Source organism: Pseudomonas sp. OVF7 (assembly GCF_030644265.1).
GTDB lineage: Bacteria > Pseudomonadota > Gammaproteobacteria > Pseudomonadales > Pseudomonadaceae > Aquipseudomonas > Aquipseudomonas gorinensis.
This window is the reverse complement of sequence record NZ_CP128996.1, coordinates 1,265,048-1,322,718: the sequence shown is the minus strand read 5'-3', so window position 1 is coordinate 1,322,718 and position 57,671 is coordinate 1,265,048. Positions and strand designations below refer to the sequence as shown.

At 59.3% G+C, this 57,671-nt stretch carries 46 protein-coding genes and 1 tRNA gene (2 of these 47 running past the window's edge); 21 read left to right on the top strand and 26 right to left on the bottom strand.

The window, feature by feature from the left end; translation table 11 throughout:
- The 4 genes from QU606_RS05845 to QU606_RS05830 all read right to left on the bottom strand — a co-directional run.
- On the bottom strand, positions 1-41 hold the start of the coding sequence (locus QU606_RS05845; RefSeq protein WP_304998205.1) for a hypothetical protein. The gene continues 1,207 nt to the left of window position 1, outside the view; the window shows 41 of its 1,248 coding nt (coding positions 1-41); its start codon is at positions 39-41; the stop codon falls past the left edge of the window.
- 1,112 nt (positions 42-1,153) lie between these two features.
- Positions 1,154-1,582: a hypothetical protein gene (locus QU606_RS05840; protein ID WP_304998204.1), complete on the bottom strand. Its 429-nt coding sequence runs from the start codon at positions 1,580-1,582 to the stop codon at positions 1,154-1,156.
- A gap of 2 nt (positions 1,583-1,584) precedes the next feature.
- The gene (locus QU606_RS05835) at positions 1,585-2,046 is read right to left on the bottom strand and encodes a Panacea domain-containing protein (protein ID WP_304998203.1); all 462 of its coding nucleotides are present in this window, start codon (positions 2,044-2,046) and stop codon (positions 1,585-1,587) included.
- A gap of 1,686 nt (positions 2,047-3,732) precedes the next feature.
- Positions 3,733-3,954: a hypothetical protein gene (locus tag QU606_RS05830; RefSeq protein WP_003187522.1), complete on the bottom strand. Its 222-nt coding sequence runs from the start codon at positions 3,952-3,954 to the stop codon at positions 3,733-3,735.
- A gap of 1,179 nt (positions 3,955-5,133) precedes the next feature.
- Between QU606_RS05830 and QU606_RS05825 the strand changes: the two genes are divergently transcribed.
- The gene (locus QU606_RS05825) at positions 5,134-8,220 is read left to right on the top strand and encodes an ATP-binding protein (protein WP_304998202.1); all 3,087 of its coding nucleotides are present in this window, start codon (positions 5,134-5,136) and stop codon (positions 8,218-8,220) included.
- Between the two features lie 329 nt (positions 8,221-8,549).
- Positions 8,550-13,685, top strand: a complete 5,136-nt coding sequence (locus QU606_RS05820; protein WP_304998201.1) for a hypothetical protein — start codon at positions 8,550-8,552, stop codon at positions 13,683-13,685.
- A 94-nt stretch (positions 13,686-13,779) separates the two neighbouring features.
- Here the strand turns inward: QU606_RS05820 and QU606_RS05815 are convergent, their stop codons facing one another.
- From QU606_RS05815 to QU606_RS05775, 9 genes are all read right to left on the bottom strand, one after another.
- Positions 13,780-14,637, bottom strand: coding sequence for a hypothetical protein (locus QU606_RS05815; RefSeq protein ID WP_304998200.1), 858 nt, complete (start codon positions 14,635-14,637; stop codon positions 13,780-13,782).
- A 91-nt stretch (positions 14,638-14,728) separates the two neighbouring features.
- A complete protein-coding gene (locus QU606_RS05810; protein ID WP_304998199.1) occupies positions 14,729-17,617 on the bottom strand; it encodes a DUF927 domain-containing protein in 2,889 nt (962 codons plus the stop codon).
- Complete coding sequence (locus QU606_RS05805) at positions 17,614-17,886, bottom strand: DUF3077 domain-containing protein (protein WP_017478646.1); 273 nt, start codon at positions 17,884-17,886, stop codon at positions 17,614-17,616. The genes QU606_RS05810 and QU606_RS05805 overlap by 4 nt, the downstream gene beginning before the upstream one ends.
- A complete protein-coding gene (locus QU606_RS05800) occupies positions 17,883-18,167 on the bottom strand; it encodes a hypothetical protein (RefSeq protein WP_304998198.1) in 285 nt (94 codons plus the stop codon). The genes QU606_RS05805 and QU606_RS05800 overlap by 4 nt, the downstream gene beginning before the upstream one ends.
- Positions 18,164-18,649, bottom strand: a complete 486-nt coding sequence (locus QU606_RS05795) for a hypothetical protein (RefSeq protein WP_304998660.1) — start codon at positions 18,647-18,649, stop codon at positions 18,164-18,166. Before QU606_RS05795 ends, QU606_RS05800 begins: the two co-directional genes overlap by 4 nt.
- Before the next feature lie 47 nt (positions 18,650-18,696).
- Positions 18,697-19,002, bottom strand: a complete 306-nt coding sequence (locus QU606_RS05790; protein ID WP_304998197.1) for a hypothetical protein — start codon at positions 19,000-19,002, stop codon at positions 18,697-18,699.
- On the bottom strand, positions 18,999-19,316 hold the full coding sequence (locus QU606_RS05785; RefSeq protein WP_081609191.1) for an AlpA family transcriptional regulator: 318 nt from the start codon (positions 19,314-19,316) through the stop codon (positions 18,999-19,001). Before QU606_RS05785 ends, QU606_RS05790 begins: the two co-directional genes overlap by 4 nt.
- Before the next feature lie 556 nt (positions 19,317-19,872).
- Positions 19,873-21,108, bottom strand: a complete 1,236-nt coding sequence (locus QU606_RS05780) for a tyrosine-type recombinase/integrase (protein WP_304998196.1) — start codon at positions 21,106-21,108, stop codon at positions 19,873-19,875.
- Between the two features lie 167 nt (positions 21,109-21,275).
- Positions 21,276-21,352: transfer RNA gene (locus QU606_RS05775), tRNA-Arg, on the bottom strand.
- Between the two features lie 371 nt (positions 21,353-21,723).
- Here QU606_RS05775 and gabD point away from each other — a divergent pair.
- From gabD to QU606_RS05760, 3 genes are all read left to right on the top strand, one after another.
- On the top strand, positions 21,724-23,166 hold the full coding sequence (gene gabD / locus QU606_RS05770) for an NADP-dependent succinate-semialdehyde dehydrogenase (protein WP_069075000.1): 1,443 nt from the start codon (positions 21,724-21,726) through the stop codon (positions 23,164-23,166).
- A gap of 198 nt (positions 23,167-23,364) precedes the next feature.
- Entirely contained in the window at positions 23,365-24,642 is a 1,278-nt protein-coding gene (gabT, locus tag QU606_RS05765; protein ID WP_024072736.1) for a 4-aminobutyrate--2-oxoglutarate transaminase, read from the top strand.
- Positions 24,643-24,779: 137 nt separating this feature from the next.
- Positions 24,780-25,988 carry an HDOD domain-containing protein gene (locus QU606_RS05760; RefSeq protein ID WP_304998195.1) on the top strand — a complete coding sequence of 403 codons (1,209 nt, stop codon included), beginning with the start codon at positions 24,780-24,782 and terminating at the stop codon, positions 25,986-25,988.
- 261 nt (positions 25,989-26,249) lie between these two features.
- Here the strand turns inward: QU606_RS05760 and QU606_RS05755 are convergent, their stop codons facing one another.
- Together QU606_RS05755 and desA are read right to left on the bottom strand one after the other, a co-directional pair.
- Positions 26,250-27,251 carry a sensor domain-containing diguanylate cyclase gene (locus QU606_RS05755; RefSeq protein ID WP_102624808.1) on the bottom strand — a complete coding sequence of 334 codons (1,002 nt, stop codon included), beginning with the start codon at positions 27,249-27,251 and terminating at the stop codon, positions 26,250-26,252.
- A 201-nt stretch (positions 27,252-27,452) separates the two neighbouring features.
- A complete protein-coding gene (desA, locus tag QU606_RS05750; protein WP_024072739.1) occupies positions 27,453-28,637 on the bottom strand; it encodes a delta-9 fatty acid desaturase DesA in 1,185 nt (394 codons plus the stop codon).
- Positions 28,638-28,803: 166 nt separating this feature from the next.
- Between desA and dibA the strand changes: the two genes are divergently transcribed.
- The 6 genes from dibA (at position 28,804) to QU606_RS05720 (ending at position 35,106) form a co-directional block, all read left to right on the top strand.
- The gene (gene dibA / locus QU606_RS05745; RefSeq protein WP_069075003.1) at positions 28,804-30,717 is read left to right on the top strand and encodes a phosphodiesterase DibA; all 1,914 of its coding nucleotides are present in this window, start codon (positions 28,804-28,806) and stop codon (positions 30,715-30,717) included.
- A gap of 300 nt (positions 30,718-31,017) precedes the next feature.
- Entirely contained in the window at positions 31,018-31,200 is a 183-nt protein-coding gene (gene oscA / locus QU606_RS05740) for a sulfur starvation response protein OscA (RefSeq protein WP_003170956.1), read from the top strand.
- Between the two features lie 66 nt (positions 31,201-31,266).
- Positions 31,267-32,277 carry a sulfate ABC transporter substrate-binding protein gene (locus QU606_RS05735; RefSeq protein ID WP_304998194.1) on the top strand — a complete coding sequence of 337 codons (1,011 nt, stop codon included), beginning with the start codon at positions 31,267-31,269 and terminating at the stop codon, positions 32,275-32,277.
- 140 nt (positions 32,278-32,417) lie between these two features.
- Positions 32,418-33,236, top strand: a complete 819-nt coding sequence (cysT, locus tag QU606_RS05730; RefSeq protein ID WP_024072742.1) for a sulfate ABC transporter permease subunit CysT — start codon at positions 32,418-32,420, stop codon at positions 33,234-33,236.
- 13 nt (positions 33,237-33,249) lie between these two features.
- Positions 33,250-34,122 carry a sulfate ABC transporter permease subunit CysW gene (gene cysW, locus QU606_RS05725; protein ID WP_024072743.1) on the top strand — a complete coding sequence of 291 codons (873 nt, stop codon included), beginning with the start codon at positions 33,250-33,252 and terminating at the stop codon, positions 34,120-34,122.
- A 3-nt stretch (positions 34,123-34,125) separates the two neighbouring features.
- Positions 34,126-35,106, top strand: coding sequence for a sulfate/molybdate ABC transporter ATP-binding protein (locus QU606_RS05720; RefSeq protein WP_024072744.1), 981 nt, complete (start codon positions 34,126-34,128; stop codon positions 35,104-35,106).
- Positions 35,107-35,232: 126 nt separating this feature from the next.
- On the opposite strand, the gene QU606_RS05715 is transcribed toward QU606_RS05720, so the two are convergent.
- Complete coding sequence (locus QU606_RS05715; protein ID WP_024072745.1) at positions 35,233-35,760, bottom strand: DUF962 domain-containing protein; 528 nt, start codon at positions 35,758-35,760, stop codon at positions 35,233-35,235.
- A gap of 83 nt (positions 35,761-35,843) precedes the next feature.
- Between QU606_RS05715 and QU606_RS05710 the strand changes: the two genes are divergently transcribed.
- Both QU606_RS05710 and QU606_RS05705 read left to right on the top strand, forming a co-directional pair.
- Positions 35,844-36,530 carry a Crp/Fnr family transcriptional regulator gene (locus QU606_RS05710; protein WP_150056533.1) on the top strand — a complete coding sequence of 229 codons (687 nt, stop codon included), beginning with the start codon at positions 35,844-35,846 and terminating at the stop codon, positions 36,528-36,530.
- 38 nt (positions 36,531-36,568) lie between these two features.
- A complete protein-coding gene (locus QU606_RS05705) occupies positions 36,569-36,934 on the top strand; it encodes a response regulator (protein ID WP_024072747.1) in 366 nt (121 codons plus the stop codon).
- 127 nt (positions 36,935-37,061) lie between these two features.
- Here the strand turns inward: QU606_RS05705 and QU606_RS05700 are convergent, their stop codons facing one another.
- Positions 37,062-38,066, bottom strand: coding sequence for an AraC family transcriptional regulator (locus tag QU606_RS05700; RefSeq protein WP_024072748.1), 1,005 nt, complete (start codon positions 38,064-38,066; stop codon positions 37,062-37,064).
- Between the two features lie 101 nt (positions 38,067-38,167).
- Here QU606_RS05700 and QU606_RS05695 point away from each other — a divergent pair, with 101 nt between their 5' ends.
- Complete coding sequence (locus QU606_RS05695; RefSeq protein ID WP_024072749.1) at positions 38,168-39,247, top strand: fatty acid desaturase; 1,080 nt, start codon at positions 38,168-38,170, stop codon at positions 39,245-39,247.
- Here the strand turns inward: QU606_RS05695 and QU606_RS05690 are convergent.
- The 3 genes from QU606_RS05690 to QU606_RS05680 are packed head-to-tail and all read right to left on the bottom strand — an operon-like array spanning position 39,219 to position 43,263.
- The gene (locus QU606_RS05690; protein ID WP_304998192.1) at positions 39,219-40,829 is read right to left on the bottom strand and encodes an arylsulfatase; all 1,611 of its coding nucleotides are present in this window, start codon (positions 40,827-40,829) and stop codon (positions 39,219-39,221) included. The genes QU606_RS05695 and QU606_RS05690 overlap by 29 nt on opposite strands.
- A gap of 29 nt (positions 40,830-40,858) precedes the next feature.
- Positions 40,859-41,674, bottom strand: a complete 816-nt coding sequence (locus tag QU606_RS05685) for an ABC transporter ATP-binding protein (protein ID WP_024072751.1) — start codon at positions 41,672-41,674, stop codon at positions 40,859-40,861.
- Positions 41,671-43,263 (bottom strand): ABC transporter permease, encoded by a 1,593-nt coding sequence (locus QU606_RS05680; RefSeq protein ID WP_193690053.1) that lies wholly within the window; start codon positions 43,261-43,263, stop codon positions 41,671-41,673. The genes QU606_RS05685 and QU606_RS05680 overlap by 4 nt, the downstream gene beginning before the upstream one ends.
- 288 nt (positions 43,264-43,551) lie before the next feature.
- On the opposite strand from QU606_RS05680, the gene QU606_RS05675 reads away from it, so the two are divergent.
- Positions 43,552-44,553, top strand: a complete 1,002-nt coding sequence (locus QU606_RS05675) for an ABC transporter substrate-binding protein (protein ID WP_024072752.1) — start codon at positions 43,552-43,554, stop codon at positions 44,551-44,553.
- 29 nt (positions 44,554-44,582) lie between these two features.
- Here QU606_RS05675 and QU606_RS05670 read toward each other — a convergent pair whose 3' ends face one another.
- Entirely contained in the window at positions 44,583-45,503 is a 921-nt protein-coding gene (locus tag QU606_RS05670; protein ID WP_024072753.1) for a LysR family transcriptional regulator, read from the bottom strand.
- A 181-nt stretch (positions 45,504-45,684) separates the two neighbouring features.
- Between QU606_RS05670 and QU606_RS05665 the strand changes: the two genes are divergently transcribed.
- Positions 45,685-46,590 carry a TauD/TfdA family dioxygenase gene (locus QU606_RS05665; RefSeq protein WP_069075011.1) on the top strand — a complete coding sequence of 302 codons (906 nt, stop codon included), beginning with the start codon at positions 45,685-45,687 and terminating at the stop codon, positions 46,588-46,590.
- Between the two features lie 337 nt (positions 46,591-46,927).
- Here QU606_RS05665 and QU606_RS05660 read toward each other — a convergent pair whose 3' ends face one another.
- The gene (locus QU606_RS05660) at positions 46,928-48,535 is read right to left on the bottom strand and encodes an alkaline phosphatase family protein (protein WP_102624814.1); all 1,608 of its coding nucleotides are present in this window, start codon (positions 48,533-48,535) and stop codon (positions 46,928-46,930) included.
- Positions 48,536-48,635: 100 nt separating this feature from the next.
- The gene (locus QU606_RS05655) at positions 48,636-49,580 is read right to left on the bottom strand and encodes a LysR family transcriptional regulator (protein ID WP_102624815.1); all 945 of its coding nucleotides are present in this window, start codon (positions 49,578-49,580) and stop codon (positions 48,636-48,638) included.
- A gap of 155 nt (positions 49,581-49,735) precedes the next feature.
- Between QU606_RS05655 and QU606_RS05650 the strand changes: the two genes are divergently transcribed.
- Complete coding sequence (locus QU606_RS05650; protein WP_304998191.1) at positions 49,736-52,084, top strand: TonB-dependent receptor; 2,349 nt, start codon at positions 49,736-49,738, stop codon at positions 52,082-52,084.
- Here the strand turns inward: QU606_RS05650 and QU606_RS05645 are convergent.
- The gene (locus QU606_RS05645; protein ID WP_304998190.1) at positions 52,081-53,265 is read right to left on the bottom strand and encodes a CynX/NimT family MFS transporter; all 1,185 of its coding nucleotides are present in this window, start codon (positions 53,263-53,265) and stop codon (positions 52,081-52,083) included. The two genes, QU606_RS05650 and QU606_RS05645, sit on opposite strands and share 4 nt — an antisense overlap.
- Before the next feature lie 110 nt (positions 53,266-53,375).
- On the opposite strand from QU606_RS05645, the gene QU606_RS05640 reads away from it, so the two are divergent.
- The 4 genes from QU606_RS05640 (at position 53,376) to QU606_RS05625 (ending at position 56,461) form a co-directional block, all read left to right on the top strand.
- Complete coding sequence (locus QU606_RS05640; RefSeq protein WP_150292004.1) at positions 53,376-54,227, top strand: LysR family transcriptional regulator; 852 nt, start codon at positions 53,376-53,378, stop codon at positions 54,225-54,227.
- 240 nt (positions 54,228-54,467) lie between these two features.
- A complete protein-coding gene (locus QU606_RS05635) occupies positions 54,468-55,283 on the top strand; it encodes an energy transducer TonB (RefSeq protein ID WP_024072761.1) in 816 nt (271 codons plus the stop codon).
- A gap of 52 nt (positions 55,284-55,335) precedes the next feature.
- Entirely contained in the window at positions 55,336-56,058 is a 723-nt protein-coding gene (locus QU606_RS05630; RefSeq protein ID WP_093235410.1) for a MotA/TolQ/ExbB proton channel family protein, read from the top strand.
- Position 56,059: 1 nt separating this feature from the next.
- A complete protein-coding gene (locus QU606_RS05625; RefSeq protein WP_010565408.1) occupies positions 56,060-56,461 on the top strand; it encodes a biopolymer transporter ExbD in 402 nt (133 codons plus the stop codon).
- Positions 56,462-56,544: 83 nt separating this feature from the next.
- On the opposite strand, the gene QU606_RS05620 is transcribed toward QU606_RS05625, so the two are convergent.
- Together QU606_RS05620 and QU606_RS05615 are read right to left on the bottom strand one after the other, a co-directional pair.
- On the bottom strand, positions 56,545-57,492 hold the full coding sequence (locus QU606_RS05620) for a LysR substrate-binding domain-containing protein (protein ID WP_193690058.1): 948 nt from the start codon (positions 57,490-57,492) through the stop codon (positions 56,545-56,547).
- Positions 57,492-57,671, bottom strand: partial view of an EamA family transporter gene (locus QU606_RS05615; protein ID WP_168232169.1) — the 3' end only. 669 nt of this gene lie beyond the right edge of the window; 180 of the gene's 849 nt are visible here — the last part of the coding sequence; its start codon lies off the right edge, out of view — the gene reads right to left on this strand; it ends in the stop codon at positions 57,492-57,494. The genes QU606_RS05620 and QU606_RS05615 overlap by 1 nt, the downstream gene beginning before the upstream one ends.

Genomic DNA, 57,671 nt, shown 5'->3' with positions numbered 1-57,671 from the left:
GGCTTCAAATTGCTATTTTTAGTCTTCCATCCGATCTTCATGTTTAGTCCTTTAGTTTTCTATCTGTCGATTGTTAAGTTTTACAAAGTAAATATCTTGAGAGTTGAAAATAAGACCGTTGAGCGTCACTCCTACACAAAAGGGCAACTTTTGGCCGAGAGCACTATAAACGCGTCTCCCAGATGACTCTCCTTGGCTCAGTTCCAAGAGAAGGGGCGCGTCGTGCGTCCTTGGTGAGCTGGTCTAGCACTTGCTCCTCGAATGCAGCCGTCATTGCGCTGGCCTTCCTGACAATCAGCAGCGCCAGCTCCGGAGGAAACACCACTTTGTTGGCGAGTAGATAATCACAGTCAATAAAGGACACGGCTCTATCCCCGATGCGCGGTTGATGCTGGCGCCGGAATGAGGCGGGGCCAGCAGATGACCTGCTGATGTTACCAGCGGAACGTGAGCGGCTAGCTGGAATCCGGGGGCTGGCCAAGCTGGCAGGCCGATCGGTTTCCGCTCCAGGGTGAACGACTCGTTCACCACCTGCTCCGACCTGCTGTCAGGTCGCTGGAGGCCCCGGAAAATACTTGACGAGTATCAAGCATCAGCACGCCACCTTTAACACTGGTGCCGTATTACTTGGGTTGTGGGCAGTTTGAGCGCGAGTCGTTGGGGAAAATTCGTCTAGTGCCTGTCTAGTATTGCCTAGCGCGCTAAGGATTTGTCTGGCCGGGGATTTCACCACCCCATCCCGCTAGGGCGGGCCTTGATATTGATCGAGCAGCTACCTTGACGGTTACTTCTAGAATTCTTGACGAGGCTGGTGCTGGCCAAGCTGCGCGAATACCCGCAAAGCGTTGCGCTGTGTGGCTTTCAGCGTTCTCAGCGCTGGTGGCGCCAGAGAAACCCCTCAAGACATGTCTAAAATTTCGTCAAGGCTGGTCAAGGTTTTTAGAATTCTTGACCGGGTGCGGGCGCTCGGATGCGGTGATCCTCCGCGTATCAGGCGGGATGCTACTTTCCGAGTAGGCGGGATGCTCAGCAGGGTCACAATCCGTCTAGGGTCTGTCTAGAACCCATCGTGCCAGCCAAAGGTGTTGAGATTGCCGGCGTTGCTACCAATCACTCATGGAGCGTGCCTTGCAGTTGTTAGCGACCTGACGCGTTATGCGTACAGGCTATGGGACGGGTCAAGCCAGACCACGTGGAAAACATGATCCAAAAAGAAGCCGTGAACTCTTCCGTGGGCATTGCTCGAGATACTGAATTGGTAGGGGCGGCTCTGGCGGAGCTGCTCATTCAGATGACAGAAACCTTCTGGCTCAGTGGTGTCATCCCATGCAATGGGGTGGGCTCGCAAAGCCGCGGAGCGCTCTGCGTACAGCTGCTGAACTGTGCATGAACTCAATGCGGAAAGCCGCTCAATCACTTTGCAGAAATAAGCGGCGTCGCGACCGGAGTAATCGAATTTTTGGTGTTGGCGATCCATATAGCGAAACGAAAAGCTCAGCAGCTTGGGGCTTTCCGGATTACCGGCTTTGATGCTCGGGCTAATAGATAGCTTTCCAGCCTTGATGGATGGACCTTTGGTCATACTTATTGGGCTGCCGACATCTGTGTATAAAATCGACGAGTCAGTTCCTTGTCGATCATCTCATTGCATGACGCATCTGCAGGCAGCATGCCCCGGGCTGCCTTCCAAGGTTCTTCCTGATGCGTGAGCTGCTCCAATTCATAGCCCGAGAACCCACCAAAGACTTTGTAGACCTCCTTTAAGAAGTCGGCCGTCTCTCCAGCAAGGTTGGGGGCCGGAAGCTCTTCAGTGATGGGGTTCCAGCGGTAGTGGTTGAAACGGTGATAAATGCTTCGCACCACTGGGCCGTGTACCCAGGCTTCAAACTGATCAGGAATCAGTTCTTGGCCACTCTTCACCACCATATGCCAGGCGTCAGCATAGAACATCAGCTTTTGGAGCTTCAGCGGTGTCAGGTAGTCCCCGTGTTCTCTGGCGAAGTTTATAAGGTAGTTCGCCACGTCATTGGCGTTGCAAACGGCCATGATCCAATCACTCCTTGTATAAAACTTTGCGGATAGGCTTTGCTTACCCACAAATCTGGGCCGCGATTATCCATGCGTCAAGGTACAGGTCAACGCGCCTCGGTCAACATATAGTGTTCAGTTGGCAGTAAATGGCCGCTCCTTATGCGTTGCTCCCTCCTTATGATTTTTTGTAATCGAAACGATAGTTTCGATAGTGCAGGGTTTGGTGTTTCATTGGCATTACGTTTTTTTGGCTCCAGCACTGTCTTCAGCCTGTATCTGGTTGTGAGACGACAAGGGCGGTTTATTTGACGGCCCACGCATGGATCAAGCCTCAAACGTGTGTCCGACACCGGTTTCGTCTCATGCCTGCTCACATTCGCCAGCGATTCGGTAAACGCCAGGTAAAAGTAGGCGGGCCGAAAGCGCCGTATCGGTCTGAGGTCTGTCGCTGGTATCAGCGGCCACGGTGCGCTTGTTTGGCGGGCTGTCCACGTAATAAGTCTTAGACGCCCACCCTGCGTGGGTTTGGTCTGATGCCTATCTCGCATTCCGTCAAAGTGTGGTCAAAGTAATAGCCGGCGTCAGCGTGTTGGGATCTACACGGTGTGTGAAATTCAACACTCAATGCTGGCGCAGATCGAGATGGTCGCAACGGGCCGGGAGATCCCGGCCCGTTGGTTTGTTTTGGGTCTAGTCAGGCGGTCAGTGGAAACTACTGCAAAACCCTGGAATCTACGGTGGAAACCAACGCCTGGCAACCGTGGCTTTGATAGCGGGCGGACGGCCTGATGCGCTCCTTGGCGGTTGCGAATCTTGGCGCGAACATGCTGTTGGTACGCATCAGAATGCATATCCGCCGTGGGTATTTGACTTCGATGGTTTTCACCCATGCGGAGCGATCGCCCCCGATGGGTGATGTCTAACTGAACCCTTTGTTATGTAATCAATACCCTTGGCATACGCTTCGATCCGGCATGATTTCTCCCGCATAGTGCTTCTGGGCACACGCTGCGACATCCACTCCGTATGGAAGCGACAGATGCACGACTTCCCCGATGCCCAAGGAGCAGGCAGTATTGAATTCCTTATACTTACAGGAGCCAGGAGCGCAAATCCATGGGGGGATAGCTGAGTTTGGTTACGCCTTCCGAAGACTCTAGGACATACAGGCGCGGCCCTACACGACCGCACGACCGCAATCGGGACAGATCTATTTACGCCACCGAACTCCTCATTTTCACCATTTGGGCGGACAAGCAGATCACGTGGGGCACGTAACGAGAATGTCGTTAGGCTCAACCTAGAGCTGATGGCAGCTAGATGATCTGTGAGGTTGGCCCAGCTAGGGCAGCTATCCGGAAACTTCGGACAGTTCAAACCCAATGCTCACGACGAGCTGTCCACACCGTTAATCTCACCGCTTCAATGTGATTCCCCCGATCAAAAAACCTATCAACCAATCACCCACAAAAAAGCCCCAGATCTTTCGACCTAGGGCTTCTTCATCTCTATATATGGTGCCCCGGCGTCGTTTGAACTGGACAGTAAAAGGCCCGTGTTCATTGGGTGTGTTTGGTGGTGCTTCGGTTAGGCATACACGTGGGCATACACGGCGCTTCCTTCTGCCCTCTTATTCGAGGTATCCCCGTAGGGTAAAGCAACACCAAATGGTGGCTGATGTGTTGCCATCCAGCAGAGTAGTTACTTCTTCGTTCGACCTTCTGCCGCCAGTGAGGCGAGCGCAAGGGTGATGAATCCTGCATTTTCATCCAAGGTATCCAGTGCCCCTCGAATGTTCTGTGCCACTTCTGTAGATCCTCTTTGCTCAACCCAGTTTGACAGCTCCTCGATAGCTGCCCCCAGGGCCAGTTGGTTTTCATTCATGCGCTTGAGTAATGAAGCAAGCAAAGGGGTGTCTTCCATGATGTTATCCCGCCGTGTTGTCAGGTAGTCAATCTACCTCGAGCCAGTGGCATTGCATATCAGCTGTCCTCACCATCTGGTGATCAGAAATCACGCCGACCATCTTGATTCACTAGAGGCCAACAATGTGTTGTAGGGCCAATTTGGAAAGGCAGCATGAGAGCACAAACCCAGCCCCCCTCAAAAACTGGTGTAACCGGTGTTACGAGTGTAGCGCCCTTCACCAAATGCCCGGTTTCATTGGCTTTCACGGCTGTTACACAGCAGCGCTGCATCGCGTACATCGGATGTAACGCTGCCCGTGGGTGTAACGCTAAAGTCAGCATCCAGGTGTTGTGGCCAGGCGCTTTGCGCTCCAGCCTACCAAGCGAATTTCGCTGGCCCCGCCTCTCGATGAGAGGAAATCACGCCGGGGACCCTGAGAGGTTTCGCTTCACACGGGGCATGAAACCCGCGGGATCGAGTTAGTGGGAGGCGTGGGAAATTACTGAAATTTCAATCGTTGAAATTGAAAGGATTTTGAAGAAAAGAGGCCATCATTACCGGGCTGGTAACGATGCCCTCAGATCGCCTAAACGGTAGGGCAAATGCACAGGTGAACTGGAGTTCACCAGGTTCACCTGTTCACTAAGCTGGGAGGCTTCCCGCTAACACGATTCCGCGGGTTTCCTACCCCGTATCTAGTCAAATCTCCCAGGGGCCCTAGGGATTTTCAACTGGGGAGCGGTATAACCATGGCTCTATCGCTGAAGGTTTATCGCTTATGGGGTTGGGGGGGCTATAAATCGGTGTTACAGCGGCAACGATTAGTATCTGATTGATTTGTAAGTTTTTTTGGTTGCACATCTTTACGCGACAACAACAGGGTCGTATTAAAACCGGCACAGGTTTTACGTGGCCCGGCGATGCCTTCATCCTGCTGCCCACGTTGACAGGCGTCTGACTAAGCGCCGTTTGCGGCCAAAAGGAGTCAGTCTATGCAGCGCTTTATGCCATTAGCACGGGAGTCCTCTCAAGCAGTGGCTATTCACTAGTCGATTTTTACTATTTTAATTTCTTTGAAGGCGGGTTTTGGTGACCGTCATTTATGATAGTAGTCAACAGCCGTTGTGTATTTCTAGCGACAAAACAAAAGCTGCATAGTAAGGTGCGGAAAACCAAAATTTCGCGAGTTTATTTATGGCTGATCTGCTTGTAAGGCACCTGAAGGTGAAAGCTGAAGAGCACTCCGCTCTTCGCTCGTTGTATAGCCAATGGGATTTTGATGAAAAATTAATTCCCAAAGCATTGCAAACAATCGGAAGCTTGTTTCCTCATTACAGTCGCCATGATGAGTCTCATAGCAAACAGATACTTGTAAATATCGAAAGATTATTAGGTGATAACGTAAACTTGTTAACGGCCACTGATACTTGGTTGTTGCTTGAGTCAGCCTATTGGCATGATATAGGAATGGTTGTTCCGTACGACGACTTTCAAGATGCAATAGACGATCCGGAGTTTCAGGAGTTCGTTCAATCTATATGCGCTCAGCCAAATCACGAACTGCATTCGCTTGCTTGTGCCTTCACAGTCAAGGCTCACCCAACCTTGATTTTCGAGTGCAGCACTCCGTTAGAAATGGTATCCAAGTTTCGTGAGTTCATGGCAGAGTGGTTCCGAAGGAAACACCCTACGCGAGCTGAACAGATAGTGCGTGCACCAATGGCCACTGTTGGAATTAGTTCACCTCGAACGGAGCTTATTCCGGCCCGCCTTTTCAAGCTATTGGGTCGGATTTGCCAAATGCATGGAGCGCCTTTTGCAGATCTGATCTCCGAGAGAGGATTACCTTTCCGTGAGGCAGGCTTGGCACAAGATGATTGCCATCCACGTTTTGTCGCTTGCATGCTACGCATGGGGGACCTTCTAGATTTGGATGACAACAGATTTTGTCCAGTTATGCAGAGGATAGCCGGTGATGAAAGGTCGAAAGTCAGTAAAGCCCATGAAGATAAACATGCAGGGATGCGTCATCTGCGGATAGATCAGGAGCGTATAGAAGTAACCGCTGAATGTGAAACTATTGATGGATACTTGGAGGCATTTCGTTGGTTCGACTGGTTAAAGAAAGAAGTTCAGGATCAAAGGGCTAACTGGCGCGATATTGTGCCAAATAGGGAACTTGGTCTTTTGCCAATGCTAGGGCCTGTTTCCGTGCGCTTAGGTGGGAATCTGCAAATTTTAAAGGATGGAGAGCGGCCAGCATTCTCTATTGATGCTAATAAAGCAATCGAATTGCTTCAGGGTAACAATCTATACGAGAGCCGATTTGCGTGTGTACGAGAGCTCTTGCAAAACGCGGTGGATGCTACATTATTGAGAACTTGGCTTGCTAACAGAAAAAAATATGATGCGGAGTTCTGGGGGACTCCAGACAAGGAAGAATTGAGGGCTCTGTTTGGCAGTGCTGTGATATTTGTTGATCTAGTAGAGTCAGCTCATACTGAAACTGAAAAAAATAAAAAATCATTGTGGACTCTAACAGTTCGAGATGAGGGCACAGGTATTAGTCGTGAAGATCTCGAGTATATGCTCAGAATTGGTGGCTCACAAAACAACAAAGCACGCCAGCGTGAGATAAACCAAATGCCGGAGTGGATGAAGCCGTCCGGTACGTTTGGTATAGGGCTACAAAGTGTTTTTATGTTATGCAATGAAGTATCTATTTTAACGAAAAGTCTCTTCACGAACGAAATTTTCGATGTGACAATGTATAGCCCTACTGGTCCCGAGGAGGGTATGGTCGTACTTCGAAGATTGAGCGATGATATATCGTTCCCTCACGGTACAAGCTTCAAACTTACATTTGAGCTTGACGTATTTGCTAAGATTTGGTCAGAAAGCAGAAGTGTTGAGTCCATTACTTCCCAAGTGGTAAGCACAATGGATCCGGTTCTTGATGAAAGATTTCCTTACGAAGCCGCCAGTCTTGCAGACCAAATAATAGTATTTGGTAAGCATTCTCTTGTTCCTGTTCGGGGGAGCATGACTGCACTTCATGGTCAATTTGAGATCCAAAACACGGAAAGGGAGCTGGAGGGGGAACTCGAACTTAATCCATGGAAATTCATAAAAACGGAACAAGCGGAAGCGAAAATTTGGTACGAGCCGAATGTTGGTATTCATCCTTCTCGCTCTATGACGACGTTCTATCGCGGGCAAGAATTTGAGACCAAGCACGTCTATTTTCCTAGTGTTAGGATCGCAATTGACTTGATGTCGGGTAAGGCCGGAAGTTGGCTGAATTTCAATCGTGATAAGGCATCCTCAAGTGCGCGAGAAATGATTGAGAGTACGGTGCTGGCCTGCCTTCAGACTGCGGTGGAGGATGACCTGCGTGATTCAGGTCAGTGCGATCTTCTATCCAGCGTGCAGAAGCGCGCGGAGTACTCACATTTCCTTAAAAGCATGGCGCTTGCATTTCAGGGTGAATGGATCGCTATATCGAATCAGCTCGGCGACGCATGGCTTGATTGCACAATAGAGGGAAAGGATAAAAAATACCGAGACCTATTCAATCTATCAGATTGGACAGTCGGAATAAAACAGTCTGATCTTGAGCCAGATGAGAGAGGACGTGATTTATTTATCAGCGATGGAGGATACGGTTGCACGTTGAGCATCATATTGACTGAGTGGGTCAAAACTCCCGGAAATACGGTGAAAATTGCTGGGTCGGATTCTATATATAAGCAGATACCATCATTTGTAGGTCCTGAAAAAATTGGTGGTAGACAGCAGCGTGAACGAATTGAGCGTGCGCAGTTTAGAAATCACTATAGATTGAGAGGTGCGCCCCAAGAGCTTTGGGACAAGAGTGCCCTCGCTACTGAACTGGCGAGCACTATGGCATTGCTACATGGCAATCGAAGGTACTTGCTTTGCGTCCAGGATTTATTTAAGTCGCTTGCACTTAGTTCGGGTACAAAGATAAGAGCTAGAAAAATCTTTCCTAACTTGGTGGGCGAGGGCGACCAAATACTGCTTCCATTTTTATTTCTCGGTCACGCTAAGCAGAATGGCGTGACTGTGGAATCGACCCCGGCTCAAATCGACGCGTTATGTCGCTGGACTCAGAGCCGGCTATCTCACTCCGCATCGTTTGAAACTATTCGCTGTTTGTATGGTGATGTTATAAATTTTATCGATAATGAAGTTATGAGGCCAACTGTCTACTGGGAGCGTTGGAGGCGTGCTCGTGGCCTTTCAGAAGATAGTGTGTAAATGTATAGAGCGCTACTTGCCTGAACTGGCAATTAGTGTACCTATGAATGATAGCCCTCCCGGCGGGATAACACTTCGCGAGCGGCAGCTTTTAGCCAGAAGCAGCCGTTCGGATGTGCTTAGCGAACCCAATTCAGGCCCGAATCGATATGGCTTTGGGTAGGGAGTAGTCATCGGGTTGGTGCCTGAAAGCCGTGACTTGTCTTTGCGCCCATGCCAATGATTCGCAGACGTTTCTGATAATTCTAAAAGCTACAGCTCATTCGTGTGAGTTTGAACATAGGGTATACTTAGCGGATAAGTAGGACGACTATTCGCACGACGTATCGATGACGGAAATGGAACTCACATCAGAAATGGAACGCGGTTCAAGCCCAGCTTCGCGAGGTGCGGCCGGCGCTTATATTGAAGGTGAACTCGGCGCGCTCTATTTGCTCGCGCTGCTGACGGGCAATCGAGCGCCGGGTATGCCAGACGCTAGGGTTGTCAGCGTCCGATTTCAAGGTATCGAGCATGGTTTTAAGCTGGATGACCTGATTGTTTTTGGTGGGGGGGCGGCAGGCGACTCCATTCTCGAAATTCAGTCGAAGCGGGATATCACATTCTCTCCGGGGGATGGCATTTATCAGGACGTCGCCTTCCAGATCGCGCGGAGCGTGGTGGGTTCCGTTCCGGAGGAACGACACCTTCTCGGAATCGCGACGCAGCGAACAAGCCGCAAGATTTCCGGTGCTTATCAGGATGTTCTCAAATGGTCGCGGACAATGGAGAGTGCGACAGCTTTCTTGACTCGGCTTGGCGCTAGGGGGGTCGCGAGCAAGGATATGCGCGATTTCGTCACGACGACGCGAAAGCACCTGGTCGCAGGCGGTGCCGCCGATGAAGACGATGCGATCTGGCGACTGTTGCGGCGGATGCTCATCCTCGAGTTCGACTTCGAAGCGACGTCACCGATCACCCGAACCTATGGGCATGCCCTTGCACGAATGGCGTTGGCCGACGAGGACGTCGGCCGTGCCGAAGCGCTGTGGAGCCGGCTGGTCGACCTTTCAATAAAGACTGGAACTACCGGTGGTGAAGTCGACCGAACGGCCCTCATATCCAATCTCGCCGAGGCGGGGTTCCGGCTTGCTGGTGGCCGCGAATATGGTGAAGCACGAATCAGACTTGCCGAGCTCGCGCAGAATACGCTTGCCCATATTGGCGGGAGTCTGGCGGGGGTGTCCCTGCCACGGCTGGAAGCAGTCGCTGCGGTCGACGATGCATTTGAAGAGCATCGTTTCGTCGAGGTTCGAGGAGACCCCGGCGTCGGAAAATCCTGGGTACTTCGCCATCTCGCCGAGCGTTTTGCTCGCCACGCACCAATCATCGTCCTCGACCGAGATGCGACACCTCCGGGCGGCTGGCTGCCGTTTTCAAACGCTCTTGGCATCCCGGGATCAGCGTTTGAATTCCTGACCGATTTGGCCGCAAGTGGGGGGGCGATACTCTTCATTGACGGAATGGACATGTTCGATGATGTTGGGCGCCAGCGCACAATCGCTGAGCTTATGAGGGCTGCGAGCGCGATCCCGGACTTCAGGGTGATCGCCACCACGCGAACGGCCAGCAATGCCGATGTCAAACTCTGGCTTGACGATCAGATCGTTGCTGCAATGGGTGGTACATACTTGGTACAGGTTGGGCCGCTGTCGGAGGATGAGGTTGCGATCCTGGTCGATCAAGCGCCGGATCTCCGATCGCTGCTGGACCCGAAGCATCCCGCCGCCGGACTTACGCGAAATCTCTACCGTCTGTCCCGCCTGCTAAAGGTGCCTGGTGCTACAGGGGTCCGGACCGAAGCCGCGATGGCCGGTTTCTGGTGGCGGAGTGCGGACGGGGCGCCTGCGAACGAAGTTCGCGCCGCGCAACGGCTCGTGGCGACGCTCGCCGCCAGCGCCTTGCAGTACGAAGGAGGGCTTGAAGTTGCAGAAGATTCGGCGGCGCGTTCGCACCTGATCGGTACGCTGACACTCAGGGAGGTGCGGCGAGACTGGCTCGATTTTTATCACGACGTGCTGCGCGACTGGGCCATAGGCAGCTATATCGCAGAGCACCCCCAGCGTCTAGCAGCTCTGGACTTGAGTATACCGGTCTCACCGCGTGTTGCTCGCGGCATTGAGTTCTCCGCTCGCCTCGCGCTCGAGTCCGGTGCAGATTGCAGCGCATGGATCCAACTGCTCGAGCATCTTTCGGTCCCAGGGGCGCATGGCTCATGGCGACGTCAAGCGATCCTTGCCTTGCCGCGTTCAGAGGCCGGATACGAACTGCTCGAAAAGTGCAGCGCCGGATTACTTGCGGATGGGGAGACTCTCCTCGTTGAATTGTGTACGACGATTGCTGCGGTCGAGACCGTGGCGACGGCTGACCTGATTGTGAGGCCGGACGGGACTGAGGCCGATCTACCGCGCTCCTATCGGACCGATGTCACTGGATCCTCTCTTAAGGTGCTGCGCTGGGTGGTAGCGCATGCGTCCGAGATCTCGATGTCAGGGATCGGCGCGGTGCTCGAACTGATCAAGATACAGCTACCTCTCCACGAGCATCTTCCGATATTCGCCCGCCAAAGTGCGGTAATGCTGTTTGGCTGGCTACGACAACTTGATGTCCGCGACGCAGATGTGACGATCCCGGTTGGGCGGAAGCGCGGGCGGGCAGAGAGCGAGTGGCGAAGCAGCATGATCGAGCAGCTTCGCCTGATCGCTATATTGCTCGGAAAATTTGCGCCTGATGAGCTCAAGGCCTATCTGAGGGAGGTAGCCAGTGAGCAGAACAGTTATAAAGTCGATGAAATCCGACGACTTTCGAAAGTGATCGCGCCGGTTGCGCCCGCTGAGTTGGCGGAACTCGTGTCAGCTAGCCTCCTTCAGAAACGGGAGCGGCCCCACCGCGGTGACCGCATAATGAAACGGGCCTTCACCTTCGCCGACAGCAGCTACTTGCCCCCCTCGCCGGCGCAGCCCCCGTTCCTCGATCTATTGGAGTCCGCACCCGCCGAAGGGTTGATGTTGATACGGACACTGGTCGCGGAATCGATTGCGTTCAGCACCGACGCGAGGGTATCCGGAAATTCCGGCTTCACGGTCGATTTCGGCGACGGCCCCCGCTTCTTTCCTCGAGCCAACAGCTATCTTTGGTCGCGGGATCAATGTCGCGAATATTCGGTGGCCTCCGGGCTAAAGGCGCTGGAAGCTTGGAGCCAGCAAAGGCTCGATGATGGCGTTCCGGTCGACCAGGTGCTCGCCGACATCCTCGGGCCCGAAGGCAGTTGCGCAGCATATCTCCTAGTTGCGGTGGATGTGCTGCTCTCACATCTCGACGTGGCGCGTAATGCGCTGGCTCCGTTCATTGCTGCTCCGGAGTTGCTGACCACCGACCACTTGCGTTGGAGCTATGATCAAAGGTCCGGGATGGATCAGTTCGCTATCGGTAAGGAGCCAGAGAGTAAGGTCCGGCTCGCTGATTTGAAGGGGCGCCTGTCGCGACGCTCGACCTTGTTTGGGGTGGTGCATCTTTATTTAGGGGATGATCCCGTGGCAAACCAACTGCGCGAGCAACTAGGTGCCGCGGTCGCGAAACTTGAGCCCATTCAACCCTACTCGAACTGGGGGGACGTACGGTTCATCGCACGAGTTGCCAATAATAGGCTGCAGCAATCGAACTGGGCCGAGCTAGGAGACGGAAAACTAGGATATCGACCGCCCCCAGACGAGGTCGTGCATCTTGAAGCGATGGAGAGGCAGCGGGTCGCATTCGAGCGTTCGACTGAGATCGAAGCGCTCATCAGATTAGCGATTGATGGTGAGGGCAAATACGCTACCGCCGCGACGGCTCGCGACGCGGTCGCCTATGCGGGCGGTGACCTTCCCGACGATAGCGATACCGACTTTCTCAAGTCACGCTCAACTCGGCTGATCGCGACGGCCTTGCTGGTGGCTCGCGACGGTGATGACAGTCTCCTCGCTGCTGAGGAGGCGTGGGTCCGTCAGGTCGTTGCGATCGCGCTCGAGGAGTATTCCGATCGCAGCATCGGATCAACGGATGCGCTAGAGTACAATCGGCCGGCAATTGCCATACTTACTCTTATTCATATTTGGGCCCGAAGGGGGAGTGAGGCGGACCGGAACGCGTTGCTCCGGCTTGCGACGCGTGAGGATCGCAGTGCGGCGCCTGCATTCTCAGCCGGTCTCGGGCGGATCCTCAAAGTCGAGCCAAAGCTCTTCAAGGCCGCAATGCGTGCAGCGTTCGCAAGCTTGATTTGGCGTTGGAAGAGTGGCGATGAGGAAGACGGGGCAGAAGATATGCGCTTCGGCGCGGAGCGGGCCGCGGCGATCGATATCGCAGTCACAGCCGAAATTGCTTGGCTGGATGGAGAGTCTGAGCCTGCATGGCCGGCATGGCCTGAGGAGCGTCCAATTCTGCGGCGTGGCTCGCGCATCCAACTTTCTGGACTGAGCACGTCGGCAGAGTTCGGCGAAGACGAGACGATAAGGTCTGCGGTCGCCGAGCCGTCGTCGATTATCCGCATCAACAGTAAGGCGGCAGCACAATGGCTGGCTATGGTTCAAGCCGCGCCCAAGGGGCTAACTGATTGGCGGCAGGAGGTGATCGAGGCTTATGTCGGCTGGACCGCTCGGATGAACGGGTTAGGTCTACCCCTAGATATTGAGATCGAAGGCGATCCGCACGACTGGAATCTGCACTATTACACGCTGTTCGCCGAGCGACTGCTCGACAGCGCTGATGCGTCGTTTGAAGCTGATTTGAAACTCGTGACAGACCTGCCGGACAAGTCGTTTGGCGAGGTCGGTCAGACGGTCATCCATTCGGCCGATATGCTCTATTGTAATGATCCGCACCGATCGGCCACACGGCCTGCCGATTTGCGTTCCCGCTTGGCAAATAGGGTGATGACGCTCCAGAAATGGCGATATTCCGACGATCCGGCGAGCTCAAGAATTGACATGCAGAGCGGCGGGATCATCGCAAAGATAATGCTAAATACCTATAGCTCATTCAGTGGGACGTACAGCTACCTGCCGCCCAACCTGTTCGACCGCGTCGACCCACTCCTTCCTGGTATGAGACCTCTGCTTCCAGGCGGCCCGACGGCCTTCGTGGCGCTGTGCACGATGAACCTGCTTCTAGTTGCGACGCACGCGCGTCATATCGATTTCCTGCTTGAGGCGACCGAGGCTTGGTTTGGTCGCACGCAAGCAGCGGGACTATGGATCGACCTGGGCATCGGACGGAAGGTAGTCCAATGGCTGGAGGTGGCGATCATCCAAGAGCCGGGGTTGCTGGGCCCTGCACATCCATTTCGCGTCCGTATCGATCGTGCGGTTGGGAGATTAGTAGGTGTTGGCGTTGCCGAAGCCCATGATCTCGAATTGAAGATCGAAGCTGCGGCCTTAAGGCAAAAGTAAGAAAAAGACCTAACTCGATATGATTAGAAGTCGTACGTTTAAGCAAGCTGGAAGTTTGGAAAATAAACAGCCCGCGAGGGCGGGCTGATTGGGGTTAAGCGGCGAGTAAGTCCTCCAAGGAGATTTCACGGGCGACTGCGGCTAAATCGGAGCGCTGAAGCCTCGAATGGAAGGGGCCGAAGCGAGGTACTTCGAGTCCAGACAAGGCATCGCCCATCCCGCCTTTTAGGTAGCTGACGGCAAGTATCCTAGCGCCCAAAGCGAGCAGTTGCTCGGTCGCGGCGTTCCACTCCTCATCCAATGCAAACCCAACCGCGCTCAATGCTGACGCCTTGGCTTCATCTCCACTTTGGCGTGCATTCGTGATTTGGACGTCGAGGGTATCAAGCTCGACTTGAAGAGCACCGAGAATCAGGTCTTGCCTTCTGACCTGCTCGTCCGTTGTTGCCAGTTGCTTAGCGGCCTTTTGCATTTCGCAGCTTGCTGATTTTTCCCCCTCCGTATCACCGCTTGCGAGACTCTTGGCGTAGGACGTTGCAGCGTTGCGCTCGGCTTGTTGGGCCTTTTCCAGGGCTTGATCAGCTTCTGATTGAATCGCCTTAAACCGCGCACTCAAGTGCGCCCTTTTTCGCTCCAGCGCTTCTATTTCAGCAGTCGCATCGGACATTGCTTGGATGGATTCGACTTTGATTTGATCGTTTTTTTCCAGGCGTTCTAGGTGTTGAATCTTTCGGTCAATTGCTGCCAAGTCGTGTGGTATAGCTCGTATACGAGCTTCGGCACTAGATATTTTATCCGCAGCTTCGCTTGCTTCCGGGCTTCCAATTGGGTTGCCAACAGCACTGAAACCGCGCGGTGCGTTACGCCATTCGGTTTCCAGTTGCGGAAGGCTCTTTTCCAAGGTTTCCAGTTCTTGAATCAAGGCGGCTTGTTGCTGTTTTAGCTGGTTCATGTTGAGTTCCTAAAGGCGAGAGGTTGATTGATTTTTTTCCGCTGGCGGGCCGGGCCAAGGTGAGCCTGCATTCCTCATGGCGGGGCCGTTATTAGGCCGCCTGGACGCTGTGATCACCTTGTTCTGGTACTGCTACAACCACATAGCAGCGCTGCAAGCCCAGTCCCGGTAGTCGCACCGCGGTCGAGGCTTTGCCATCCTTTCCCGGCTCTAAAACGCCTCGTCGCAGGAGCTCTTTGTTAACCGCACTCAGGTTCATGCCTCGGAAGATTTCGGAGCGCCATGCTTCCGGCAGCACGTAGTAGGTGTTAGTGGTGTGCAGGGCATCGCCCATGCCGTGTTCCATCGTCTTGCGAAAGCCCAGCCGATCAATCGTGCGTGGGCCGTGCTCATCGATCTTGGCGGCTGCAGATTCCCAGCGGGTAAAGCGGCTTTCTCCAAATCGCTCGATGACCTGGCGCAGTCGAGCCAGAATCGCGTCACTCTCGAAGTTACCGGCGCCGCCACGTTCGGCCAACCATGCATGCAGACATACCCGTGCGGCGGTCGTGGCTGTGCCGTCCGGCCAGCCGGTGACGCCGAAGGCGGTGGCCAACTCTCCGGCCGCTGCGGCGAGTCCGAAGCGAAGGGCGGCACGTTGCGCCTGACCACTGGCCGACGCGGGCAGATTTTGGGTGATGAACTGTTCCACCGTGCGGCGCACGATCACTGTCCACCTGAGCATTTCCCCAGACGCACACAGTGCGTGCAGGAAAGCGGTGAGGGGCGTGCCGTAATATTTGGCTACTCGGGCCTTGAGCGCATCGGAGAGGGCGGCAGCGTCCTCAAAACCATTCAGCACATCGAACATGCCGAGGCCTTTGCTGGCATCCGCTGGCACGGCGAGCATGCGCACCTCCATACCGGCTTTCAGCTCCTTGTTTGCATCTGCCATGTGCTGCGCCAATGTCTTCTCGCCCGTCGAGAGAAACAGCAAGCGCCACTCCTGCACCTGTCGGCCCGCTTGTCCTCGATCATTCGCCCGAGCTTTACCGGTGCCGTTGCCGAGCATGTAAACGGTTTCCCCAATGATGCGTGGGTCACACATGCCTATTTCATCTAGCACCAGGAGGCCGTCCGAATGTGCAGCAGCGATGGACTCCAAGGCGTTATCTGTCGAGCGCCATGAACGCACCAGACGCGGCCCGCCATAAACCGATGCAGCGACTTGCAGGTGAGTGGTCTTGCCCCCGGAGCTGTCGCCATACAGGTGGAAGCCACCCGACTCATGCCCCAACATGTTCAGCAAAGGTCCTGCAAAAGCCACAGAGACGACAAACGCCAAGCGATGGTTACCAACGCACAGCGCGCCGATTTGCTGCTGCCATTGCTCCAGGGAGCCCGCCTCGCTGATTGGTGGAAGCTGCGCACCGGCTTCATAAAAATGCAGGTGTTCGGCGTGAGAGCCGATCTGTTGTTCGGGCAATAGAAACGCATTGTCGTGCCAGCCCAAGCGCGTCACCAAACGTGCGCGCTGTGCGCTGTCGAAGCCACCGAGATAGCTCTGCAGGTCGTTGCGGGCATTGCGCCCTGATCGGCTTCCCGCGAGGCGTAGGCCCATGTCTACCAGCGGCCCGAGGACGTCCTTGCCGAAGTCGCCGGTCATGGTCCGGGCCGGGATATTCCAGCGCTTTTTGGCGCCGTCCGGGTCGTCGAACTCGACCAATAAACCCCAGTTGTGGCCCTTGTCGTCGCGAGTGCGAGCGATGATTTCGAGAGGCGAACACACAGGACGCGCCTCGCCATCATCGCCGGAATAAAACACCCCTTCAGACGTCAGGCGAAAGCCGCCCGGCAATAAGTCATTTTTCGATTTCGCAGGGCGTTTTGCGGGTGCCTTGGCCTTCTGTTCTTGAGGTTCAGTTGGCTCAGCGGCAATGCCGAAAAACTCACCGCTACGCACCAGCTCGGCGAGGTGGGCAGCGGTCCAGCCTTTGGCTAACGCATCCGCTGCATCGTCGCCGTCTGCCCATTTTCCACCCTTGATGAGCGTGGGCTTTCCGCCTTTGCTGCTGGGCTTGAGCTTGAACACGTCGAGCGAGATTCGTTGTACCGAAGCGACGCCCAGCTCAATCAACTTGAGCTCGATGGCGCCCATGCAGGTCTTCCCGCTGGCATCGTTATCCGGCCATAGCACCACCGTGCGCCCTTTGAGTGGCGTCAGGTCGGCCTTATGCCAAGAGTTGGAGCCGTTCGGCCAGCACGTGGCTACATGGTCGGGCATCAGTTCAGCGGCGGCATCAGTAGCCTTTTCGCCTTCACACAGCACCACAGGCGCATCGACCCGCTGTGCCAGCTCATCCAGGCGCAGCAGTGGCCGAGGCTCCAGCAATCCTTGCCAGCGCCATTGCGTGGTTTGCCCATCGGAGCGCTTGCACCAGGTCAACGGTGCGAAAACCTTTCGCGGCTTGCCGTCTTCATCGGGACCCAAGTCGAAGCGATACAGCGCCATAACCGGCTGGCCCTGAGCATCGCGATAGATCCACACTTTGGACGGAACACCGTGTTGTCGGTGTTTGGTTGGGCACTTGTTCATGGCCTCGGCCGGGATCGGTTGAATCGCAATCCACTCCGGCGTTGCGCTTTTGGCCGGTGCGCTTTTGGCAGTCGCAGAGCCAGCGGAAACACTGAGCAGATCCGCCAGCTTTCTGCAGGCATCAACGTCCGTGCCGCCGTCGATGTAGCGCACCAGATCGATCAGGTCGCCGCCCTTATCGCCGGTGGCGAAATCCGCCCAGGTGCCTTTGCTCAAATTGACCTTGAGTGAGCCAGCGTGTTTGTCCGTGCGTGTGGGATTCGGTGCGGTGTATTCCTTGCCGCCGTCGACACGTTTGCCGTTTGGCAGCCAGTGAGCAAGCACACGGTTGATGTTCTTCAGGGCAGCGCTTTTTACATCGGTAAAGCTGGGGCGTTTTGAGGTGTTGCCGGTGCGTTGAGTCATGGTGCTGTCCTCGACTCAAGCAACGCCTCGTTCACGTCGTCGATCAGCGCTTTGGCCATCTCGCCGAGGTAGAACGCAGGCCAACTAAAACGCTCGCCCGCATCGCTGATGGCGGCGTCGAGGATCAGTTGATTGGCGTGGTGCAGAATTTGGGAGACGGCTTCAAGTGCGTCTTCCAGCGGGATACCGGCATTCACCCGAAACAGGTTTTGGCCGTTACCGTTGGCAGGGGAGAACTCGGAGCGTCCACGCGTGCTGGAGTGGGTCACAGCGCACCGCCTTTCTGGCTCATCGGCACAGAGGAGGCATCACCGTACATGGTGAGTGTTTTGATCAAGCCCAAGGTGCCGCGCACATCCCAAATAACGGACGACAGCACGCGGTTGGAGAGCAGGGGTTTATCCCCGTCTAAGTGGTCTTCTAGCAGCATGAGAACGGAGTCGGCACGGTCGAGGGCGCAGGTGATGGCGTCGATAGGCAGACCGGCTTCGGCGTCTTGGCTGACACAGAGGAGATCCTCGGGCAGTGCAAAGCCTGGGAGTATGCTCATTGGGCACCCCCTGCGGCTTCCAGGGCGCGAGCCTTGGACATATGGGCGTTGTAACGGGCGAGGCGTGTAGCGAGGCTGGAATTGGCGTGTAAAGCGGCGAGAGCCATTGCTCGATGAGCAGCGGCGCGAATTCTGGACGGATTGAGGGCGTATTTCATCTGTGTAGCTCCTTGATTTGAGGAGCTGCCACGTTCGTTACCAAGCGAATGGGTGGCAGCTGTGCGCAGGTTGGTAAACCGGGAATCAAGGAACCCGGCAGGCACGAATGCCTCCCACGCACAGCCGCCATAACACGTAACTGCGGGCACAAAAAAAGCGCCTGCAATCGTAATGGGGGCGCTGTTGCGCCTTGATTTCATCGGGTTACCAAGCCCGATCGCTGAATTTGCAGCGACGGCCAGAGAGTAACGTCCGTTTTTTGAAAGTGCAACTGTGGGAGATGCTTGCTGATTTTTTCGATGGAGAATAAATTGATTAGGCATGTAGATTTACCTCAACGCCTCCGGTTGCCGCCGGGGGCGTTTTCGTTTCAGGCATTGGCTTCCCAGCGCAGGGAGAGCAGTGGGAGAAAGTCGCCGTCAAGGCAAGATCGTGCATCTTCGTAAGCATCGATTTGTTGCCCTTCATCCACGATCACTGCACGCGGGGCTTCGCTGGGTACTGACAGTGCACACCAGGTGCCGTCTGCCCATCGCATGACGACAACAACTCGATTCAGGCGTTTTTGTTGCGTTCTGTGACGCTCAAATCGTTGCATCCAGTGCGATGAGAAACCCACTTTTCTGAGCACAGAAAAGGGCTGCAAGATCGCGTTGTTAGGGATGCGGTTCGTCATGCCGCCACCCTGTCTCGAGCTGCGATTCGTGCACGCGTCCAATCTAAAACTTCAGCAAGTACCCATGCGACGGGAGCGCTACGGGCGCTACTACCGCTTAGTTTTACTGGAAGTGGGAAACCGCTATCCGCTTGCTGCATAAGTTTGTAAATCGTTGGACGTGCTAACCCGACTATGCCCATTACTTCCGGCATACGGATCAGAATCGCTGAAGGATCTGCAGCAGGATGACTGGTTCGCTTGGCGCTCAGATCGCTCGTTTCGTAAGAGCGGATTTCGGTGGGATTTGCGTACTTGCGGGTATGGTCTTTCATGGATAACCCCTGGTTATGGATACAGGGGTATCTATCTATACATTTATCTAGACGAAGAAAACCACTTTTCCCTTAGACCGATCAATGTGTAGTCAATATGGGGGCAACGCAGGGTGAACGCGGCGGTTTAGTAATTGCGTAGCTAGCACTGTTCGATCAGGTGGCAGGCGTCAGCGACCTGTCCACGGCAGAGATCATAGAGCGGTTGCGCTGAGAGAGATTTGAGCAGGCCGCTGCTTAGCGCCGAATGCAATACGGTTTGGCGATCAGTCATTGCCAAGTGTCTCAGGAGCTGTGTAACCGAAAGTCCCACGCCCTGCGCTTGAAGGGCGGAGCCAGCGAAGGTCGCTTGGTAGGCTCAGGCGAAAAACGCTTGCCCGCAGCACCTGAACGCTGACTTTGCGTTACACGTTGGGGGTAGCGTTACATCGGATGTACGCTATTTCGCTCAACTGTGTAACGGGCGTGAAAACCAATGAATCCGGGTACTCGGCGAGTGGCGTTACACGAGTAACACCCGTTACACCGGTTATGGAGGGGGGCTGGGTGTGTGCACTCATACTGCCTTTCCAAATTGGCCCTGCACCACATTTCCACTCACTAAGGCATCTAGGTGATCGGCGTACCACTGCATCATCACTCTACGCTGAGGCAGGTACACTGCTTTGTTGTAGACCCCGGCAATACCCTCCTTTGCATGAGAGAGCTGGGCCTCAATGTGATTCTCATCGAAACCCTGCTCATTGAGTATGGTGCTCGCGATGTGACGAAAGCCGTGGCCTGTTTGTCGACCGGCATATCCCAGTCTGCGAAGCGCCATTAGAAAGACGGTGTTACTACGGGGGATTGTCCTGTCTTTCCTGCCTGGAAATAGGAGAGGGTACGCGCCTGTAAGTGTTCGCAACTCAGTGAGTGCTTCGATCGCCTGTCGAGAGAGGGGCACCACATGTTCGCGACGACGTTTCATTCGCTCGGCTGGGATCGTCCATAGCTTTTTGGAGAGATCGATTTCTGACCAGCGTGCTTCTCGGATCTCGCTCGGGCGCGATGCTAATAAGGAAAGCAAGCGAAGCCCAATACGAACGTCCTTTGCGTGAGGGTAGGAGTTGATCGCTCGAAGTAGCGCAGGCAGTTCTTCAATCGAAACGTGTGCATAGTTTTCAGCGCTACGTGATTGCAGGAATTTGCTGAGACCTTCAAGGGGGTTGTGGACGGCTCGTCCTGTTACGCGGGCCAGGTCATAGATCTCTTTGCAAAAGGCACGAACTCGGCCCATTTGTTCAATTATCCCCTTCTGCTCCATGCCCCGTAGAAACTCCATCCATTCCAGAGGCAATATTTCTGTGTACACACGCTTGCCGAAGACAGGGAACACATGAAGCTCCAGCGCTCCCAGTACTCGTCGGGACGTACCTGCTTCCCAGCTTGTGCGTCTGGCTTCAAACCACTCACGGCCTAACGCCTCAAAACTGTTGTTGGCAGCAACCTGATCGGCAACCTTGCGAGCTTGCTTGCTCACCAATGGATTTTTGCCGGTCGATGCGTCTTCCCGCAGTTGAGCTGCTTTCTGTCTCGCCAGGGAGCCACTGATATCGGGGTAGCCGCCGAGGCCCAGCCACGACCATTTCCCGTCTGGCTTTTTGTAGCGCAGCTCCCACGATTTTTGCCCGTTAGGTTTCACCCGGAAGTACAGGCCATTCCCGTCCTGCTCACGATACGTAGCGTTCTCCGGCTCCAGGCCTGCAAGTGTGGTGTCTGCTAAGGGGCGGCGTTTGATTTCAGTGCGCTTCACTTCATGTATGCCTCCAGTTATAGGAATCTCAAAGCATACACGTGGGCATACACGGCGGGAAGTTATAGGGGTAGACAGGGATGGATAGCCAGAAACAAGAAAGCCCGCACAGGGCGGGCTTCTTGGGGCGTTTCGTAGACTGTCTGAGACAGCCCGAGACTGCTATATGGTGCACCCGGCGGGATTCGAACCCACGACCCCTGCCTTCGGAGGGCAGTACTCTATCCAGCTGAGCTACGGATGCTTGTGCGGGCGACATCATACCCATGTCGACCTTGGGCGTCCATGCTGGTCTTTGGCCGTTCAAACGTAGGATTTTGCCGCGCAGAGGCCCTGCGCCGTGCGGTAGGGATCAACCCGGTGGCGCACGGGCCGATCACGCTGATCAGAAAATTCCGGTAAATGCGCGGTTTTCGTTCTTTTTTTCGAACAGACTATTGCCCTGCACCCCCATTGATCCTAGGATTCGTTTGAGATTTCAAACGCTCTGTCTCCCGTGCGCTCTTTCACTTCCCGCGCGTGCTGGGGCTGATTTCCCTGACGGCAGCCCACAAGGCGCCTTTCAACAACTCTAATTCGCTCCGCGTGCGCGCGGTGCTGTTAAGGAAAGCCGACATGCAGCTCAAAGATACCCAGTTGTTCCGCCAACAAGCCTTTATCGATGGCGCTTGGGTGGATGCGGACAATGGTCAAACCATCAAGGTCAACAACCCGGCCACGGGTGAGATTATCGGCACCGTGCCGAAGATGGGCGCCGCTGAAACCCGCCGCGCCATCGAAGCCGCCGACAAGGCCCTGCCGGCCTGGCGTGCGCTGACCGCCAAGGAGCGCGCCAATAAGCTGCGCCGTTGGTTCGAACTGCTGATCGAAAACCAGGACGACCTCGGTCGCCTGATGACCCTCGAGCAAGGCAAGCCGTTGACCGAAGCCAAGGGTGAGATCGTCTACGCCGCTTCCTTTATCGAGTGGTTCGCCGAAGAAGCCAAGCGCATCTACGGTGACGTGATCCCTGGCCACCAGCCCGACAAGCGTCTGATCGTGATCAAGCAGCCGATCGGCGTGACTGCCGCGATCACTCCGTGGAACTTCCCGGCCGCGATGATCACCCGTAAAGCCGGCCCGGCCCTGGCCGCCGGTTGCACCATGGTGATCAAGCCTGCCTCGCAAACCCCGTTCTCGGCCCTGGCCCTGGTTGAGCTGGCGCACCGTGCCGGTATCCCTAAAGGCGTGCTGAGCGTGGTCACCGGCAGCGCCGGCGACATCGGCGGCGAGCTGACCAGCAACCCAATCGTGCGTAAATTGTCCTTCACCGGCTCGACCGAAATCGGTCGCCAGCTGATGGCCGAATGCGCCAAGGACATCAAGAAAGTTTCCCTGGAACTTGGTGGCAACGCGCCGTTCATCGTGTTCGACGACGCCGACCTGGATAAGGCCGTCGAAGGCGCGATCATCTCCAAGTACCGCAATAACGGCCAGACCTGCGTCTGTGCCAACCGCCTGTACATCCAGGATTCGGTGTACGACGCGTTCGCTGAAAAGCTCAAGGTGGCCGTGGCCAAGCTCAAGATCGGTAACGGTCTGGAAGAAGGCACCACCACGGGCCCGCTGATCGACGGAAAAGCCGTGGCCAAGGTTCAGGAGCACATTGCCGATGCCCTGAGCAAAGGCGCCAAGCTGTTGGCCGGTGGCAAGGTGATGGAAGGCAACTTCTTCGAACCGACCATCCTGGTCGACGTGCCGAAGAACGCCGCCGTGGCCAAGGAAGAAACCTTTGGCCCGCTGGCGCCGCTGTTCCGTTTCAAGGACGAAGCCGAAGTGATCGCGATGTCCAACGACACCGAGTTCGGCCTGGCGTCCTACTTCTATGCGCGTGACCTGGGCCGTGTGTTCCGTGTGGCTGAAGCCCTGGAATACGGCATGGTTGGCGTCAACACCGGGTTGATCTCCAACGAAGTGGCGCCGTTCGGCGGCATCAAGGCTTCGGGCCTGGGCCGTGAAGGCTCCAAGTACGGGATCGAGGACTACCTGGAAATCAAATACCTCTGCCTGGGCATCTAAGTTCTGTAAGGGATAAGCCCGGCAAGGGATTGCAGTAAACGCAAAGGGCACGAGAGCGCTGACCCTTTGCGTGTTTCACATCGTTATTCGTAGTGGCCGGGAAAGCTGTGGCAGTCGATCATCGCATGCTGCCGTAGTTGCCTCCCCGCCACGTATTCCTTGGACCACGCCACCCGATGAGTGGCGAATGAGGACTTTATGAGCAAGACCAACGCTTCCCTGATGAAACGCCGCGAAGCCGCTGTACCGCGCGGTGTTGGCCAGATTCACCCGATCTTCGCCGAATCCGCGAAGAACGCCACCGTGACCGACGTTGAAGGTCGCGAGTTCATCGATTTCGCTGGTGGTATCGCCGTGCTGAACACCGGCCACGTGCACCCGAAAATCATCGCGGCCGTGACCGAGCAGCTGAACAAGCTGACCCACACTTGCTTCCAGGTATTGGCCTACGAGCCCTACGTAGAGCTGTGCGAAAAAATCAACGCCAAGGTCCCAGGTGATTTCGCCAAGAAAACCCTGCTGGTCACTACCGGTTCCGAAGCGGTAGAAAACGCGGTGAAAATCGCCCGCGCCGCCACTGGCCGTGCCGGTGTCATCGCGTTCACTGGCGCCTACCACGGTCGTACCATGATGACCCTGGGCCTTACCGGTAAAGTCGTGCCTTACTCGGCCGGCATGGGCCTGATGCCAGGTGGCATCTTCCGCGCGCTGTACCCGAACGAGCTGCACGGCGTGAGCGTCGACGACTCCATCGCCAGCATCGAGCGCATCTTCAAGAACGATGCCGAGCCGCGTGACATCGCTGCGATCATCATCGAGCCAGTGCAGGGCGAAGGCGGTTTCTACGTCGCGCCTAAAGCCTTCATGAAGCGCCTGCGTGAACTGTGCGACAAGCACGGCATCCTGCTGATCGCTGACGAAGTGCAAACCGGTGCCGGCCGTACCGGTACGTTCTTCGCCATGGAACAGATGGGCGTCACTGCCGACCTGACCACCTTCGCCAAATCCATCGCTGGCGGTTTCCCGCTGGCCGGTGTGTGCGGCAAGGCCGAGTACATGGACGCCATCGCCCCAGGTGGCCTGGGTGGCACCTACGCGGGTAGCCCGATCGCCTGCGCGGCGGCCCTGGCCGTGCTGGAAGTGTTCGAAGAAGAGCATCTGCTGGATCGCTGCAAAGCCCTTGGCGAACGTCTGGTCACCGGCCTCAAGGCCATCCAGGCCAAGTACCCGGTGATCGGCGACGTGCGTGCCCTGGGCGCCATGATCGCGATCGAGCTGTTCGAAGGTGGCGACACCCACAAGCCAAACGCCGCTGCCGTCTCCGCCGTGGTGGCCAAGGCGCGTGAGAAGGGCTTGATCCTGCTGTCCTGCGGCCCTTACGGCAACGTGTTGCGCATCCTGGTGCCGCTGACCGCGCCGGACGAGCAACTGGACAAAGGCTTGGCAATCATCGAAGAGTGCTTCTCCGAGCTGTAATCGGACGCTGGCCTGTTCGTAAAGAAACCCGCTTCGGCGGGTTTTTTTGTGCCCGAGGCAGCACATTCAGGCGTTGTTCATTGTACGCAGGCGGCGGCATTGACTAAGGTTGCAGGCATTGCCGATGGAGCGTGCAGATGACTGCTGTTGTTTTACCCGCTGTACCCCGTGTGCTGATTGCCGAGGCGGACCCTTGGTCGCGGGATCTGCTCAAGCAAGTCTTGCTGAATGTGCGCTGTGACGCGCGGCTGGATGTGTGTGCCGATGGGCAGCACGCGGCCACGTTGCTGCGCGAAAAACACTACGACCTGATCCTGGCGGATTGGGAACTGCCGGGCATCGATGGCCTGAGCCTGCTGCGCGACGTACGCCAGCAGCGCCGCTCGCCCGTGCTGCCCTTCATTCTGCTGAGCAGTCGCAATGACAGCGCCAGCGTACGCGAAGCCTTGCCCCTGGCGCCCACGGCCTATCTCACCAAGCCCCTGAACTTGGACGGCCTGACCCAGCGCCTGCAAGACCTGCTGCTCAACGAAGGCGAAAGCGTGTATTGCGAAGTGCCGGCGCTGACGCCGGGCATGACCTTGCCGGCGTTCCTCGAACGCCGCCGTGATGCCTGCGATGGTGCGCCGTTGCGGGTCGATGTGAGGGCGGCCGTGCAGCACAGCCTTGGGCCTGAGGGCCTGGACCTCAAGCAGCTGGAAGACCAGGTGCGCATGGACCCGCAGATTACCGCCGTACTGATCGCCGCCGCCAACAGTGCCGGCCATCACGGCACGCCCGTGCAAACCCTGGCGGCAGCCCTGCACAAACTGGCGGCCGGGCAAAGCATGAACCTGATCCTCGGCCTGGCGCTCAAGCACAATGTGGTATTGGGCGACCCAGCCCTGGTGGCCTACGCCGAGCGCCACTGGCAGGTGTCCCAGGACACCGCCGACTACGCCCGGCGCCTGGCGCGCATGTTGGAACTGGACCACGAGCGTTGCTACAGCGCCGGCATCCTGCATCGGCTGGGCGACCTGGCCTTGCTGCGCTGCCTGGAAGACTGGCGCCAGGGCGGCGGAGCCCTGGATGACGAAGCCATCGGCGAGTCCCTCTACACGTTTGGTGCCGCTTATGGCTCGGCACTGCGCGCACGTTGGCGCTTGCCATTGGAGCTGCGCCAACTGATCGCCGCGATCTATTCCCTGGAGGGGGGGGTGTATGCCCGGGATGCGCTGGTGGTGCACCTGGCCGCGCAAATGGCGCGCTTGACCGAGCGAGAAGGGTTGGAAGAGTTGGCCAGGAGTAAAACGGCACGCTTGCTGAAAGTGGGGTTGTCGGAGCTGATGCGGTTGCGCAAGGCCTAGAGAACGATGACATTCAAGTGTGGGAGGTGCAGTGCTGTCGCGCAGCAAACTGAACCCCCTGTGGCGAGCGGGCTTGCCCCGCGTTGGGCTGCGCAGCAGCCCCAATAAGGCCACCGCATTTCTTCTGGTAGAACCGGGAGACTGGTTTTAGGGCCGCTTCGCGCCCCAACGCGGGGCAAGCCCGCTCGCCACAACAGCCCGCTCGCCACAAAAATACGCTCGTTTAAGGAAAGGTTTTAATCCTTCATTTGATCTGATCTTCTAACCCGCAACCACGCGATTCTTGCCCTGCCGCTTGGCTTCGTACATCGCCGCATCGGCGCGGGCGAACAGGCTGTCCAGGGTTGAATCTTCGTCGGTGAGGCTGGCCAGGCCCTGGCTGACGGTCACGGTGAACGCCTGCCCTTCGTAGCTGAAATTCAGGGCCTGGATCTCTTTGCCCAGGCGTTCGGCCACTTGCAACGCCATCTCCGGTGCGCATCCAGGCAGTACGGCGGCAAACTCTTCACCGCCAATGCGCCCGAACAGGTCGCCACGGCGCAATACGCCTCGACCGCTCTCGGCGATGCGGCGCAGCACCTGGTCGCCCTCCAGGTGGCCGTAGGTGTCGTTGACGTCCTTGAAATCATCGATGTCCAGCAACAGGAACGCCAGCGGCGCGCCTTGGGCGCGGGCGCTGTCGAAGGCCTGCTTGGCACATTCGAAAAAGTGCCGGCGGTTGCTGCTCTGGGTCAGTACGTCGGTGGTGGCCAGCCGGTGCAGTTCCATCTCCAGCTGCTTCTTTTCGGTGATGTCTTCGGCTATGCCCACCACGATCACCGGTTCGCCCGGTCCGACCTGCTGGTTGATGTAGCATTTGTCGCTCAACCAGCGAATCTGCCCGTCGGCGGTGATGATGCGGTACTCACGGTCTTCCACGGCGCCGTGGTCCAGCACGCGGGCCAGGCTGTATTCGGCGTAGTCGAGGTCTTCGGGGTGAATGCTGTTGCGCCATTCCCGATAGTCGGCGAGCAGCAGGCCGGCCGGGCGTCCAAATATCCGCTCATAGGCCGGGCTGACGTACAGCACGCGGCGCGTCTGCCAATCGACGGCCCACAGCACGGCGTTTACGCTGACCAGCAGTGAACTCAGTAATTGCTCGCGCTCACTGAGCCGTTCGACTTCGCCCTGGGCATGCATGAGCGCCAGCAAGGTCGCCGCCGCTGCGGGTCGGGGCGGCTCTGTGGTGGGCGGATCGGACAGGTAGGGTTTTTCGTGGACCATCGGCACAACTCTCTCTGGGCGCGCCGCAGGATTCAGCAGCGGTCACAACAAGGGGCCACCATGATGGCGAAGTGTTGTTTGAGAGGGACGAATTGCAGCGAAGTTCCGTCATCAGGGGCGATTAGGACGGATTAGCGCGTGTCTGGAGAATGACGTCAAAAAAGTGATTGCGGGGGAGGGCAGGCCCCTCCCCCCGCATCATCAGACCGCCGCAGGGCGCAGCGAATAGGTTTTCAGCTGGTGGGCAAAATCGCGCAGGGACTGGATACCACTGGCCTCTGCCTCATGCACCCATTCCTTGATTGCCGCCAGCATGTCGTGGCCATTGGAGCTGGTCTTGAGCCAGATCTGCTGCAGTGCCAGGCGTTTTTCGTAGATCACGGTCAGCGCGTGGCTGTGTTCCAGCATGCTCTGGATACGCAGGTGATGGCGGTCATCCAGCAAGCTGGTTTCCCGCGACAGCAGGCGCTTGGCGCGGTGGAACTGGTGGCGCACCGAGTGATCGACCTTTTCCAGCTCTTGCTTGACCAGTGGGCCGATCACCAGCTTGCGGTACTGGGCCATGATCTGGAAGCGGTTGTTGAGGATCGCCATGGCGGTGTCCATGTCCAGGTGGCCCTTGCCTTCCACGCGGTGGGCAATCGGTGCCACGCGCTGTACCTTGGCCAGGCGCAGGAAGCTGAATACCTTGATCCACGCCCAACCCAGGTCGAACTCCCACTTTTTCACCGACAATTTGGCGGAGTTGGGATAGGTGTGGTGGTTGTTGTGCAGCTCTTCGCCACCGACGATGATGCCCCATGGCACCAGGTTGGTCGCCGCATCGCGGCATTCGAAGTTACGGTAGCCAATGGCATGGCCGAGGCCGTTGATCACGCCGGCGGCCCAGAACGGAATCCACATCATCTGGATCGCCCAGATGGTGATGCCGATGGTGCCGAACAGCAGCAGGTCGATCACGCCCATGATCGCCACGCCCAGCAACGGGTACGGCGTGTAGAGCTTGCGTTCAAGCCAGTCGTCCGGGCAGTTCTTGCCGTAGATGCGCAGGGTCTCGGGGTTTTCCGCCTCGGCCCGGTACAGCTCGGCACCTTTGCGCAGTACGGTGGACAGGCCTTTGATCACCGGGCTGTGGGGGTCGTCGACGGTTTCGCATTTGGCGTGGTGCTTGCGGTGGATAGCGGTCCACTCGCGGGTGTTCTGCGCCGTGGTCAGCCACAGCCAGAAGCGGAAGAAGTGTTTCAGGCCGGCATTGAGCTCCAGGGAGCGATGGGCTGAATAGCGGTGCAGATAGACGGTGACCGCAACGATGGTCACGTGGGTCATCAACAGAGTGACTGCCACCAGTTGCCAGGCCGACAAGTCAAGAAAACCGTTGTACCACATAGGCTGTATGGCCCTCAGATAAAGAAAAAAACAGCTCACGCATTATCACTAAGCCTACAGAGAAAACCAGCCACCCTTTCAGATAGGAGTGACTGGATGTTTCTTATTCTATAATCCGCAGCCTTTGTAGGGCGAATCTGGCTTTTTAGTAAGGACTACTAACCATATGCTGTTTTCATACCGAGGCGCCCGCCGTGCCGGGTTGGTATATCTGCTGGTTTCGATGCTGTGGGTTGGGCTCACTCAACGGGTATTGATCGAGTTTCTCGATAATCCCAGCGAGCTGAACCAATGGCTGCAGGTGCGCGGCTATGTGTGGGTGGCGCTCAGTGCCCTGGCGATCTACCTGATTTGCGCGCGCTTTGCCCGGGCCAATCTGCTTGCCCAGCCCCTGAAAGAAAACCGCGAGCGCCTGCGCCAGGCGGCGGCTGTATTCGATTGCACCCGTGAAGGCGTACTGGTCACCGACGCCCGTGGGCTGATCGTGCATGTGAACCGCGCCTTTATGGCGATCACCGGCTATCGGCGCGAAGACGTCATGGGCCAGCAACCGAGCCTGTTCAAGTCCGGGCGCCATTCGTCGAGTTTTTATCAACAGATGTTCCAGACCCTGGAGCGAACCGGCGAATGGAGTGGCGAAATCTGGAACCGGCGCAAAAGCGGCGAAATTTATCCACAGTGGCAAACCATCCGCGTGATCCATGATGATCACGGCCAGCTCAGCCATTACGTCGCGGTGTTTTCCGATATCACCGCGATCAAGGATTCCGAGCACGAACTGGCCCACCTCGCCCACCACGACCCCCTGACCGGCCTGCCCAACCGCCTGTTGTTCACCGACCGCGCCGAGCAGGCACTGGCCTCGGCGCAGGTCCACAAGCGCGGCTGCGCCTTGCTGTTGCTTGACCTGGACCACTTCAAGATCATCAACGACAGCCTTGGCCATAACGTCGGCGACCAACTGCTCAAGCAGGTCAGTGAACGCCTTGCAGGTCTGTTTGGCCCGGGTGTCACCCTGGCACGCCTGGGCGGGGATGAGTTCGCCGTATTGGTGGAAAGTTGTCCACAGGTGGTGCAGGCCGCCGCGCTGGCGCAACGCATACTCGATGCTTTGCGGGAGCCGTTCATCTTCGACGGCCATCAGTTGTTTATCAGTGCAAGCATCGGTATCAGCCTGTTCCCCAGTGATGCCCTGAGCGCCGAACAGTTACTGCGCAACGCCGATTCCGCGCTGTTCAAGGCCAAGAGCGTGGGCCGCGAAGGTTACGCCCTGTACACCGAAGAGCTGACCGCCCACGCGCAGAACCGGGTGGAAATCGCCAGCGAACTGCGCCGCGCGCTCGAACAGCAAGAGCTGCGCGTCTACTACCAGCCGGTGCATGACCTGCACAACAGCCGCCTGATCGGTGTCGAAGCGCTGGTGCGCTGGCAACACCCGGAGCGCGGCCTGGTGCCGCCGGTCGAGTTCATCCCCATCGCCGAACGGACCGGGCTGATCGCCGATATCGACGCCTGGGTCATGGACCAGGCCTGTCGCCAAATGTGCCAGTGGCTGGCCGATGGCGTGCAACTGAGCTTTATCGCCATCAATGTCTCCAGCCGCCTGTTCGCCCGACGCGAGTTGTATGAGCAAGTGGCGCAGGTGCTGCACACCACTGGCCTGGACCCCGCCTTTCTGGAGCTGGAAGTCACCGAGAGCGCAGTGATGGAAGACCCTGAAGTGGCGCTGGAACAACTGCACCGCCTGCGCGAACTGGGCTTGCGCCTGGCCATCGACGACTTTGGCACTGGCTATTCCTCGTTGTTGCGCCTCAAGCGCCTGCCGGTGCAGAAGCTCAAGATCGACCAGGGGTTTGTTGCCGGGTTGCCGTGGGACGAAGATGACGCCGCGATTGTGCGGGTGGTCATCGCCCTGGCCAAAAGCATGGGCATGCAGGTGCATGCCGAGGGCATTGAACAGGTGGAGCAGGCCCGGTTCTTGTTGGAGCAAGGCTGCGATATGGGGCAGGGGTATTGGTTTGGGCGGCCAATGCCGGCGCAGGACATTGATTGGCAGCGCGCCCCGCCAATCCAGACCTGAAATGCAGTCAAATGTGGGAGGGGGCTTGCCCCCGATGGCGGTGTGACAGTCAGCTTATCTGTACCTGACCCACCTATATCGGGGGCAAGCCCCCTCCCACATTTGGAACTTCACAACGCGTTATTTCGGCGCTCGGGCGCAAAACCCTCGCGCAACCCCGCGTCCTGTCAGAAAATTCTTTCTGGTTATATAAACATTCTTAAATAGTATTTTTAAGAATATCCGCGCTTATCTACTATCGCCCTCACGCCGCAAGCAGTGCCGCCACTGCGAGGCACTATTCATTTCAGGAGCGAGACCATGAGCGCATCTCTACGTAGCGTCGACGGCCAGGACGAAGCAGCCATTTTGCGTGAGATCCAGAGCGCCCTGCGCGATCTGCGGTTTGGCGCGGTGGAAATCACGGTGCACAACGCCCAAGTGGTACAGATCGAACGCAAGGAAAAATTCCGTCTGCAGAACCCGGGGAACAAACCGAGCTAGGCAAGAACGGCGATAGACCCGCAACTATAAGAAAAAGCCAACACCCCCAGAATTTCAGGAGCTTCTATGTCGTCGATTCGCCGTTATGCCCTGGCCGCCTTGGCCAGTGCCGTGTTTGCCGGTTCCGCCGTTGCCAAGGACTACGAGTTGCTCAACGTCTCGTATGACCCTACCCGTGAGCTGTACCAGGACTACAACGCTGAGTTCACCACCTTCTGGAAACAGTCCCACCCCGGCGACAACGTCAAGATCCAGCAATCCCACGGTGGTTCGGGCAAGCAAGGCCGGGCCGTGATCGACGGCCTGCGCGCCGACGTGGTGACCCTGGCCCTGGCCGGTGACATCGACGAAATCGCCAAGCTGGGCAAGACCCTGCCGGAGAATTGGCAGACTCGCCTGCCGGACGCCAGCACCCCATACACCTCGACCATCGTGTTCCTGGTGCGCAAGGGCAACCCCAAAGGCATCAAGGACTGGGGCGACCTGATCAAGAAAGATGTGTCGGTGATCACTCCGAACCCGAAAACCTCCGGCGGTGCGCGCTGGAACTTCCTCGCCGCCTGGGCCTATGGCCTCAAGGCCGGTGGCAGCGAAGCCAAGGCCCAGGAATACGTGAAAGAGCTGTTCAAGCACGTACCGGTTCTGGACACGGGGGCTCGCGGTTCGACCATTACCTTCGTCAACAACGGTCAGGGTGACGTGTTGCTGGCCTGGGAAAACGAGGCGTTCCTGGCGCTGAAAGAAGATGGCGGCGCCGACAAGTTCGATATCGTCGTACCTTCCCTGTCGATCCTCGCCGAGCCGCCAGTGGCGTTGGTCGACAAGAACGCCGAGAAAAAGGGCAACACCGAAATCGCCACTGAATATCTGAAGCACCTGTACAGCCCGGCTGGCCAGGAGATTGCAGCCAAGAATTTCTACCGCCCACGCGATGCAAAAGTGGCTGCCAAATACGCCCAGCAGTTCCCGAAACTGGACCTGGTGACTATCGACAAAGACTTCGGCGGCTGGAAAACTGCCCAACCGAAATTCTTTAACGACGGTGGCGTGTTCGACCAGATCTACACGGCGCAGTAAGCCAAAGTACCTGTAGGAGCGGGCTTGCTCGCGAAGATCGTCAATGATGACGCGGGCATTCTGAATGAACGCGGTGCCCTTGAGTTCTTCGCGAGCAAGCTCGCTCCTACAGTGGTTTCTACCTTTAACCAAGGACTCTTATGTCGCGTCGTATTTCCCCCGTCATACCCGGCTTCGGGCTGACGCTGGGCTACACCGTGGTGTACCTCAGCCTGATCGTACTCATCCCCCTCGCGGCGATGTTTGTACATGCCGCTCAACTCACCTGGGATCAGTTCTGGAACATCATCTCCGCACCCCGTGTGCTGGCGGCGTTGAAACTGAGCTTCAGCACCGCGTTGTACGCCGCGCTGATCAATGGTGTGATCGGCACGCTGCTGGCCTGGGTGCTGGTGCGCTACACCTTCCCCGGCCGCAAGATCATCGACGCGATGATCGACCTGCCGTTCGCCCTGCCCACCGCCGTGGCCGGTATCGCGCTGACCGCGCTGTACACGCCGACCGGCCTGGTCGGTCAGTTCGCCGCCGACCTGGGTTTCAAGATCGCCTACAGCCCGTTGGGCATCACCCTGGCGCTGACCTTCGTCACGCTGCCTTTCGTGGTGCGCACGGTGCAGCCGGTGCTCGCCGATATCCCCCGGGAAGTCGAAGAGGCCGCCGCCTGCCTGGGCGCCAAGCCGTTGCAGGTGTTCCGCTACATCCTCGTGCCCGCGTTGCTGCCCGCCTGGCTGACCGGCTTCGCCCTGGCGTTTGCCCGGGGTGTCGGTGAGTATGGTTCGGTGATTTTCATCGCCGGCAACATGCCGATGAAGACTGAGATCCTGCCGCTGCTGATCATGGTCAAGCTCGACCAATACGACTACCGCGGCGCCACGTCCATCGGCGTGCTGATGCTGGTGGTTTCCTTTGTCCTGTTGCTGCTGATCAACTTGTTGCAGCGGCGCATCGAACGTCCATAAGGAGGCGCGGAACATGTCCCAATCGTCTATTTCCGCTGCAGCCTCGGCCAACGCAGCCCGCCGTGGCAGCGCTGTTTCCCGGCGCATCCTGATCGGCCTGGGCTGGCTGGTGTTCTTCCTGTTCCTGTTGCTGCCGCTGTTTATCGTGGTATCCCAGGGCTTGAAGAACGGCCTCGGTGCGTTTTTCACCGCGATCCTTGAACCGGACGCGTTGTCCGCGTTGAAACTCACGGTGATCGCCGTGTTGATTTCGGTGCCGCTCAACCTGGTATTCGGCGTCAGTGCCGCCTGGTGCGTGAGCAAGTACTCGTTCCGTGGCAAAAGCATCCTGGTGACGCTGATCGACCTGCCGTTCTCGGTCTCGCCGGTGATTGCGGGCCTGGTCTACGTATTGATGTTCGGCGCCCAGGGCCTCTTCGGGCCCTGGTTGCAGGCGCATGACATCCAGATCGTGTTCGCCTTGCCCGGCATCGTGTTGGCGACCATCTTCGTGACCGTGCCCTTTGTCGCCCGTGAACTGATCCCGCTGATGCAGGAACAGGGCACCCAGGAAGAAGAGGCCGCGCGCCTGCTGGGCGCCAATGGCTGGCAGATGTTCTGGCATGTGACCGTGCCGAACATCAAATGGGGCCTGATCTACGGCGTGGTGTTGTGTACCGCGCGGGCCATGGGTGAGTTCGGCGCGGTGTCGGTGGTGTCCGGCCACATTCGTGGGGTCACCAACACCTTGCCGCTGCACGTCGAGATTCTCTACAACGAATACAACCACGTCGCCGCCTTTGCGGTGGCGAGCCTGCTGCTGATCCTGGCGCTCTTCATCCTGCTGCTCAAGCAGTGGAGCGAGAACCGTATTAACCGCCTGCGCGCCGCAGCGGCTGAGGAATAAGTCATGTCGATCGAAGTCCGTAATGTCAGCAAGAACTTCAACGCTTTCAAGGCCCTGGACAGCATCAATCTGGATATCCAGAGTGGCGAGCTGGTGGCGTTGCTAGGCCCTTCCGGCTGTGGCAAGACAACGTTGCTGCGCATCATCGCCGGCCTGGAAACCCCGGATGCCGGCAGCATCGTGTTCCACGGTGAAGATGTCTCCGGCCACGACGTGCGTGATCGCAATGTCGGGTTTGTGTTCCAGCACTACGCGCTGTTCCGCCACATGACCGTGTTCGACAACGTTGCCTTCGGCCTGCGCATGAAGCCGAAGAACCAGCGCCCCAACGAAAGCCAGATCGCGGCCAAAGTCCACGAACTGCTGAACATGGTGCAGTTGGACTGGTTGGCCGACCGTTACCCGGAACAACTCTCCGGCGGCCAACGCCAGCGTATCGCCCTGGCCCGCGCCCTGGCGGTAGAGCCCAAAGTGCTGTTGCTGGATGAACCGTTCGGCGCCCTCGACGCCAAGGTGCGTAAAGAGCTGCGCCGCTGGCTGGCGCGCCTGCACGAAGACATCAACCTGACGTCGGTGTTCGTGACCCACGACCAGGAAGAGGCCATGGAAGTCGCCGACCGCATCGTGGTGATGAACAAGGGGGTGATCGAGCAGATCGGCTCACCGGGCGACGTCTACGAAAACCCGGCCAGCGATTTTGTGTACCACTTCCTCGGCGACTCCAACCGCCTGCACCTGGGTGAAGACCAGCATGTGCTGTTCCGCCCCCATGAAGTGTCGCTGTCACGTCATGAGCTGGAAGACCACCACGCCGCCGAAGTGCGCGATATCCGCCCCTTGGGCGCGACCACGCGGGTGACGTTGAAGGTTGAAGGCCAAAGCGAGCTGATCGAAGCCGAAGTGGTGAAAGACCACGACAGCCTGACCGGCCTGGCCCGTGGCGAGACCCTGTTCTTCAAGCCCAAGGTCTGGCAAAAAGCCTGATAACTCCGCACTACCCAATGTGAAAATGGAACCAAATGTGGGAGGGGGCTTGCCCCCGATAGCGGTGTGTCAGCTAACGAATACTTGGCTGAAGGACCGCAATCGGGGGCAAGCCCCCTCCCACATTTAGATTTCTCTCGGCTTTAGATCGCGGCGCGCCACCGGGCCCGAGCGTTGCTCAATGTCCGCCTTCAGGTCATGCCGCAACCCCAGCAGAAACGCCAACTCCGCCACCACAAACAGCGGCCCGACAATCAACCCCGACACATCATCCACAAACGCCGGTTTCTTGCCCTCGTAGTAGTGCCCGACGAACTGAATCACCCAGCCCACCACGAACATGCCGATGCCGCTGCCGAGCCACACCTGCGTGCTGTGCGCGGCCAGCTCATGCCCGGCCCACACCGACAGCCCCATCAGCACCGTCATCAACACACCCAGGGCCAGTTCCAGGCGCAGGTAAAACCACGCCGCCAGCAGCGCGACCAAGACGGCCGGCGATAGCCAGAACCCGGCCAGCGGCCATTCCGGGCGTGAAAGCAGCACCGCGACGGCCACCACGATCAGCGGGATGCCGATAAAGTGGCTGGCGATATTGCGCGGGTCGCGGTGGTAGGCGGCGTATTGACTGAGGTGGTCGACGAGGCTTTTCATTGTTGTTCCTCCTGTAGGATGTTTGATCATGCCCTGTCAGCCTGCGACTAACTGTCAGTTGGGCGACAATCTTCGGAGTTCCCATGGATGCGACGCAATGGCACGCCCGGCTGGCCGTCGGTCACTGGTTCAGTCACCTGCCTGTACCTTTCCAGCATAGTCTGCTGGCCCATGCCCGGCTGCGGCAGCTGACGGCGGGACAATACCTGTTCAAGCGCGGTGATCCGCCCTGTGGCTTGTATGCGGTGCTTGAAGGCACCTTGCGTGTCAGTGCGGTGAACGAGCACGGCAAGGAAGCGCTGTTGAGCCTGGTGGGCGCGCCCTATTGGTTCGGCGAAATCTGCCTGTTCGACGGCTTGCCGCGCACCCACGACGCCTGTGCCACGGGGCCGTGCACGCTGGTGCAGGTGCCGCAGCAGGCGTTGCTGAAGATCCTCGAGGAGTCCCCCCGGTACTGGCGTGACCTGGCCTTGTTGATGAGCCAGAAGCTGCGCCTGAGTTTTATCGGCCTTGAACAGCTCAGCCTGATGCCCGCCTCGGTCCGCCTGGCCCATCGGCTGTTGATGATCGTTGAGGGTTACGGCGACATGGAACCGTCAAAACGCGTGCTGCAACTGCCCCAGGAAGACCTGGCGGCGATGTTGAGCCTGTCGCGCCAGACCACCAATGCCTTGCTCAAGGACCTGCAAGCCCAGGGCATCGTGCGCCTGGGCTACGGCGAGATCGAAATCCTCGACGCACAGCGGCTACGAGAGGCGGCGCACACCTGAGGGTGTTAGCCTGCAACCCTGATCAATCGAGGTGTGTTATGCGCGTGCTGTTAGTGGAACATGAATCCGAAGAGGCACAGCGGATGGCCCAGGGTTTGAACGAGGCGGGCTACACCGTGGAAGTCGCGGCCAACGGCATGGCGGCGCAGCGGTTTGTCGAAAGCGCGGAGTACGACCTGGTGATCCTGGATGTCATGCTGCCGGGCTTGAATGCCTGGAAGTTGCAGCAGGCGATTCGGCAGAAGGGCGAAACGCCGGTGTTGTTCCTGACCACGCCGGGTGGAATTGAAGATCGCCTGCGCGGGCTGGAATTGCACGAGGATGATTACCTGCTCAAGCCGTTTGCGGCCAAGGCATTGGTGATGCGGGTCAAGAAACTGTTGCGGCGGGACCGGAGCCGCTGAATGATCCCGTGACGGTAGTGCCTGAACGATCGCCATCGGGGGCAAGCCCCCTCCCACAGGGGAACGCATTTCAACTGTGGGAGGGGGCTTGCCCCCGATGAGGCCCTCAGCCACCCCACAAATCCACCTACCGCAACCCATCCCGAAACTGCCCCGGCGTCATCCCCGTCCAGCGCTTGAACGCGCGATTAAAGCTGCTGGTATCAGCAAACCCGAGCAGATGACTGATCTCCGCCAATGAGCACTGCGGATCACGCAAGTGCAGCAGCGCCAGGTTTTCCCGGCATTCATTGAGCAACGCATCAAAGCGACACCCCTCGTCCGCCAGATGCCGTTGCAAACTGCGCAAACTCAAATGCAACGCCTGGGCAATCCGCTCGGCATTCGGCTCGCCATCGGGCAGTTGCGCCTCGATGGCCGCGCGCACCTTGCGTTCCCAGGTCAGCGGTTGCAGTTGGGCGAGGGTGCGTTTGAGCACGGTTTCGTTGTGTTCGGCCAGTTCCGGGTTGGCATCGTCCAGGTGGCTGTCGAAATCCCTGGCGGCGAATTCGAGGCGGTCTTCCTCGGCGCCGAAAAACACCGGGGCGCGGAACACCGTGTGCCAGGGCTTGGGGTCGGCGGGTTCCGGGCGCCGTAGGTAAACCGCCAACGGCGCATAGTCGCGGCCCAGGCGATTGCGGCAGGTGCGCACATAGATCGCGGCAAACGCATCGATGGCTTCCAGCGCCGGCGCCGGGCTGCCCGGCGGTTGCAGCAGGCGAAAGCGGTAGCGCTCGCCTTCCCGGCTCAGCTCCAGCGTCAGGGCATCGCTGACCACCTGGTGATAACGCACGATGCGTTCGAACACCTCGCGCAGGCTGCCGCTGGCCACCAACGCATAGCCCAACGCATGAAAGGTGGTCGGGCTGACAAACCGCGACACCCGCAAGCCGATCGCCGGGTCGTTGCTGGCCTGCACCGCCAGTTCCCATAGCCGGGTGGTGGCCGACAACGGGTAGCGCGCATTGGGGTCGTCCATCTGCTGGGGGTCGAGACCGGCCTGGGCGCACAGGGCGGCGCTGTCGAGGCCCAGGGCGTCGAGCTGCTTGCGCAGTGCGCGGGTCCAGCTGGCGAGGGAAGTCGGTTCGGTCATGGCGATTGGCGCTTGCGGTCAACAGGTTGGCGTCCGGGGCTAGCGTCCTGCCGGATCGCTTGGGGCAGGATGGACACATCAGTAAACAAGAGGATGGAAGCATGGACGGTACTTCTGCAAGTCCCCAGCAGATGAACGCACAACAGCGTTCGGCGCATATCCGTGAGGTGGTGCTGGCCGAAGGCGTGCGCTTGCGCCAGCAGCACCCCTGGCTGTTGCATCAAGACGCATTGGGCGCGGGCATACTGGCGTTTGCCTTGGCCGGCATGATCGGCTCGGCGGCGCTCTACATCACCGGGGTCATGGCCTGGTGGGTGTGCCTGTTGCTGAACGCGTTCCTGGCCTCATTGACCCACGAGCTGGAACACGACCTGATCCACAGCATGTACTTTCGCAAGCAGCGCCTGCCGCACAACCTGATGATGGGCCTGGTCTGGCTGGCGCGGCCGAGCACCATCAACCCGTGGATTCGCCGGCACCTGCACCTCAATCATCACAAGGTCTCCGGCACCGAGACCGATATGGAAGAACGCGCCATCACCAACGGCGAGCCCTGGGGCTTGGCGCGGTTGCTGATGGTGGGCGATAACGTGATGTCGGCGTTTATCCGCATGCTGCGCGCCAAGACCTGGGACCACAAACTCAAGATCCTCAAGCGTTCGCTGCTAGTGTACGCGCCGCTGGCGTTGCTGCATTGGGGCGCGTGGTACGTGTTCCTCGGTTTCCACGCCGCCAACGGCATCGCCAGCCTGCTGGGCACGCCGATCGCCTGGTCCGCCGGTACCTTGCAGGTGATGCACGTGATCGATATCGCGGCCGTGGTGATCATCGGCCCCAACGTGCTGCGCACCTTTTGCCTGCACTTCGTCAGTTCCAACATGCACTACTACGGCGATGTTGAGCTGGGCAATGTGATCCAGCAGACCCAAGTACTCAACCCCTGGTGGATGTGGCCATTGCAGGCGTTCTGCTTCAACTTCGGCAGCACCCACGGGATTCACCATTTTGTGGTCAAGGAACCGTTCTACATCCGCCAGATGACGGCCAAGGTGGCGCATAAGGTCATGGCGGAGATGGGCGTGCGGTTCAATGATTTCGGTACGTTTGCGCGGGCCAATCGGCTTGAACCCGCCACGCGGCCGCAGGCCCGCCTCAATCCGGCTGAAACGGCGATGCGCTGAGCACCACGCCGGTTTCGTCCACATACTGTTGCCAGTGGCCGATTAACGTGGCGAGTTTGTCCGGATGACTCAAGGCCAGGTCGTGGATTTCTCCAGGGTCCTGGCCCAGGTCATACAGCTGCCAGGTCGCCGGGCCCACGGGGCCGGGGATGTATACGGCCTTCCACTGGCCCTGGCGAATCGCGCGGCGGCCAAACAGTTCCCAGCCGGTCACCGTATTGTCGTCGTGCACCTGGGTGGTTTCGCCAGAGAGGAAGCCCAGCCACGACTTGCCCCGCAGCGGCGCCACCGGCTTGCCGCGCCATTGTTTGCCCGGATGACGCACGCCGGCCAGGTCCAGGATGGTCGGCGTGATGTCCATCACCGTGCCGAACCCGTGGCTGATACGACCTTTGAGCGACAGCTGCGGATAGTGCACCAGCGCCGGTACGCGAATCCCGCCTTCGGTGGTGAACGCCTTGAACAACCGCGACGGCGCCGTCGCCACCTGCGCCCATGACGGGCCATACCAGACATAGGAGTTGGCGCGGCCAATGTTGTCCAGGCTGTTGTCGTAATGTTGGTTGAGGTAGGTGAGCAACTGCGGTCCGAACTTAGGGAACGCCTCCAACAGCGCACCTTCGGCGCCGTTGTCGGACATGAACACAATGAACGTATTGTCCAACTGCCCCTGCTGGCGCAGGTAATCCACGACCCGGCCGATGTTCCAGTCCATGCGCTCGACCATCGCCGCATACACCTCCATGGCCCGCGCCGATACCTGGCGCTGCTCGTCGGTCAAGGCGGCCCACTGGGTGGTCAGCTCGATCAACGGGTGGGGTTCGACTTCAGCGTCGATCAGCCCCAGTGCCTTGAGTTTTTCCAGGCGTTTCAGGCGCAGCACTTCGGGGCCGGCGTCGTAGCGGCCACGGTACTTCTCGACGATGTCCGCAGGCGCTTGCAACGGCCAGTGCGGCGCCGAAAACGGCAGGTAAGCGAAGAACGGCCGGGCCTGGTCGCGCTCCTTGAGGTAGTGCAGCAGCTTGTCGCCGAAGGCATCCGAGGAATAGAAATCCTTGGGCAACTGCTCGACGAACCGGTCGTCTTCGATGTACAGCGCCGGGGTGGATTTGAGCAGGCCTGGGGTGTCGTCGTTATAGGTCGGTTCGAAGCCGTAGTGGTTGGCCGCCCCCGGCAGCAGTGAGAACGAACGCTCGAAACCGCGGGCGTGAGGCGCCAGTTCGGCGGTCAGGCCCAGGTGCCACTTGCCGCTCATCAGCGTCTGGTAACCGGCCTCGCGCAGCAGCTCTGGCAGCGCCACCACCTTGTCATTCAAGTAACCCTCGTAGCCGGGCTTACCGATCAGCTCCGGGGTCAGCGCCTCGGCCATGGTGCCGATACCGGCGATATGGTGGTCGGTGCCAGTCAGCAGCATCGAGCGGGCGGGCGAGCAGGTGGGGGCGGTGTGGAAGTCGGTCAGGCGCAGGCCGTTCAGCGCCAGGGCGTCCAGATGCGGGGTGGAAATTTCCCCGCCAAAGGCGCCGAGGTCGGAGAAGCCCATGTCATCGGCCAGGATCACGAGAAAATTGGGACGTTGCGGCATCAAGGCGCTCCTCATTAGCAGGCGGTTTTTCAGCAGGCAATAAAAGCCAGTGGCAGGTCGCGGATCTGTTCGCGCGCGGGCGGCTGGTAATGGCCGTCGCTGGTCAGTTCGTGCAGCAGCTCCTCACGCAGTTGGTGGAATTCGAAACTGCTGCGCTGGCGCGGGTGGGGCAGGGCGATATCCACCACCTGCTTGATTCGCCCAGGCCGGGGCTCCATCACCACCACGCGGTCGGCGAGGAAAATCGCTTCCTCCACATCGTGGGTCACCAATACCGTGGTGATTTTGGCGCGGGCGCGGATTGCCAGGAGTTCGTCCTGCATTTGCTGGCGGGTCAGGGCGTCGAGGGCGCCGAACGGTTCGTCCAGCAACAGGATGCGCGGGCTGGCCACCAGACCGCGGGCAATCGCCACCCGTTGCGCCATGCCACCGGACAGTTGGTGCGGATAGGCGCGGGTGAAGTCGGTGAGGCCGACCAGTTCGATAAAGTCTGCAATGCGCCGGTTTCGCTCGGCCTCGCTCAACGGCTCGTTGACCAGGCCCAGGCCGATGTTTTCCGCCACGGTCAGCCAGGGGAACAAACGGTGCTCCTGGAACACGATGCCGCGTTCGCCGCCGATGCCGTTGACCGCTTTGCCGTCGACGCGGATCTCGCCGCGAAACTGCGTATCCAGCCCCACCAACAGGCGCAGCAGGGTGGATTTGCCGCAGCCGCTGGAGCCGACAATCGCGACGAATTCGCCTTCGGCAATCTCCAGGTTGAATTCACGGATGGCTTCCAGCTCGAAGCCATCGACGTCAAAGGTCTTGCCCACATGGTTGAAGCTGACGATAGGTGCGTTCATGCGTGTCTCCAGCGGGTGGCGCGGGTTTCGATGCGCTGGCCGATCAGGTTGAGGGCCGCGCCGGTGAGGCCGACCAGGAGCATGCCGCTCATGATCAGGTCCATGCGCAGCAGTTGTTGGGCGCCGATCATCAGGCTGCCGATACCGCCGTTGGACGGCATGAAATATTCCGCACCGATGGTGCCCAGCCAGGCGTAGATCAGGCTCAGGCGCAGGCCGGCGAAAATACCGGCTGCGGCGCCTGGCAGCACCAGGCGTCGTAACCGTTGGAACAGGTTCAGGCGCAACACCTGCGCCGCTTCGTTGAGCTGCGGCGACAGATTCAGCACGCTGCGTTGGGTGGCGATAAACAGCGGGAAGAAGGCGGCGAGGGCGATGAACACCCACTTGGCCAACTCACCCAGGCCAAACCAGGCAGTGAGCAACGGCACCCAGGCGAAAATCGCGATCTGGCGCAAGGCAGCCAGGGTCGGCCCGAGGACCCGCTCGCTGCGCCGGGACAGCCCCAGCCACAGACCCATGGCAAAGCCAAGGCCGCCCCCGAGTACCAACCCGCCCAGGCTTCGCCCCAGGCTGGTGCCCAGTGCAGCGCTCAGGTTGCCATCCACGACCCCGGCGACGGTGGTGTGCAACACCACCCATGGGCTGACCAGAATGTTCGGGTCTACCCAGCCTTGTTGCGTCGCGACCTGCCACAGCGCCAGCAACAGCAAGGGCAGCAACCACGGTTGCAAACGCTGCCAGCCTTGATAGCGCGGCCCGCGACGAATCTGCGCCGTGGCCGGATGGGGCCAGTGCACCCATTTGCGATCCAGCCAGCCAATGCCGCGATCCATCGCGATGCCCAGCACGCCGATCACCACGATGCACACGAAGACAATATCCAACATGAACAGCTGGCGCGCCCACACCATCAGGTAGCCGATGCCTTCGCTGGAGGCCAGCAACTCCACCGCCAGCAGCGAGGTCCAGCCGGCCGCCAGGGCCAGGCGTACACCGGCCATGAATGCCGGCAGCGCGGCGGGCAGGATCAGGCGACGGATCAACAGATACGTGGGCAGGCGCAATACACGGGCGGCTTCACGCAACTGGGGTTGGGCGTCGCGCACGCCGACCAGGGTGTGCAGGGTCACGGGCACCACGATCGCCTTCACCAGCACCACCAGTTTGAGGGTTTCGCCAATGCCGAAGAACACCATGAACAGTGGAATCCAGGCCAGCGTCGGTACTTGCGACAATGCGCTGAACGTCGGAAACACCAGGCGCTCGGCGCGCGCACTGAAACCCAGCAACGCCCCCAGCAGCGCCCCGGCGCCAATGCCCGCCAGCAGCCCCCAGAACAGGCGTTGCAGGCTGATTGCCAGGTGGCTCCACAACTCGCCGCCGGCCAGTTCCACGGCGCTGCTCCACACCAGGGACGGTGGCGGCAGGATCTGCTCGCTCATCCAGTGATTGCGGCTGGCCAGCCACCACAGCGCCAACAGCGTCACCGGCAGCAACCATGGCAACAGCCGTTCACTGCGCAGCGGCCAGCGTGGCGTGGCGCCGGGGGCCGCGAGCGGGAGGCTTAAAAGTGAAATTCGGGCCATGGAGGACCTCCGTTGTCGCCGATGGCGTTATGTGTTTTTGATCTTATAAAAACGCAATCAAGATGATTGGGGGATAAGAAAAATCATTTAAAGCCTCTGCCGGACACGCATCCAATGCATTCGAAGAATATTTTCGATGCTGTTTATGCATAGTCCTCTGGGGCCGGCGTTTTCACTTGCATAGATCTAAAAGCTATTAAATTGTGAATTTATAGTATTTAAAGTTTTTATCCGCCTGTGCCTACTTTCTGCTCCCCAGGCGACCCTCGCCCACAAGGAGCTGCGCTTATGAAACTGCCTTTCAAACGTCTGATCACCCTGGTCGCAGGCACCGCACTGGCGGGCCTGGTACAGGCTGCCGACCTCAAGGAAATCCGCATCGCCGTGCCCGACCTCAGCGCCGGCAGCCAGCACAGTGGTGGGGGCATAACGGACGTGCTGCGCGAGCAGCAGATCTTCGAAAAAGCCTTTGCCGACCAAGGCATCAAGATCCAGTGGAACTACTTCAAGGGCGCCGGCCCCGTGATCAATGAAGCCTTCGCCAACGGGCAGGTGGACCTGGCTTACCTGGGCGACCTGGCGGCGATCATCGGCCGCTCCAATGGCCTGGAGACGCGCTTGCTCAGTGCCAGCGCGCGCGACGTCAAGCAGTACCTCGGCGTGGTGCCGGGCTCAGGCATCAAGACCTTGCAGGACCTCAAGGGCAAGCGCGTCGCGGTGTTCCGTGGTACGGCCAGCCAGTTGTCGTTCGATGCCGCATTGGCCAGCCAGGGCTTGAGTGAAAAAGACCTGAAGGTCATCAACCTGGACTTCAACGCCGCCGGTGCGGCGCTGGCCGCCAAGCAGATCGACGCCACCTGGGGCGGTTCGAACCTGACGGCGTTGCAAGCCAAGGGGCTGGCTGAAATACCCCTGACCACCAAGGATCTCGGCGGCGCCGGCAGCGTCCAGGCGGTGCTGGTGGGCAGCAAACAGTTTGTCGACGAGCATCCCGACGCCGTGGCCAAGCTGCTCAAGGCCCAGCAGCAGGCGGTGCAATGGTTGACCGATGACAACAACAAGCAAGCCTACATTGCGCTGGTGTCCGGGCTGGCCAGCTACCCGCCGCTGATCCTCACCAATGACTTGAAAGACCAGACCCTCAGCGAGGTCTTCCCGTCGACCCTGGACCCGGTGTTCCTGGCTAAATTGCAGGGCGCGGTGGACCTGGCCTCCCAGGAGAAGCTGATTCGCAAGTCGTTCCAGGTGAGTGACTGGGTGGCGCCGAATCTGGCGGCGGCGGGGCTCTGAGTTGGGTGGTGTCCAGGCGATGAGACCCTTCAAACCGCCACACTCATCTCCTGGCTGTCCACCTCCACCAAGGTCTCGATCATCGCCTTCGCCGCCGGCGACAACCGCGAACCGGTGCGGCTGACGATGCCGCAGCGGGCGCTCATGGTCTCCATGTTCTGCGGCAGGTTGCGCCAGTGCAGCAGCTTCAACGTGCCCTGGGCGATGTCGTCGGCGAACGCCTCCTCGGTGCCCACGCCGATGGCATTGGACTGCAGCACAATCTTCACCAGCGCCGGGAAATGTTCGGTCTGGATGCTCGGGGAAAAATCCATGCGCCCACTCAGGTTCGCCAACAGTTTGCGAATGCCCTGGGAGATCAGCGGCGACGCCAGCGGGTAGTCGAACATGTCGTTGGTCGACAGGCTGTCCTTGTCCAGCAGCGGGTGCCCCGGGCGGCAGAAAAATACCCCGCGCTTGGGCGTCAGTGCACGGGTCTGGAAATTCGGATCAGCTTCGAACTGACGGATGTCGGCGATAAAGAATTCGATCTCTTCGCGGCTCAGGGCGCGGCTGAGTTTTTCCCAGTTATCCACCTGGAAACTGGTACGGATTTTCGGGTGGGCGCTGATAAAGCGCGCCACCGCATCCGGCACCAGTTTCACCGCTGGCGCGGGGCCGCAGCCAAAGCGCAGGTCGCCGGCGTCGAGCTTGGTCATGCGCGTCACTTCACTGCTCAGCAGGTTGGCGCCATGCACCAGGGTCAGCGCGTGTTGCAGTACCACCTGGCCTTCCGGCGTGGGGCGCAGATCCTTGTGGCCGCGGTCGACCAGCACACAGCCGAATTCCTGTTCCAGCCCCTGGATGCTGCGGCTGAACGCCGGTTGGGTGATGCCCATGGCGTCCGCCGCACGCACGAAACTGCGGTGTTCGTTGAGGGCGATGAAGTACCGCAGTTGGCGAAGATCCATATGCTTTCCCTGCATCTTAAAAATAGGTCGAAGGCATTTGCGACCACGGGAGCAGAGGTTTTAAATGCAAGCTCTTATTCCGTCAATGAAGCATTGGTTCATTTGCTAGATCTAAATTGCATATGAATAGAGCGTTGTCGGAAAGCTCCCCACCATCAGTAGGCACAAGAGGGTCATCACAATGAGCAACGCCGCATTAGCTGTTCAACCCGTCGCCCAGGCACTGGATATTCACCCGGTCGCCGGCCGCATCGGCGCCGAGATCCGTGGCATTAGGCTGTCCGGCGATCTGGATGCCGCCACGGTCGACGCCATCCAGCAGGCGCTGGTGCAATACAAGGTGATCTTCTTCCGTGAGCAGACCCACCTCGATGACCAGAGCCAGGAAGCTTTCGCCCACTTGCTCGGCGAGCCGATTGCCCACCCGACGGTGCCGGTGCGCGACGGTACGCGCTTCCTGATGGAACTGGACGGTACCCGTGGCCAGCGCGCCAATTCCTGGCACACCGACGTGACCTTCGTCGACGCCTACCCGAAAGCCTCGATCCTGCGTTCGGTACTCGCCCCCAAGTCCGGTGGCGACACGGTGTGGGCCAACACCTCAAGCGCCTACAACGACCTCAGCGTCGAACTGCGCGCACTGGCGGATAACTTGTGGGCGGTGCACAGCAACGAATACGACTATGCCGCGCTCAAGCCGGATGTGTCGGCAGAGCGGCTCGAGGCATACCGCAAGGTGTTCACCTCGACGGTGTACGAAACCGAGCACCCGGTGGTGCGCGTACACCCGGTCAGTGGTGAGAAGACCCTGTTGCTGGGGCACTTCGTCAAGCGCCTGAAAGGCTATTCCCAGGCAGATTCGACCCAGTTGTTCAACCTCTTGCAAAGCCACGTCACCCGCCTGGAAAACACCGTGCGCTGGCGTTGGAATACCGGCGACGTGGCGATCTGGGACAACCGCGCGACCCAGCATTACGCGGTGGACGACTACGGCACCCAGGAACGCATCGTGCGCCGGGTGACGCTCAAGGGCGATGTGCCGGTGGGTGTGCAGGGGCAGCGCAGCCAGACCACCAAAGGTCTCTGAGCTGACAACGCTTCACCTGTGGGAGGGGGCGAGCCCTGATGCCATTCAGTTAAGGCTTTTTTGTAGGAGCGAGCTTGCTCGCGAAAAACGTCAACGATAACGCGTGTCTCCTGAATGAACGCGGCGCCTGTGAGTTTTTCGCGAGCAAGCTCGCTCCTACAAAAGGCGATGTACGCTTAACTGAACGGCATTAGGGCAAGCCCGCTCGCCACAACAGGCCCGCCCGCCACGGGTTACTGTTTGCCCGTTCTATCTCTTAACTGACCGGCATCAGGGCTTGCCACGGAGGTACCCATTTGCTGCGCGACAGCGGCACCTCCCACATTCGATTTGTGGTTTACCAGACGCCGATTTTCACCACTTTCTCCGCCTCCGGCTCACCGTAACGAAACCGTTGGCCACGCAGATCGATCTCTGTGTGGCTGATGGTGGTGCGCCGCTTCAACCCGCGCAGCCATTCGAACAGATACCCCAAATGAATGTCGCGCACTTGGGCATAGGCCGGGTCGCTGCCCAGGTCGTGCAGCTCCTGCGGATCGTTTTCCAGGTCGAACAGTTGTGCGCGAAAGCCGTCGTACGCCAGGTATTTCCAGCGCTCGCTGCGTACCATCGTCATCCGGCAACGGTCGATGGGTTGCGCCAGGCGTTCGCGGGCCGGGGCCTGGAAGGCGTAGTCGTACTCGGCGATGGCGTAGCGGCGCCAGCTCGTTTCTTGGCAATGCAGCAGCGGGATCAGTGAGCGGCCTTCCAGGCGATGGTCGGCCGCGGGCAGGCCCAAGGCCTCAAGGAAAGTCGGCAGCGCATCGATGGTTTCCACTAGCCGTGCGTCCACTGTGCCACGGCTGATATCGGCCGCGGCGCGTGGGTCGCGCACGATCAGCGGAATGCCCACGGCCGGTTCCAGCAAAAATTCTTTTTCGCCGAGGAAGTGATCGCCGAGAAAGTCGCCGTGGTCGCTGGTGAACACGATCAAGGTGTCGTCCCAACGGCCGTTGCTTTGCAGGAAATCGAACAGTCGCCCGAGTTGGTCGTCGACTTGTTTGATCAAGCCCATGTAGGTGGGAATCACCGTGAGCCGTACCTCGTCACGGGAAAAGTTCAGGCTCTCCTGGTGTTGGCGGAACGCCTGGTACACCGGGTGATCGCTGGTTTCCCCAGGCTGGATCGGTGCCTGGATATGCTCGGCGCCATACAGCGCGTGATAGGGCGCCGGTGCGATGTAGGGCCAGTGTGGCTTGATATAGGACAAGTGCAGGCACCACGGTTGTTCGGCCTGCTCGCGGATGAAGTCGATAGCGCGGTCGGTGGTGTAGACGGTTTCCGAATGCTCCTCGGCCACGCGCGCGGGCAGGCCGGCATTGCGCATGTGCCAACCGCTGAGCACTTCGCCGTTTTCACCTGCTGCGGCATTGGCCCATTCGTGCCACGGGTTGGTGCCGCTGTAGCCCTGTTCGCGCAGGTAATGGGTATAGGGCGCGGACTCGCGTTTGTCATCGAACAGCGGGCTGTCGGGGTAGATGCCGTCGTGACGCAAGTACGCCTCGAAGCCGACCTCGTTCAATGGCTCGGCCTGCTCGCTCCCAGGGTCGATATTCAGGCGCTGCAAGGCTTCGACATTCGGCGTGGCGTGGGTCTTGCCGACCAGCGCCGTGCGGATACCGTGGGGGCGCAGGTAGTCGCCGATGGTCAGTTCTTCCAGGGGCAACGGCACTGCGTTCCACGCCACCTGGTGGCTGCTGACGTAGCGCCCGGTATAGGCCGACATGCGCGAGGGCCCGCAGATGGTGCCTTGGGTATAGGCGCGGCTGAAGCGCACACCGGCGGCTGCCAGGCGATCGATGTTCGGCGTGTGCAGGTGAGCGTGGCCGTAGCACGACAGGTAATCGCGGCGCAGTTGGTCGCACATGATGTACAGCACGTTGCGCACGGGTTGGGAGTGGGGCATGGGGTTTCACCAGACGGAGGACAGGTGAGTTTTTTCGCCGTTCGGGTGGGGGGCTGGCAAGTGCATTTGGGGACTGGATTTCATGCAGGGGATGCATGGCCTAAACCGCGACATTCTCCAGTGCACACACATCCTCATCCACCTCATCGATCTGTTTGATCTGCTCGATCATCGCTTGCGCCAGCGGCGACAAGCGATACCCGGCCCGGCTGACGATGCCGTAGCGGGTGTAACGCTCCTCCAGATCCTCGGCCAGGCCCTCGATCTTCAAGCACACCAACTCGCCCCGGGCCATGTGCAGCACATCGCTGTTGGCGCTGACGATGCCGATGGCGTCGGAGCGCAGCACCACACCCATCAGGCTATAGCCGTTCTCGCATTCGACATTGGGCTGGTAATCGGGGCGGCCGCTGAGGTCGACGATGACCTTGCGCAGGTTGGGCGGGCGGATGGTCACGGCCAGCGGGTAACTCATCAGCTCGGCGGCGCTCACGCTGTCGCGCAGGGCCAGCGGGTGGCCGGCGCGGCAGCAGAAATACCAGCGGCGCGGGCGCAGGCGGTGAGTGTGATAGTCCGGGTTGGCTTCGAAGTGGCGGGTGTCGGCGACAAAAAACTCGAACTCTTCACTGAGCAGGCGTTTGCTCAGGCTTTGCCAGTCGTCGACCTGGTACTGCACCCGTGCCTTAGGGTAGCGCCCGATAAAACTGCCGATGGCGCGGGGCACCAAGCCACCCGCCGGCGCCGGGCCACAACCGAAGCGCAACTCCCCTGCCTCCAGGCCATTGAACTGGTCGATCTCGTTGGCCAGTTGCTGCGCACCGCTGACCAGGCGCCGGGCGTGCTCCAGCAATACCTGGCCTTGTTTGGTCGGTGCCAGGTCTTTACGGCCACGGTCAATCAGCTGGCAGCCGGCGCTGTGCTCCAGGGCCTGGATACTGCGACTGAACGCTGACTGCGACAGGTTCACCGTCAACGCGGCTGCGACAAAACTGCGTTGTTCGGCAAGGGCGATGAAGTGACGAAGCTGGCGCAAATCGATATGCATTTTTCACATCAAAAATATCCGGGAAATGCATTGGCTATGCATTAGGTCGACTCTTTATAAAGGCTATCTCTTATGCAGTAAATGTTAGTTAAAGCATAAATAAATAACCTAAAGGAATATCTCTCGATGGATATTTCCGGGTTCCGGAGCCGCTTATGAGTCTGTTGAAGTCCGCTGTCCCTTCCTCTCCCTGGCGGCTCAAGCGTTTGCCGCTGGCGCTGTTGCTGGCCGGCAGTGCCAGCTGGACGCTCAGCCACGCGGCCGACGCAAACAAGCCTGCGCCCGAAGGCGAGAACGCCACTGGCCAACTGGAAACCGTCACGGTCACCGCTCGGCGCCGCACCGAAAGTGCCCAGGATGTGCCGACGCCCATGAGCGTGATCGGTGGCCAGGCCCTGGAGAGCCAGCGGGTGTATCGGATTCAGGATTTGCAGCAACTGGTGCCCAGCGTCAACGTCGCCTACATGCATGCGCGCCAGTCCAGCGTGTCGATTCGCGGCCTTGGCAACAACCCGGCGAGTGACGGCCTTGAGGGCAGCGTGGGGCTGTATATCGACAACGTTTACCTCGGGCGGCCGGGCATGGCGGTGTTCGACCTGATGGACATCGAGCAGCTTGAAGTCTTGCGCGGCCCGCAAGGGACGTTGTTCGGCAAAAACACCACGGCCGGGGTGATCAACATCAGCACGCGCGCGCCGAGTTTCACCCCGGAGCGCAGCATTGAAACCTCGTTGGGCGAGGACGGCTACTTCCAGACCAAGGGCACGATTTCCGGCCCGCTCACCGATGAGCTGGCGGGGCGTTTCTCGGCGTATCGCACCCGCAGCGACGGCGACATCAAGAACGAATACAACGGCCATGATCTCAACGGTGGCTCGCGCCAAGGCTTTCGCGGGCAACTGCTGTACAAGCCCAGCGAGGCGTTCAACCTGCGCTGGATCGGCGATTACAACGAAGAGGATTCCAGCGCCGGCACCCGTGTGCTGTACAGCACCGGGCCGACCATCAACGGCACCAACCTCTACCAGTCGCGGGCCAACGCGGCAGGCGCGACCCTGGTCGATGGCACCCATCGCAAGGTCAACCTGGACAGCGACCAGCAGGTCACGGTGTTCCAGGGCGGCACGTCGCTGGAAGCCAACTGGACGTTGCCAAGTGACTTCACCCTGACCTCGGTGAGTTCCTATCGCTTCTGGAACTTCACCCCACGCAACGACGACGGCCTTAACGTGCCGGCGTCGTATAACGCCGGGGTGTCGGTGGAAGATAAGCAGTGGTCCCAGGAATTCCGGCTGGCTTCGCCCACCGGCGGTTTCTTCGATTACGTGCTCGGTGCCTACTACTTCGGCAATTCGCTGGACAACAAATCCTTCGCCTATTACGGGCCCCAGGCCGACATTTGGAACGGCACGCCAGCCGGGGCATTGGCCAACGTCAGCAGCGTCGGCAACGGGCACATTCGCACCGACAGTTTTGCACTGTTTGCCCAAGGCACCTGGCACCTCACCGAGCGCCTGGATTTCACCGCCGGCCTGCGCGGCACCTATGAAGAAAAAAGTGCCTGGGTCACGCGTAACAATCCCCTCGGCGGTGCGGCGGTCACCGGTGCTGCCGCTACGGCTCGACGTGGCCGCGCGGGGGCGTACGATTCCGGTGACCTCACGCAATACAGCACCAGCCCCTCGGGTTTGCTCAACCTGAGCTACCGCTTCAACGAAAACCTGTTGGGCTACGCGACGCTGTCCCATGGCGAAAAGTCCGGCGGGGTCAACCTGGCGGTAGGCTCGGCACCGACGGCCGGTGCCGACTCACTGCTGATCGGCACCGAGCGCGCCAACAACGCCGAACTGGGTTTCAAAAGCACGCTGTGGGACCGGCGGCTGCAGCTCAATGCCAACCTGTTCTGGACCCAGGTCAACGGTTACCAGACCAATGCCTATGACCAGGACAACCGTGTGCAGTACCTGACCAACGCCGGTTCGGTGCGCTCGCGGGGCCTCGAAGTGGAAAGCACCCTGGTGCCGATCAAGGGCCTGACGCTGAACGTGAACGGCTCGTTCAACGATGTGAGCTACCTGTCTTACAAGGATGCACCGTGCCCGCCGGAAGTCAGTCTGCGCCCCGGTGCGCCGGCCTCCTGCGACCTGAGCGGGCATCAAGTGGTGGGGGCGTCGAAATGGATCGCCAACGCCAACGGCGAATACAAGTGGAACCTGGATAACGGCTTCGAACCCTACGTCACCGCCAGCTATGCCTTCCGCTCCAAGGCCGTGGGCACGGTGGAGGACTCTGACTATGGACAGATTCCCGCCTACGCCGTGGTCAACCTGTCCACCGGCCTGCGCGGCAACTATGAGCAGGGGCAGTGGGACGTGTCGTTATGGCTGAAGAACGCCTTCGACAAGACCTACTACACCACCCTGTGGACCGGCGGCAACGGTGGTTATGAAGGGCTGCTGGGCACGCCGCGTACGCTGGGGCTGACCGGGCGCTACGACTTCTAGCCGGCTACGGCGGCGGTGCGGTAGGTGGCTGGGCTGAACATTCGCGTCACCATGAGCATCGCCACTGCCGTGACCGTCAACACCCACCAGGCGCTGGTGAAATGGCCGGTAAGTTCGCGCAGCCAGCCGGTCATCCATGGCGAGACCGCGTTGATCAAAAAGCCTATGCCTTGCACAAAGGCCGCCAGTTGCCCGGCTTGCCGAGGGTCGCGATGGTGGTCGAGGGTCAGCAGCAGGCTCAGGGCGAAACACGCGCCCAGGCCGAAGCCGCACAGGGCGACCCACAGGTGGGTCAATTCCAGCGGCGCCAGCAACAGGCCGAGATAACCCACGGTCTGGGCGAGCAAGGCAATGCCCAGCAGCGGCCGCCGATCGATACCGCGTTGCGCCAGCACCGGCATCAGCAGCGCGGCGATCACCTGGAAGATGGTCATGAACGCCAGCAACGAACCGCTGGGCAGCACGCCCCAGCCCAATTGCTGATAGTAGGCCGGCAACCACGCCACCAGGCTCATGTAGCCGCAATTGACCAGGCCGAAGTACAGCGCCAGCAACCAGGCGCGACGATTGCGCAGGCCCTTGAACGTGGGCATCACCTTGGAACTTCTGGCCGCCCCCAGCGGTAAGAACACCCACAGCAGCCACGCGGCCAGCACCGGTAGCAACCAGATTCCCAGCCCCGCCCGCCATTGCTGGAAATGGCTGGCCACCAGCGGGCTGAGCAGCGCTGCCAGCCCACCGCCGGCCATCAGCGAAGCCGAATACACCCCCATCGCCACCGGCACGCGCTGCTGGAATTCGCGCTTGATCATCGCCGGCACCAACGCCTGGATCAGCGCGACACCGGCACCACCGAGCAGGGCAGTGGCCAGCAATGCCGAGCCCTGGCCCATCAGCCAGCGCGCCAGGCATGCCAGCAGGATCATCATCAAGCCCAGGGCAATGCCACGCCGTTCACCCAAGCGCGCTTCCACCCGCACACCCACCAGCGCCACCAGGCCCATGCACACCACCGGCAGGCTGGTCAGCAGGGCGCTGCTCTGGAAACTCAGGCCGGTGGCCTGGCGAATCTCGCCGAGCAACGGGCTGATCGAGCTGAGGATCGGCCGCAGGTTGAGGCCCAGTACCACCAGCAGGCCCCAGCCCGCGAGTTTGCTCACGAATGAAGAGTTAAACGTCATGCGGGGCCTGTTCGAGGTGCAAAAAGAGGCAGGTAGTATCGCCAGCTGGCGAGGTATTCTGAAATTAAATATAACCATGCCAATCAGTGGCAAATGGAATGGTGACGAGCATGTTCGATCCTGTGTTGTTGCGCAGTTTTGTCGCGGTGGTGGATTGCGGCAATTTCACCCGCGCCGCCGAGCGCCTGCACTTGACCCAGTCCACCGTGAGCCAGCAGATCCGGCGGCTGGAAGAAGCGGTGGCGTGCCAGTTGCTGGACCGCGACCAGCGCCGTGTGGTCGCCACTGCCGAAGGCGAGCGGCTGCTGGCCTATGCGCGGCGCATCCTGGCGCTGCATGAAGAAGCCGCCGATGTGTTGATCAACCAGCAAAGTGATGGCGTGCTGCGCCTTGGCGTACCGGAAGACTTTGCTGCCGAGCGCCTGATGCCGTTGCTGTCGGCGTTCGTTGTGGCGTATCCACGGGTGCGCCTGGAGGTCACCAGCGGTCTCGGCCCCGAGTTGCAGCGTCAGTACCGCAGCGGCGAGTTCGATGTGTTGTTGGTCAAGCAGATGGGCGACAGCGCCGACTGCCTGGCCTCATGGCCCGAGCCGTTGTGCTGGGTCGACAGCCGCAGCACACCCTCCCTGGGGCGCGATCCATTGCCGTTGGTGGCGTTTCCGGTGGGCGGCCTGTACCGCAATGAAATGCTCCAGCACCTGGAGGTGGCGGGTTGGCGCTGGCGCATCGGCTATTCCAGCGCGAGTTTGGCCAGTGTGTGCTCGGCGGTAGCGGCGGGGCTGGGGATCAGCCTGTTGCCGCGCCGGGTGGTGCAGGCCGGGCATGCGGTGCTGGGGGCCGAGAGTGGCTTGCCGGCCGTGCAGGGCGTGCGACTGGCGTTGTATGGCCGCAGTGGCCTGGGAGCGGCAGGGCAGAGTTTGCAGCGCCAATTGCTCGATTTGTGTGCAAACAGCCCTGCCTGATCCATGCCTTTGCTGAATATTTTGTATGCGTGATAAGCATCAAAAAACCGCGCTGGGGCGCCAGGCCACGGATTACGGGGCTTTGGCGTCTGCGGGTATTTTGCTTATTCAGATTAGATCTATCTATAACTTTAAAGATTACTTTAAGAGATAAGCGTCTGGCCCCGATGATTCAGCCCTCGACGGCCGCTTTGGCAGGCCTGTCGGTTTTTTTGTTTCAAAACCGTAGGGAGTGAATCAATGGGCAATGTCCAGACCGCCGCCAGTGCACCCGAGGCGCTATGGCGCCAGGCACCGAGTGGTGAGTTGGTCGACCTTGGCCGGCCGCATCGCGCGCCGTTAGGGCAGTTGCGTTTGCAGAAAACCCCCAAGCGCTTTTCGAGCCGTCGCGAGGGGATTCTGCTCGGGTTGCTGGTGTTGGCCCTGCACGGTGCGGTGATCTATTGGGTGAGCCAGAAGCCCACCCCGGTGCTGCCGATTGTGCCGCCGGAAATCCCGCCAATGACCATCGAATTTTCCCAGCCGGCACCGCCCGTGGTGGAACCGCCACCGCCTGTGCCGCCACCACCGCCGCCGCCCGTGGTCGAGCCACCGCCGCCGGTGGTGGATGAGTTGGCCGCCAAGCCGGCACCGCCCAAGCCGATTCCAAAACCTAAGCCCAAGCCGGTGCCAAAGCCTGAGCCCAAGCCCGCCCCGAAACCGGTCGAGCAGGCGCCCACGCCACCGCAACCGGCGCCACCGGCCCCCGCGCCCGCTCCGCCTGCGCCAGCCCCGGTGACCCCTGCTTCGGCCAACGCCGCGTACCTCAAGAACCCGGCGCCGGAGTACCCGTCACTGGCGCAGCGTCGCGGTTGGGAAGGCACGGTGTTGTTGCGAGTGCATGTACTGGCCAGCGGCAAGCCGGGTGAGATCCAGGTCCAGAAAAGCAGCGGTCGCCAGCAACTCGACGACGCCGCACTGACCGCCGTGAAGCGTTGGAGCTTCGTGCCGGCCAAGCAAGGCGATGTGGCCCAGGACGGCTGGGTCAGCGTACCGATCGATTTCAAGATTCACTAACTATTCGGCTGCGGTGTGTTGCACACGCCGCGACCCGCACAAGAGGGAAAACATCATGGCATTAGCATCTCCACTTGAATCCATCGAAAGCGCGGTGATCTGGCTGCTGGTGGTCTTTTCGGTCGCCACCTGGGGCCTGGCCCTGCTCAAGGGCGTGCAGTTCGGTCGCCTTAAAGCGCAGGATCGCAAGTTCCACAAACAGTTCTGGGCGGCGTCGAGTCTCGACTCGGCCGCCGAGTTGGCCGAGACCCAGCCCGGTGCCGCTGCCCGTGTGGCCCAGGCCGGTTACGCCGCGATCCAGGTCGGGGAAGCGCCGCACGCGGCCGACCTGAGCCAGGCGATCAACCACCAGGACCGCCTCGAGCGTGCCCTGCGCCAGCAGATCGTACGTGAGCGCCGCTCCCTGGAAACCGGCCTGGCCGTGGTCGCCAGTATCGGCAGTACCTCGCCGTTTATCGGCCTGTTCGGCACCGTGTGGGGGATCATGGAAGCGTTGAAGGGGATCAGCGCGGCCGGCTCCGCCAGCCTGGAAACCGTGGCTGGCCCGATCGGTGCGGCGCTGGTCGCTACCGGCGTGGGTATTGCCGTCGCCGTCCCGGCGGTGCTGGTCTACAACTACTTCCTGCGCCGCCTGAAGCTCACGGCGGCCGACCTGGATGACTTTGCCCACGACTTCTACAGCCTGGCGCAGAAGCATTCGTTCCGCGTGCTGCTGCACCCTGCGCTGACCAAAGGCGCGGCCGGCAACCCGCAAAAAGTGAAGGAGGCGTCCTGAGATGGCCTTCTCCACCCAAGACAGCGATGAGGTGCTGAGCGAGATCAACGTCACGCCGTTGGTCGACGTGATGCTGGTACTGCTGGTGGTGTTTATCGTCACCGCGCCGCTTTTGACCAACGCGATCCCGATCAACCTGCCCAAGACTGAGGCGGTCGCCCCGGTGGAGCAGAAGGACCCGCTGGTGGTGAGCATCGACGGTGCCGGCAAACTGTTTATCAACAAGGACGAAATCCAGCCGGACCTGCTGGAATTCAACCTGCAGGCGGCCAAAGCCAAGGACCCCGATGTGCGGGTGCAACTGCAGGCCGATGATGGTGTGAACTACGGCGAAGTGGCGCGAGCCATGGCGTCTATCGAGCGCGCGGGGATTACCAAGCTGTCGGTGATCACTGCACGTTAGTTTCAAAGCCTCGACAATTTTTTGGCCGTTTCCTTGGCAGGGTGCGGCCTTTTTTTTGCCTCAGTTTCAGTAACATCACACGATCAAAGTGCGCCAACCCCAGCGATTTGCGGATACCGGATTTCAACTTCTTGCTGAAACTTTCTAGCGCTTTCTTTAAGCCAGTCAATCAACCGAGCGATATCAGGTTCCGACTGCCGCCCATTCCTACAAATAACGTAGTACGCCGCCGGCGACATCATCAGCGGGCCGCCTAGTGTGACTAATGCACCTTCTTCCAACTGGTCATACACCAACGCTGTCCTGGCCAGCGCAATCCCGCCACCCTTCACCGCCAGACTGATTGCCAGGCTTGAGTCCGGAAAGCGCGGCCCATGGTGATAAGGCGCAGCTGCCAGGCCCTGGAACGCAAACCAGCTTTCCCACCCTGGACACACTTGATCGTCCACACGGTGAATGAGTGGATACCGCGCGATATCCGTCAGCGAAATATCGCCATTCATGCGTTGAAACTCCGGTGAGCAAACCGGGAACACGGCATCGCGCATCAGAAGCTCGGCATGATGATCCGGGTAGTCGCCGTACCCCATCACAATCGCAACATCGAATTGATGGGCACCGAGATTGGCGCTATTCATATCCGCACTGGTCAATACCAGGTCGAGATTGAATGAAGCGTCGGTGTGGGAACCATGCATTCTGGGGATTAGCCAGGTCGAACACAGGGACGAAGTGCACGAAAGATAAAGGGGCTGAGATTTGCTCGGATTCAGCGAGTGCAACACCGTCTCAAGGGTTTTGAAAAAATCATCGGTCACCGGCAACAAAGCCTGCCCGGCTGTTGTGAGGTTGACGCCCCGCGAATGGCGCTCGAACAACTGAACGCCCCACCATTCTTCCAGACCTGCGATCTGATGACTGATGGCACTGGCGGTGAGGCTCAACTCTGATGCTGCGCGGGCGAAACTGCCTGTTCGTGCAGCACTGACAAAGGCTTGCAGCATGGGTGTAGGTGGCGGACGTTGGCCCATCAGGTGCTCACTTTGATCAGGATGATCCCGCAAACAATGACGAACGCCGAAAGCATCCGCCGCCAGCCGAACCGCTCGTGAAAAAACAGCGCGGCAATAATGGCGCCGATAATAACACTGGTTTCCCGCAACGCTGAGACCTTGGCCACCGCATCCAGCGACAGCGCGAACAGCACCAG

Excerpts from the sequence above, each read along its gene's own strand:
- QU606_RS05680 (WP_193690053.1), bottom strand. The coding sequence starts at position 43,263 with ATGGCCCGAATTTCACTTTTAAGCCTCCCGCTCGCGGCCCCCGGCGCC.
- desA (WP_024072739.1), bottom strand. The coding sequence starts at position 28,637 with ATGTGGTACAACGGTTTTCTTGACTTGTCGGCCTGGCAACTGGTGGCA.
- QU606_RS05825 (WP_304998202.1), top strand. The coding sequence starts at position 5,134 with ATGGCTGATCTGCTTGTAAGGCACCTGAAGGTGAAAGCTGAAGAGCAC.
- dibA (WP_069075003.1), top strand. The coding sequence starts at position 28,804 with ATGCTGTTTTCATACCGAGGCGCCCGCCGTGCCGGGTTGGTATATCTG.
- gabT (WP_024072736.1), top strand. The coding sequence starts at position 23,365 with ATGAGCAAGACCAACGCTTCCCTGATGAAACGCCGCGAAGCCGCTGTA.
- gabD (WP_069075000.1), top strand. The coding sequence starts at position 21,724 with ATGCAGCTCAAAGATACCCAGTTGTTCCGCCAACAAGCCTTTATCGAT.
- cysW (WP_024072743.1), top strand. The coding sequence starts at position 33,250 with ATGTCCCAATCGTCTATTTCCGCTGCAGCCTCGGCCAACGCAGCCCGC.
- QU606_RS05690 (WP_304998192.1), bottom strand. The coding sequence starts at position 40,829 with ATGCCGCAACGTCCCAATTTTCTCGTGATCCTGGCCGATGACATGGGC.
- QU606_RS05795 (WP_304998660.1), bottom strand. The coding sequence starts at position 18,649 with ATGCCTAATCAATTTATTCTCCATCGAAAAAATCAGCAAGCATCTCCC.
- QU606_RS05665 (WP_069075011.1), top strand. The coding sequence starts at position 45,685 with ATGAGCAACGCCGCATTAGCTGTTCAACCCGTCGCCCAGGCACTGGAT.
- QU606_RS05755 (WP_102624808.1), bottom strand. The coding sequence starts at position 27,251 with ATGGTCCACGAAAAACCCTACCTGTCCGATCCGCCCACCACAGAGCCG.
- QU606_RS05790 (WP_304998197.1), bottom strand. The coding sequence starts at position 19,002 with ATGACGAACCGCATCCCTAACAACGCGATCTTGCAGCCCTTTTCTGTG.
- QU606_RS05685 (WP_024072751.1), bottom strand. The coding sequence starts at position 41,674 with ATGAACGCACCTATCGTCAGCTTCAACCATGTGGGCAAGACCTTTGAC.
- QU606_RS05785 (WP_081609191.1), bottom strand. The coding sequence starts at position 19,316 with ATGAAAGACCATACCCGCAAGTACGCAAATCCCACCGAAATCCGCTCT.
- QU606_RS05835 (WP_304998203.1), bottom strand. The coding sequence starts at position 2,046 with ATGGCCGTTTGCAACGCCAATGACGTGGCGAACTACCTTATAAACTTC.
- QU606_RS05655 (WP_102624815.1), bottom strand. The coding sequence starts at position 49,580 with ATGCATATCGATTTGCGCCAGCTTCGTCACTTCATCGCCCTTGCCGAA.
- QU606_RS05710 (WP_150056533.1), top strand. The coding sequence starts at position 35,844 with ATGGATGCGACGCAATGGCACGCCCGGCTGGCCGTCGGTCACTGGTTC.
- QU606_RS05705 (WP_024072747.1), top strand. The coding sequence starts at position 36,569 with ATGCGCGTGCTGTTAGTGGAACATGAATCCGAAGAGGCACAGCGGATG.
- QU606_RS05635 (WP_024072761.1), top strand. The coding sequence starts at position 54,468 with ATGGGCAATGTCCAGACCGCCGCCAGTGCACCCGAGGCGCTATGGCGC.
- QU606_RS05715 (WP_024072745.1), bottom strand. The coding sequence starts at position 35,760 with ATGAAAAGCCTCGTCGACCACCTCAGTCAATACGCCGCCTACCACCGC.
- QU606_RS05720 (WP_024072744.1), top strand. The coding sequence starts at position 34,126 with ATGTCGATCGAAGTCCGTAATGTCAGCAAGAACTTCAACGCTTTCAAG.
- oscA (WP_003170956.1), top strand. The coding sequence starts at position 31,018 with ATGAGCGCATCTCTACGTAGCGTCGACGGCCAGGACGAAGCAGCCATT.
- QU606_RS05670 (WP_024072753.1), bottom strand. The coding sequence starts at position 45,503 with ATGGATCTTCGCCAACTGCGGTACTTCATCGCCCTCAACGAACACCGC.
- QU606_RS05815 (WP_304998200.1), bottom strand. The coding sequence starts at position 14,637 with ATGAACCAGCTAAAACAGCAACAAGCCGCCTTGATTCAAGAACTGGAA.
- QU606_RS05760 (WP_304998195.1), top strand. The coding sequence starts at position 24,780 with ATGACTGCTGTTGTTTTACCCGCTGTACCCCGTGTGCTGATTGCCGAG.
- QU606_RS05700 (WP_024072748.1), bottom strand. The coding sequence starts at position 38,066 with ATGACCGAACCGACTTCCCTCGCCAGCTGGACCCGCGCACTGCGCAAG.
- QU606_RS05675 (WP_024072752.1), top strand. The coding sequence starts at position 43,552 with ATGAAACTGCCTTTCAAACGTCTGATCACCCTGGTCGCAGGCACCGCA.
- QU606_RS05735 (WP_304998194.1), top strand. The coding sequence starts at position 31,267 with ATGTCGTCGATTCGCCGTTATGCCCTGGCCGCCTTGGCCAGTGCCGTG.
- QU606_RS05695 (WP_024072749.1), top strand. The coding sequence starts at position 38,168 with ATGGACGGTACTTCTGCAAGTCCCCAGCAGATGAACGCACAACAGCGT.
- QU606_RS05650 (WP_304998191.1), top strand. The coding sequence starts at position 49,736 with ATGAGTCTGTTGAAGTCCGCTGTCCCTTCCTCTCCCTGGCGGCTCAAG.
- QU606_RS05820 (WP_304998201.1), top strand. The coding sequence starts at position 8,550 with ATGACGGAAATGGAACTCACATCAGAAATGGAACGCGGTTCAAGCCCA.
- QU606_RS05625 (WP_010565408.1), top strand. The coding sequence starts at position 56,060 with ATGGCCTTCTCCACCCAAGACAGCGATGAGGTGCTGAGCGAGATCAAC.
- QU606_RS05800 (WP_304998198.1), bottom strand. The coding sequence starts at position 18,167 with ATGAGCATACTCCCAGGCTTTGCACTGCCCGAGGATCTCCTCTGTGTC.
- QU606_RS05645 (WP_304998190.1), bottom strand. The coding sequence starts at position 53,265 with ATGACGTTTAACTCTTCATTCGTGAGCAAACTCGCGGGCTGGGGCCTG.
- cysT (WP_024072742.1), top strand. The coding sequence starts at position 32,418 with ATGTCGCGTCGTATTTCCCCCGTCATACCCGGCTTCGGGCTGACGCTG.
- QU606_RS05660 (WP_102624814.1), bottom strand. The coding sequence starts at position 48,535 with ATGCCCCACTCCCAACCCGTGCGCAACGTGCTGTACATCATGTGCGAC.
- QU606_RS05840 (WP_304998204.1), bottom strand. The coding sequence starts at position 1,582 with ATGACCAAAGGTCCATCCATCAAGGCTGGAAAGCTATCTATTAGCCCG.
- QU606_RS05830 (WP_003187522.1), bottom strand. The coding sequence starts at position 3,954 with ATGGAAGACACCCCTTTGCTTGCTTCATTACTCAAGCGCATGAATGAA.
- QU606_RS05620 (WP_193690058.1), bottom strand. The coding sequence starts at position 57,492 with ATGGGCCAACGTCCGCCACCTACACCCATGCTGCAAGCCTTTGTCAGT.
- QU606_RS05640 (WP_150292004.1), top strand. The coding sequence starts at position 53,376 with ATGTTCGATCCTGTGTTGTTGCGCAGTTTTGTCGCGGTGGTGGATTGC.
- QU606_RS05810 (WP_304998199.1), bottom strand. The coding sequence starts at position 17,617 with ATGACTCAACGCACCGGCAACACCTCAAAACGCCCCAGCTTTACCGAT.